The sequence below is a fragment of the Azospirillum sp. TSH100 genome (assembly GCF_004923295.1).
Taxonomy (GTDB): Bacteria; Pseudomonadota; Alphaproteobacteria; order Azospirillales; family Azospirillaceae; genus Azospirillum.
In genome coordinates, this window is the sequence record NZ_CP039634.1 from 1218800 (window position 1) to 1274438 (window position 55639).

Annotated in this window: 53 protein-coding genes, 3 tRNA genes and 1 pseudogene (2 of these 57 cut by a window edge); 31 read left to right on the plus strand and 26 right to left on the minus strand. The window is 66.5% G+C overall.

Features of this window, described 5'->3' with window-relative positions; all coding sequences use genetic code 11:
- The 4 genes from E6C72_RS05795 to mdh all read right to left on the minus strand — a co-directional run.
- Positions 1-1928, minus strand: the 5' portion of a protein-coding gene (locus tag E6C72_RS05795; RefSeq protein ID WP_109865362.1) for a 2-oxoglutarate dehydrogenase E1 component. It extends 1024 nt beyond the left edge of the window; only the first 1928 of its 2952 coding nucleotides appear in the window; the start codon lies at positions 1926-1928; its stop codon lies beyond the left edge, outside the window.
- A gap of 309 nt (positions 1929-2237) precedes the next feature.
- Complete coding sequence (gene sucD, locus E6C72_RS05800) at positions 2238-3113, minus strand: succinate--CoA ligase subunit alpha (protein ID WP_136700679.1); 876 nt, start codon at positions 3111-3113, stop codon at positions 2238-2240.
- Position 3114: 1 nt separating this feature from the next.
- Positions 3115-4311 (minus strand): ADP-forming succinate--CoA ligase subunit beta, encoded by a 1197-nt coding sequence (gene sucC, locus E6C72_RS05805; protein WP_109442835.1) that lies wholly within the window; start codon positions 4309-4311, stop codon positions 3115-3117.
- Positions 4312-4441: 130 nt separating this feature from the next.
- Positions 4442-5410, minus strand: coding sequence for a malate dehydrogenase (mdh, locus tag E6C72_RS05810; protein WP_042699729.1), 969 nt, complete (start codon positions 5408-5410; stop codon positions 4442-4444).
- Positions 5411-5680: 270 nt separating this feature from the next.
- On the opposite strand from mdh, the gene E6C72_RS05815 reads away from it, so the two are divergent.
- Entirely contained in the window at positions 5681-6175 is a 495-nt protein-coding gene (locus E6C72_RS05815; RefSeq protein WP_109442834.1) for a hypothetical protein, read from the plus strand.
- A gap of 23 nt (positions 6176-6198) precedes the next feature.
- Here the strand turns inward: E6C72_RS05815 and E6C72_RS05820 are convergent, their stop codons facing one another.
- The 3 genes from E6C72_RS05820 to E6C72_RS05830 all read right to left on the minus strand — a co-directional run bounded on the left by E6C72_RS05820 (position 6199) and on the right by E6C72_RS05830 (position 10535).
- The gene (locus E6C72_RS05820) at positions 6199-7347 is read right to left on the minus strand and encodes a DUF2336 domain-containing protein (protein WP_109442833.1); all 1149 of its coding nucleotides are present in this window, start codon (positions 7345-7347) and stop codon (positions 6199-6201) included.
- Positions 7348-7565: 218 nt separating this feature from the next.
- Positions 7566-8474 (minus strand): hypothetical protein, encoded by a 909-nt coding sequence (locus tag E6C72_RS05825; protein WP_109442832.1) that lies wholly within the window; start codon positions 8472-8474, stop codon positions 7566-7568.
- A 492-nt stretch (positions 8475-8966) separates the two neighbouring features.
- Positions 8967-10535 (minus strand): lysine--tRNA ligase, encoded by a 1569-nt coding sequence (locus E6C72_RS05830; protein ID WP_109442831.1) that lies wholly within the window; start codon positions 10533-10535, stop codon positions 8967-8969.
- A gap of 246 nt (positions 10536-10781) precedes the next feature.
- Between E6C72_RS05830 and E6C72_RS05835 the strand changes: the two genes are divergently transcribed.
- From E6C72_RS05835 to E6C72_RS05845, 3 genes are read left to right on the plus strand one after another with little or no spacing between them, the layout of a single operon-like run.
- Positions 10782-11105, plus strand: coding sequence for a multidrug efflux SMR transporter (locus E6C72_RS05835; RefSeq protein ID WP_109442830.1), 324 nt, complete (start codon positions 10782-10784; stop codon positions 11103-11105).
- A 51-nt stretch (positions 11106-11156) separates the two neighbouring features.
- Complete coding sequence (locus E6C72_RS05840; RefSeq protein WP_109442829.1) at positions 11157-11495, plus strand: helix-turn-helix transcriptional regulator; 339 nt, start codon at positions 11157-11159, stop codon at positions 11493-11495.
- On the plus strand, positions 11492-11974 hold the full coding sequence (locus E6C72_RS05845) for an SRPBCC family protein (RefSeq protein WP_109442828.1): 483 nt from the start codon (positions 11492-11494) through the stop codon (positions 11972-11974). Before E6C72_RS05840 ends, E6C72_RS05845 begins: the two co-directional genes overlap by 4 nt.
- Before the next feature lie 3 nt (positions 11975-11977).
- Here the strand turns inward: E6C72_RS05845 and E6C72_RS05850 are convergent, their stop codons facing one another.
- From E6C72_RS05850 to secA, 3 genes are all read right to left on the minus strand, one after another.
- A complete protein-coding gene (locus E6C72_RS05850; RefSeq protein WP_247875918.1) occupies positions 11978-14737 on the minus strand; it encodes an EAL domain-containing protein in 2760 nt (919 codons plus the stop codon).
- Positions 14738-14843: 106 nt separating this feature from the next.
- Positions 14844-15281, minus strand: coding sequence for a large conductance mechanosensitive channel protein MscL (gene mscL, locus E6C72_RS05855; RefSeq protein ID WP_109442827.1), 438 nt, complete (start codon positions 15279-15281; stop codon positions 14844-14846).
- A 102-nt stretch (positions 15282-15383) separates the two neighbouring features.
- The gene (gene secA / locus E6C72_RS05860; protein ID WP_109442826.1) at positions 15384-18119 is read right to left on the minus strand and encodes a preprotein translocase subunit SecA; all 2736 of its coding nucleotides are present in this window, start codon (positions 18117-18119) and stop codon (positions 15384-15386) included.
- A 418-nt stretch (positions 18120-18537) separates the two neighbouring features.
- Between secA and E6C72_RS05865 the strand changes: the two genes are divergently transcribed.
- The 3 genes from E6C72_RS05865 to mutT all read left to right on the plus strand — a co-directional run bounded on the left by E6C72_RS05865 (position 18538) and on the right by mutT (position 21290).
- Positions 18538-19491, plus strand: coding sequence for a peptidylprolyl isomerase (locus E6C72_RS05865; RefSeq protein WP_109442825.1), 954 nt, complete (start codon positions 18538-18540; stop codon positions 19489-19491).
- 110 nt (positions 19492-19601) lie between these two features.
- Entirely contained in the window at positions 19602-20840 is a 1239-nt protein-coding gene (gene argJ, locus E6C72_RS05870; protein ID WP_109442824.1) for a bifunctional glutamate N-acetyltransferase/amino-acid acetyltransferase ArgJ, read from the plus strand.
- 6 nt (positions 20841-20846) lie between these two features.
- Positions 20847-21290 carry an 8-oxo-dGTP diphosphatase MutT gene (gene mutT / locus E6C72_RS05875; RefSeq protein WP_109442823.1) on the plus strand — a complete coding sequence of 148 codons (444 nt, stop codon included), beginning with the start codon at positions 20847-20849 and terminating at the stop codon, positions 21288-21290.
- 97 nt (positions 21291-21387) lie between these two features.
- Here mutT and E6C72_RS05880 read toward each other — a convergent pair whose 3' ends face one another.
- Positions 21388-21663, minus strand: coding sequence for a hypothetical protein (locus E6C72_RS05880; protein WP_136700681.1), 276 nt, complete (start codon positions 21661-21663; stop codon positions 21388-21390).
- A gap of 38 nt (positions 21664-21701) precedes the next feature.
- Between E6C72_RS05880 and recQ the strand changes: the two genes are divergently transcribed.
- Complete coding sequence (gene recQ / locus E6C72_RS05885) at positions 21702-23630, plus strand: DNA helicase RecQ (protein ID WP_109442822.1); 1929 nt, start codon at positions 21702-21704, stop codon at positions 23628-23630.
- A gap of 103 nt (positions 23631-23733) precedes the next feature.
- Positions 23734-23808 (plus strand) — tRNA-Thr (locus E6C72_RS05890).
- A gap of 173 nt (positions 23809-23981) precedes the next feature.
- On the opposite strand, the gene map is transcribed toward E6C72_RS05890, so the two are convergent.
- Positions 23982-24791: a type I methionyl aminopeptidase gene (map, locus tag E6C72_RS05895; RefSeq protein WP_109442821.1), complete on the minus strand. Its 810-nt coding sequence runs from the start codon at positions 24789-24791 to the stop codon at positions 23982-23984.
- 56 nt (positions 24792-24847) lie between these two features.
- On the minus strand, positions 24848-25600 hold the full coding sequence (gene sfsA, locus E6C72_RS05900; protein ID WP_109442841.1) for a DNA/RNA nuclease SfsA: 753 nt from the start codon (positions 25598-25600) through the stop codon (positions 24848-24850).
- A 66-nt stretch (positions 25601-25666) separates the two neighbouring features.
- On the opposite strand from sfsA, the gene E6C72_RS05905 reads away from it, so the two are divergent.
- Positions 25667-26452 carry a molybdopterin-binding protein gene (locus E6C72_RS05905; protein WP_109442820.1) on the plus strand — a complete coding sequence of 262 codons (786 nt, stop codon included), beginning with the start codon at positions 25667-25669 and terminating at the stop codon, positions 26450-26452.
- Between the two features lie 118 nt (positions 26453-26570).
- A complete protein-coding gene (locus tag E6C72_RS05910; RefSeq protein WP_109442819.1) occupies positions 26571-26816 on the plus strand; it encodes a hypothetical protein in 246 nt (81 codons plus the stop codon).
- Positions 26817-26855: 39 nt separating this feature from the next.
- Here E6C72_RS05910 and E6C72_RS31690 read toward each other — a convergent pair whose 3' ends face one another.
- On the minus strand, positions 26856-27029 hold the full coding sequence (locus E6C72_RS31690) for a hypothetical protein (RefSeq protein WP_169055129.1): 174 nt from the start codon (positions 27027-27029) through the stop codon (positions 26856-26858).
- Positions 27030-27283: 254 nt separating this feature from the next.
- Here E6C72_RS31690 and E6C72_RS05915 point away from each other — a divergent pair.
- The 5 genes and pseudogenes from E6C72_RS05915 to E6C72_RS05935 all read left to right on the plus strand — a co-directional run bounded on the left by E6C72_RS05915 (position 27284) and on the right by E6C72_RS05935 (position 34039).
- Positions 27284-27368 (plus strand) — tRNA-Leu (locus tag E6C72_RS05915).
- A 1502-nt stretch (positions 27369-28870) separates the two neighbouring features.
- Positions 28871-29260: pseudogene (locus E6C72_RS05920) on the plus strand (transposase); the annotation flags it as partial.
- Between the two features lie 380 nt (positions 29261-29640).
- Entirely contained in the window at positions 29641-30129 is a 489-nt protein-coding gene (locus E6C72_RS05925) for a response regulator (RefSeq protein WP_247875917.1), read from the plus strand.
- A 111-nt stretch (positions 30130-30240) separates the two neighbouring features.
- Entirely contained in the window at positions 30241-31548 is a 1308-nt protein-coding gene (locus E6C72_RS05930; protein WP_136700683.1) for a hypothetical protein, read from the plus strand.
- Positions 31549-31624: 76 nt separating this feature from the next.
- Complete coding sequence (locus E6C72_RS05935; RefSeq protein WP_109442817.1) at positions 31625-34039, plus strand: FIST N-terminal domain-containing protein; 2415 nt, start codon at positions 31625-31627, stop codon at positions 34037-34039.
- A 200-nt stretch (positions 34040-34239) separates the two neighbouring features.
- Here E6C72_RS05935 and E6C72_RS05940 read toward each other — a convergent pair whose 3' ends face one another.
- The 3 genes from E6C72_RS05940 to E6C72_RS05950 form a co-directional block, all read right to left on the minus strand.
- Entirely contained in the window at positions 34240-34422 is a 183-nt protein-coding gene (locus tag E6C72_RS05940) for a hypothetical protein (RefSeq protein ID WP_109442816.1), read from the minus strand.
- Complete coding sequence (locus E6C72_RS05945) at positions 34422-34649, minus strand: hypothetical protein (protein WP_109442815.1); 228 nt, start codon at positions 34647-34649, stop codon at positions 34422-34424. The genes E6C72_RS05940 and E6C72_RS05945 overlap by 1 nt, the downstream gene beginning before the upstream one ends.
- A 142-nt stretch (positions 34650-34791) precedes the next feature.
- Entirely contained in the window at positions 34792-35175 is a 384-nt protein-coding gene (locus E6C72_RS05950) for a rhodanese-like domain-containing protein (RefSeq protein WP_109442814.1), read from the minus strand.
- 155 nt (positions 35176-35330) lie between these two features.
- Here E6C72_RS05950 and E6C72_RS05955 point away from each other — a divergent pair, with 155 nt between their 5' ends.
- Entirely contained in the window at positions 35331-35684 is a 354-nt protein-coding gene (locus tag E6C72_RS05955; RefSeq protein ID WP_109442813.1) for a carboxymuconolactone decarboxylase family protein, read from the plus strand.
- A gap of 12 nt (positions 35685-35696) precedes the next feature.
- On the opposite strand, the gene E6C72_RS05960 is transcribed toward E6C72_RS05955, so the two are convergent.
- A tRNA-Leu gene (locus E6C72_RS05960) sits at positions 35697-35781 on the minus strand.
- Positions 35782-36010: 229 nt separating this feature from the next.
- Between E6C72_RS05960 and E6C72_RS05965 the strand changes: the two genes are divergently transcribed.
- Both E6C72_RS05965 and E6C72_RS05970 read left to right on the plus strand, forming a co-directional pair.
- Positions 36011-36547 (plus strand): disulfide bond formation protein B, encoded by a 537-nt coding sequence (locus tag E6C72_RS05965; RefSeq protein ID WP_109442812.1) that lies wholly within the window; start codon positions 36011-36013, stop codon positions 36545-36547.
- Positions 36544-37140, plus strand: coding sequence for a demethoxyubiquinone hydroxylase family protein (locus E6C72_RS05970; RefSeq protein ID WP_199228842.1), 597 nt, complete (start codon positions 36544-36546; stop codon positions 37138-37140). The genes E6C72_RS05965 and E6C72_RS05970 overlap by 4 nt, the downstream gene beginning before the upstream one ends.
- Positions 37141-37195: 55 nt before the next feature.
- On the opposite strand, the gene E6C72_RS05975 is transcribed toward E6C72_RS05970, so the two are convergent.
- Positions 37196-37759, minus strand: coding sequence for an HNH endonuclease (locus E6C72_RS05975; protein ID WP_042688610.1), 564 nt, complete (start codon positions 37757-37759; stop codon positions 37196-37198).
- A 409-nt stretch (positions 37760-38168) separates the two neighbouring features.
- Here E6C72_RS05975 and E6C72_RS31695 point away from each other — a divergent pair, with 409 nt between their 5' ends.
- The gene (locus E6C72_RS31695; protein WP_169055130.1) at positions 38169-38336 is read left to right on the plus strand and encodes a hypothetical protein; all 168 of its coding nucleotides are present in this window, start codon (positions 38169-38171) and stop codon (positions 38334-38336) included.
- A 56-nt stretch (positions 38337-38392) separates the two neighbouring features.
- On the plus strand, positions 38393-39238 hold the full coding sequence (gene gluQRS, locus E6C72_RS05980; RefSeq protein WP_109442810.1) for a tRNA glutamyl-Q(34) synthetase GluQRS: 846 nt from the start codon (positions 38393-38395) through the stop codon (positions 39236-39238).
- 2 nt (positions 39239-39240) lie between these two features.
- On the opposite strand, the gene E6C72_RS05985 is transcribed toward gluQRS, so the two are convergent.
- From E6C72_RS05985 to E6C72_RS06000, 4 genes are all read right to left on the minus strand, one after another.
- Positions 39241-41451 (minus strand): NAD(P)/FAD-dependent oxidoreductase, encoded by a 2211-nt coding sequence (locus E6C72_RS05985; RefSeq protein ID WP_109442809.1) that lies wholly within the window; start codon positions 41449-41451, stop codon positions 39241-39243.
- Between the two features lie 189 nt (positions 41452-41640).
- Positions 41641-42852 (minus strand): class I SAM-dependent rRNA methyltransferase, encoded by a 1212-nt coding sequence (locus tag E6C72_RS05990; protein ID WP_109442808.1) that lies wholly within the window; start codon positions 42850-42852, stop codon positions 41641-41643.
- A 53-nt stretch (positions 42853-42905) separates the two neighbouring features.
- The gene (locus E6C72_RS05995; RefSeq protein WP_109442807.1) at positions 42906-43301 is read right to left on the minus strand and encodes a cupin domain-containing protein; all 396 of its coding nucleotides are present in this window, start codon (positions 43299-43301) and stop codon (positions 42906-42908) included.
- A 123-nt stretch (positions 43302-43424) separates the two neighbouring features.
- Entirely contained in the window at positions 43425-43970 is a 546-nt protein-coding gene (locus E6C72_RS06000) for a hypothetical protein (protein ID WP_109442806.1), read from the minus strand.
- A gap of 246 nt (positions 43971-44216) precedes the next feature.
- Between E6C72_RS06000 and ccoN the strand changes: the two genes are divergently transcribed.
- The 8 genes from ccoN (at position 44217) to E6C72_RS06040 (ending at position 51868) form a co-directional block, all read left to right on the plus strand.
- Positions 44217-45713: a cytochrome-c oxidase, cbb3-type subunit I gene (gene ccoN / locus E6C72_RS06005; protein WP_109442805.1), complete on the plus strand. Its 1497-nt coding sequence runs from the start codon at positions 44217-44219 to the stop codon at positions 45711-45713.
- Positions 45714-45734: 21 nt separating this feature from the next.
- Entirely contained in the window at positions 45735-46472 is a 738-nt protein-coding gene (ccoO, locus tag E6C72_RS06010; protein ID WP_109442804.1) for a cytochrome-c oxidase, cbb3-type subunit II, read from the plus strand.
- A gap of 15 nt (positions 46473-46487) precedes the next feature.
- Positions 46488-46649: a cbb3-type cytochrome c oxidase subunit 3 gene (locus tag E6C72_RS06015; protein WP_012972963.1), complete on the plus strand. Its 162-nt coding sequence runs from the start codon at positions 46488-46490 to the stop codon at positions 46647-46649.
- A gap of 3 nt (positions 46650-46652) precedes the next feature.
- Positions 46653-47543, plus strand: a complete 891-nt coding sequence (gene ccoP / locus E6C72_RS06020) for a cytochrome-c oxidase, cbb3-type subunit III (protein ID WP_109442803.1) — start codon at positions 46653-46655, stop codon at positions 47541-47543.
- Positions 47544-47813: 270 nt separating this feature from the next.
- Positions 47814-48344: a FixH family protein gene (locus E6C72_RS06025; protein WP_109442802.1), complete on the plus strand. Its 531-nt coding sequence runs from the start codon at positions 47814-47816 to the stop codon at positions 48342-48344.
- 38 nt (positions 48345-48382) lie between these two features.
- Positions 48383-50914, plus strand: coding sequence for a heavy metal translocating P-type ATPase metal-binding domain-containing protein (locus E6C72_RS06030; RefSeq protein ID WP_109442801.1), 2532 nt, complete (start codon positions 48383-48385; stop codon positions 50912-50914).
- The gene (ccoS, locus tag E6C72_RS32135) at positions 50820-51023 is read left to right on the plus strand and encodes a cbb3-type cytochrome oxidase assembly protein CcoS (protein WP_109442800.1); all 204 of its coding nucleotides are present in this window, start codon (positions 50820-50822) and stop codon (positions 51021-51023) included. Before E6C72_RS06030 ends, ccoS begins: the two co-directional genes overlap by 95 nt.
- Before the next feature lie 158 nt (positions 51024-51181).
- Positions 51182-51868: a Crp/Fnr family transcriptional regulator gene (locus E6C72_RS06040; RefSeq protein ID WP_109442799.1), complete on the plus strand. Its 687-nt coding sequence runs from the start codon at positions 51182-51184 to the stop codon at positions 51866-51868.
- A 74-nt stretch (positions 51869-51942) separates the two neighbouring features.
- Here the strand turns inward: E6C72_RS06040 and E6C72_RS06045 are convergent, their stop codons facing one another.
- From E6C72_RS06045 to E6C72_RS06055, 3 genes are all read right to left on the minus strand, one after another.
- The gene (locus tag E6C72_RS06045; protein WP_109442798.1) at positions 51943-53016 is read right to left on the minus strand and encodes a COX15/CtaA family protein; all 1074 of its coding nucleotides are present in this window, start codon (positions 53014-53016) and stop codon (positions 51943-51945) included.
- Positions 53017-53116: 100 nt separating this feature from the next.
- Entirely contained in the window at positions 53117-53611 is a 495-nt protein-coding gene (locus E6C72_RS06050; protein WP_109442797.1) for a lysozyme, read from the minus strand.
- A 190-nt stretch (positions 53612-53801) separates the two neighbouring features.
- Entirely contained in the window at positions 53802-54053 is a 252-nt protein-coding gene (locus E6C72_RS06055; RefSeq protein ID WP_109442796.1) for a hypothetical protein, read from the minus strand.
- Positions 54054-54571: 518 nt separating this feature from the next.
- On the opposite strand from E6C72_RS06055, the gene groES reads away from it, so the two are divergent.
- A complete protein-coding gene (gene groES / locus E6C72_RS06060) occupies positions 54572-54862 on the plus strand; it encodes a co-chaperone GroES (protein ID WP_042702035.1) in 291 nt (96 codons plus the stop codon).
- Between the two features lie 48 nt (positions 54863-54910).
- Positions 54911-55639 carry the start of a chaperonin GroEL gene (gene groL, locus E6C72_RS06065; RefSeq protein ID WP_109442795.1) on the plus strand. 915 nt of this gene lie beyond the right edge of the window, so 729 of the gene's 1644 nt are visible here — the first part of the coding sequence; it begins with the start codon at positions 54911-54913; its stop codon lies beyond the right edge, outside the window.

Genomic DNA, 55639 nt, shown 5'->3' on the forward strand with positions numbered 1-55639 from the left:
AGCGCCTCGGCGGTCGCCCAGTCGATGCCTTCGCCGGTCTCCAGCGTCTTCTTCTTGGCTTCCAGCTGGCGCGCGATCTTGGAGTTGATCGCGAAGTCCTTCGGGTACTCGCAGAGCTTGAAGCCGATCTGCTTCAGCGTGTCGATCTCCACGCCGGTCTCGCCGCGGTGGGCGGTGTTGGCGCCCTGCGCCTCCAGCCCGGCCCACTTGCCTTCCAGCCAGTCGGCCTTGTTCGGCTTGTAGGTGCTGGACGCCTCGAACTCACCCTCCAGCTTCTTCATGAAGTCCTGGGTGATCTGGTCGCCCTCGGCCTGGGTGATGACGTTCTCGCTCACCAGCTGCTTGGCATACAGCTCGCGCGTGGTCGCGTGGGCGCGGATCTTCTTGTACATCAGCGGCTGGGTGAAGCCCGGCTCGTCGCCCTCGTTGTGACCGTGGCGGCGGTAGCAGACCATGTCGATCACGACGTCCCGCTTGAACTTCTGGCGGAACTCGATGGCGATGCGGCTGACATGGACGACGGCTTCGGGATCGTCGCCGTTCACGTGGAAGATCGGCGCCTGCACCATCTTGGCCATGTCGGAGCAGTACACGCCCGACCGCGAATAGGTCGGGTTGGTGGTGAAGCCGATCTGGTTGTTGATGATGAAGTGCATGGTGCCGCCGGTGCGGTAGCCGCGCAGCTCCGACAGGCCCAGCGTCTCGGCCACGATGCCCTGGCCGGCGAAGGCGGCGTCGCCGTGGATCAGCACGCCCATCACCTGCTCGCGCTCCAGGTCGCGGCGCTGCTGCTGCTTGGCGCGCACCTTGCCCAGCACGACCGGGTTGACCCATTCCAGGTGGGACGGGTTGGCGGTCAGCGACAGGTGGACGATGTTGCCGTTGAAGTCGCGGTCCGACGAGGTGCCGAGGTGGTACTTCACGTCGCCGGAGCCCTGGACGTCCTCCGGGCTCGACGGGTTGCCCTGGAACTCCGAGAAGACGGCGGAGAAGGGCTTGCCCATGAAGTTGGTCAGCACGTTCAGACGGCCGCGGTGGGCCATGCCGACCACCACTTCCTTGAGGCCGAGCTGGCCGCCGCGCTTCAGGATCTGCTCCAGCGCGGGGATCATCGACTCGCCGCCCTCAAGGCCGAAGCGCTTGGTGCCGGTGTATTTCAGCTGCAGGAACTTCTCGAAGCCCTCGGCGGCGGTCAGACGCTCCAGGATGGCGCGCTTGCCGTTCACCGTGAAGTCGGTGTGGTTGCGGCCGCCCTCGATGCGCTCCTGGATCCAGGCCTTCTCTTCCGGATCCTGGATGTGCATGAACTCGACGCCGATCGTCCCGCAATAGGTCTTGTGCAGGATGTCGAGGATCTGGCGCAGCGTCGCCGTTTCCAGGCCGAGCGAGTAGTTCAGGAAGATCGGCCGGTCGAGGTCGTCCGGGCCGAAGCCGTAGGTCGCCGGATCCAGTTCCGGGTGCGGTTCGCGCTTCTCAAGACCCAGCGGGTCGAAATGCGCGTTCATGTGGCCGCGGACGCGGAAGACGCGGATCAGCATCAGGGCGCGGATGCTGTCCAGCGTGGCGGCGCGCAGCTGCTGGTGGCTGATGCCGCCATAGACCTGCTGGGTGTGGGCCAGCATGGCGCCGTTGCCGGGGCCGTTCAGCGCGGCGGCGGCACCGTTGGCCGCACCGTTGGGGGCGCTGACGATGAAGCTCTCGGCGACCGGGTCGCGCTTGGCCTTGGGGTCCTCCAGATCGGACACGGTCCAGGACGCGCCGCGCAGCTCGTCCAGGACGGCGCGCGAATCCTCGTCCAGATCCTGGAAGAAGCTGTTCCAGCTGGGATCGACGGCGGCCGGGTTGGACAGGTAGCTGGCGTAGAGTTCGGCGACGTAACCGGCGTTCGAGCCGAAGAGGAACGAGGTCTGTTCCAGATTTGCCGACATGGTTTCACCTCGGGCCGTGCGCCCGATTCCCTGTGGGAGATGATCGCGAGTGATGAAGGGGGCGGGGGATCGTTGGATACCCATGTGCAAGAACCGGCGAGGGGGGCCGGTGGGGTGCGGACTGGGATGCGAGGAGCACCGCCGACGCTTGCATATGGGTTCCCAGGATCATCCGTCCAAGAGGATGGGTCCGAAGGGGCGGCGGGCGGGGCACCGCAGCGTCCCGCCCGTCAACCTCTTCAAGAGGCGTCCTCTTTTCAAAGGCAGCCGGCCGCGGGCGTCACCGGTCGAGGTGACGCCCGCAGGCGATCAGCCCTTGAACACCTTCAGCATGGTGGAGCCCAGGCTGGCGGGGCTGTCGGCGACGGCGATGCCGACCGACTTCATGAAGTCGATCTTGAAGTCGGCGGTGTCGTTGCCGCCGGAGATCACCGCACCGGCATGGCCCATGCGGCGGCCCGGAGGCGCCGTGCGGCCGGCGATGAAGCCGACGACCGGCTTCTTCGTGCCCGACGCCTTGATGAACTCGGCGCCGCGGACTTCGGCGTCGCCGCCGATCTCGCCGATCATGATGATGCCCTCGGTCTCCGGGTCCTTCACGAACAGCTCCAGGCTGTCGACGAAGTTGGTGCCGTTGACCGGATCGCCGCCGATGCCGATGCAGGTGGTCTGGCCGAGACCGGCCGCCGTGGTCTGCGCCACCGCCTCATAGGTCAGCGTGCCGGAGCGCGAGACGATGCCGATCTTGCCGCGCTTGTGGATGTGGCCCGGCATGATGCCGATCTTGCACTCGTCCGGCGTGATGATGCCGGGGCAGTTCGGGCCGATCAGGCGGGTCTTGGAGCCGTCGAGCGCGCGCTTGACGCGGACCATGTCCAGCACCGGGATGCCTTCGGTGATGCAGACCACCAGCGGGATCCCGGCGTCGATCGCTTCCAGGATCGCGTCGGCCGCAAACGGCGGCGGCACGTAGATCACGGAGGCGTTGGCGCCGGTCTTCTCGACCGCCTCGGCGACGGTGTCGAAGATCGGCAGGTCGAGGTGCTTGGCGCCGCCCTTACCCGGCGTGACGCCGCCGACCATCTTGGTGCCGTAGGCGATCGCCTGCTCGGAGTGGAAGGTGCCCTGGGCTCCGGTGAAGCCCTGGCAGATCACCTTCGTGTTCTTGTCGACGAGAACAGCCATGTTACGCGGCCTCCTTCACGGCCTTGACCACCTTCTCGGCGGCATCGGCGAGGTTGTCGGCCGAGAGGATCGGCAGGCCGGATTCGGCCAGGATCTTCTTGCCCAGATCGACGTTGGTGCCTTCCAGGCGCACCACCAGCGGAACGTGCAGGTGCACTTCGCGCGCCGCGGCGACCACGCCCTCGGCGATCACGTCGCAGCGCATGATGCCGCCGAAGATGTTGACCAGGATGCCTTCGACGTTGCTGTCGGACAGGATCAGCTTGAAGGCCGCGGTGACGCGCTCCTTCGTGGCGCCGCCGCCGACGTCGAGGAAGTTGGCCGGCTCGCCGCCATACAGCTTGATGATGTCCATGGTGGCCATCGCCAGACCGGCGCCGTTCACCATGCAGCCGATGTTGCCGTCGAGCTTGACGTAGTTGAGGCTGTGCTTGGCCGCCTCGATCTCCGCCGGATCCTCTTCGGCCTCGTCGCGCAGCTCTTCGACGTCCTTGTGGCGGAACAGCGCGTTGTCGTCGAAGTTCATCTTGGCGTCGAGCGCCAGGATGTCGCCCGCGCCGGTGACGATCAGCGGGTTGATCTCGACGATGGCGCAGTCCAGATCCACGAAGGCCTTGTAGGCGGCCTGGATGAACTTGGCGGCGGCACCGACCTGCTTGCCTTCCAGGCCCAGCGCGAAGGCCACCTTGCGGGTGTGGTAGCCCTGGATGCCGGTGGCCGGGTCGACGGCGACCTTGACGATCTTCTCGGGCGTGTTGTGGGCGACCTCCTCGATCTCCATGCCGCCTTCGGTCGAGGCCATGATCGTCACGCGGCCGGTGGCGCGGTCGATCAGCATGCCGAGATACAGCTCGCGCTTGATGTCGGCGCCTTCCTCGATGTAGAGGCGCTTCACCTCGCGGCCTTCCGCGCCGGTCTGCTTCGTCACGAGGACGCTGTTCAGCATCTCGGCGGCGTTCTTGCCGACGTCCTCGATGGACTTGACGACGCGGACGCCGCCCTTGCCCTCGGGGTTGTTCTTGAAGCGGCCGGCGCCGCGGCCGCCGGCATGGATCTGGGACTTCACGACCCAGACCGGACCGCCCAGCTCGCGGGCGACCGTCTCGGCCTCCTGCGGGGTGTAGGCAACGCCGCCGCGGGGAACCGCGACGCCGTACTTCTTCAGCAGGCTTTTCGCCTGGTACTCATGGATGTTCATCGGGCGTCCATCTGTTTTTTGTTTCGGCTGACGAGAACGGGTCGACTGAAGGACAAGACGGGCGCACCACCGGCGTCCACCCGGCCCGGATATGGACCGGGTGGACGCCGGGGACCGCGCGATCCGTTTCTTAGGAAGCGGCCTTCTCGGCGTCCAGCTTCTTGACGACGTCGACCAGCGTCTTCACCGCATCGACGGAGTTCTGGAACATCGCCTTCTCTTCGTCGTTCAGCTCGATCTCGATGATCTTCTCGACGCCGCCGGCGCCGATGATCGTCGGGACGCCGACGTAGAGGTCGTCCTGGCCATACTGGCCGCTCAGGTGGGCGGCGACCGGCAGGACGCGCTTCTGGTCCTTGAGGTAGGACTCGGCCATCTGGATGGCGGAGGCGGCCGGGGCGTAGAAGGCCGAGCCGGTCTTCAGCAGCTTGACGATCTCGGCACCGCCGTCACGGGTGCGCTGAACGATGGCGTCCAGCTTCTCCTGCGTGGTCCAGCCCATCTTGACCAGATCGGGCAGCGGGATGCCGGCGACGGTGGAGTAGCGCACCAGCGGGACCATCGTGTCGCCGTGGCCGCCCAGCACGAAGGCGGTGACGTCCTCGACCGAGACGTTGAACTCCTCGGCCAGGAAGTAGCGGAAGCGGGCCGAGTCGAGCACGCCGGCCATGCCGACCACGCGCTCCGGCGGCAGGCCGGAGGCCTGCTGCAGCACCCACACCATCACGTCGAGCGGGTTGGTGATGACGATGACGAAGGCGTTCGGGGCATACTTGCCGATGGCTTCGCCGACGGTCTTGCAGACGCCGCTGTTGATGCCGATCAGGTCGTCGCGGCTCATGCCCGGCTTGCGCGGGATGCCGGCGGTGACGATGACGACGTCGGCGCCCTCGATGACCGAATAGTCGTTGCCGCCGGTCAGGCTGGCGTTGAAGCCCTCGACCGGGGAGGTTTCGGCGAGATCCAGCGCCTTGCCGGCCGGCATGCCTTCGGCGATGTCGAACAGGACGACGTCGCCCAGTTCCTTCTGAGCAGCGAGCAGAGCCAGCGTGCCGCCAATCTGGCCGGCGCCGACGAGCGCAATCTTCTTGCGAGCCATGGAGCGTTCCCTAAAACGTTTGAGCGTCCCCCATTCAGCGGGAGACTAGAACCGTTGGTCATTCTAACGTCTTAGGGATCCAGCGCCCCGAGATTTCGGAAGCGTAGGTAGCGCGTTTTGTCGCGGAGGGCAAGCATGACCGCAAGCGGAGCATTGCAGCGTTGCGTCGCACCCCCGATGATCCTTTCCAAACGCCGGAGCGTTCGGCTTTATACGTATGGTTCGCGTCCGGTCCCTACCTTGTTCAAAGATGGTCGAAGGAGAGCGCAGATGGCCAAGCTCGTGGCCCGTTTCATTCCCGGTCTGACCATGTCCCTGGCGCTTGCTGCCGGCATCGCCGGTGCCCTGTCCGCCGGTGGTGCCCAGGCCCAGACGGTCGGCGACTACACCGCCGCCATCGCCGCCGCCCCGATCACCGACGCGGTGGCGGCCCCCAGCGTCGCCTATTGCCAGACGCTGACCAACTACGTCTACACCTCGATCCCCGACAACCAGCGCGCCAGCTGGGTGCTGCCGCTGGTGACGCTGGACGGCTCGCAGTCGGCGGAACTGACCGCCAAGCGCGACGCCTGCCTGAAGGTGCGCCAGCAGGCGCTGATCGCCTTCGACGCCGGCACCGGCGAGCAGATCGTCACCCCGGCCGAGGCGATGGAAGGCCCGACCGACCGCGGCCCCTATTACAAGGAGGTCTCGCCCGACACCCCGGTTCCGCACACCGGCCGCGCCACGCCGCGCCAGCCGATGCCGCGCGGCGGCGTGCAGTAAGGCTCAACGGCAAGGCTGAGCAGTCAGGGCCCGATGCCGTAGCGTTCCAGGTGGCGGGCCATCTCGGCGGAGGACAGCGGGAAGCCGCTGCCCTGCCGGGCGTTCAGCATGGCGCGCGGGTGGATGCCGGCGGCGCGCGCCTGGATCTGCATGGCGCAGCGCATCGACAGGCCGGCGCGCCAGACCAGGGCGGTGACCGCCTGCGGATCGTGGGCGTCGAGGATGAGCTCCACCACCTCCGGCGCCACGCGGGCGCGCAACGTCAGCGCGGCCCGCACGAAGCCCGTCTCGTTCCATGACATCGCGTCGCTGAGCGCCGTCTCGTCCAGCTTGCCCTGCCGGTGCAGGCGGACGGCGCGGCGTTCCGGCGATTCGGCTGCTTCCGGCGCCTCGGCCCAGTCGATGCGGCGGCGGGTGGTGGCGGCGATCTCCGCCACCGTGGCGTCGTCGAGATCGGCACGGCGGCGCAGCGCCTCGACCACCGCCAGATCGACGAAATCGGCCAGCCGCAGCGCCAGCCGGCGGGGCAGGGCGGGGCGGCGGGCCAGCTTCTCCCGCCAGTCGGGATGGTGGGCGGACTGTTCCACCAGCCTGTCGAGCGTCGGTTCGGCGATCACCGCCCCGCTGTTGTCGAGCAGGATGCCGGTCGCCTCGGCATGGCCGCTGCCGGCGATGGCGTCGGACAGGGCGGCGCCGATGCTGTGGCGCCGGGCGATGGCCGACAGCGCCCAGCCGGCCGGCGCCGCGGCGACGATGTCGAGCAGTTCCTCGTCGCCGAGCGCAACACAGCAGCGCAGCACCGGCTCCGCCACCGACCGTTCGACGTCGCGCGCCAGCGTCGCCACCACCGATGGCGGGGCGCAGGCGATGTCCTTGATCGCCGTCGCCAGCGCCTCGCGCACGCGGACGATGTGGTCGCGGGCCAACTGCTCCAGCGCGCGCACGGCGACCGTGCTGACGGTGTCGGCGCCGCCCGGCGGAAGGTCGGGCAGCAGCCGGCACAGCTTGCGGGCCAGTGTGGAGCGCACGTTGGCATCGCCCATGCCGGCCAGCCGCGATTCGACCAGCACGTCGCCGACCTGTCGGGCGATGCCGCGGCCTGGGTGGGGGCGGCCTGGCTGGGGAGCGGGAGTTGGTTCAGGCGGGGGCGACTCGGCGAACAGATAGTCCATCAACTCGGGCGCGACGCCGCACTCCGACTCCGGCGGGAGACGGGGAGAGGGGCGGGACGGGGAGCGCCGGGCTGTCACCGGACCTGAAGCCTTGTGGTTGTGCCGCATCCGGGATGGGGCAGCGGTGGTGGGATCATGCGGTCCATCGAAACGCCCCCCTGGTTAACGGCCTCCTAATTCGACAGCAGCCCCGCCTGTGACATCCTGTCTGGTTGCGGTCAGCGCCGCTTGGCCGCCGGGGTGCTGCCCAGCATGCTGCGCTGCGCAAGCATCGGGCGCGGCATCTGCCGGCCGCCCAGCACGCGGACTGGCATGGATTGTTCCTGCCGGTGCTTGTCGAACTGGTCGAAGATGCGCAGCAGCGCCTCCGCCGTGCCCTCGCCATACTGGATGTCGGTGCGGGCACGGCCCAGTTCGGTGCGCAGCCCGTCGCGCAGCCGGCCGAACAGCGCGTCGAACAATGCCTGGAAATGCTCCTCGGCGAAGACGAAATGGCGATCGCGCAGCTGGTCGGTCATCCGCCGGATGAAGGTCTGGCGCTGCTGGTGGAACTGGCGGAAGCGCAGCATCACCCGGATGAAGGGCGTGTCGGCCAGCACCGCCAGCGTTTCCTCATGCGCCAGCCGGTTCCAGACCTCGGCGTCGCGGTCGGTGCCGAGGCGGTTGAACAGGGCGATGACGCTGGCGTTCATCGCCTCCCATTCCTTCTCGTAGAAGAGCGCGGTCAGGGTCGATTGCAGGCCGGGAACGATCACCTGGGGAAAGCTGGCGCCGGTGATCGGATCCATGCGGTCGGGCAGGCTGGCGCGCAGCGCCGACACCATCAGGCGGGTGACGAAATCGCGCCGGCGTCCGCCGGCCTCGATCTGCGGGGGTTCCTCCCCCCCGGTCCCGCAACCGTTGCCGCAGCCGCCGCAGGAACCCGCCGTACAGGATTGGCAGATCGAGGCGAACAGCGGCAGCACGGCCGGCCAATGCGCCATCATCAGCCCCATCGCGCGGGTGAACTCCTCGCGCGAAAGGGCGCCCTTGGCGGTGAATTGCGGCTCCAGCGCCTCCTGAAAGGTGCTGACCAGAGCCTGCGCCGTGCGATGATGACGTTCGAACGGCGGCGGATCGGCGGTCATCCCACGCCCTCCCTCCCGATGCATCCCAGCCCGCCGGCCACTCCGGCCGGTCGCGATTACCGGAACAATTTGTCCGGTATTTTATCGATCTTGGCTGTGATGGCCGTCACAGTGAGGCGATGGCAGTGCCGCAGGGCAAAAAAAGGGCCGCGACCCAAGCGGGCGCGGCCTTTAGTCTAGGGAGGAAACGCACTGCAAAATGCAGTAACGAGGCGGAGTTTAAGCCTGCTGTCGTGTTAGCGGTACCACCCTTTTCGAATTGGTGCGGTGCGACGACCGCATAACGCGGTATGGAATATCGTTTGGTCTGCCCAACAGGTGGGCGGAAAGGCAGTTTTCTGCCTTTTTCAAGGGCAACAGCTCGGTCGCGGGTCAGACGGACGATCGAATGCGAAAATCGTCGCGCCCTTGAATGTTCGCAAACGAAAAAGGGGGGCGTCTCGCGACGGCCCCCTTTGCTCGTTCCAATTCGGTCAAATGAGGAAAGGCGCGTCAGGCCGTCAGCTTCCCGCGGATCAGCGCCTTGGTCTCGTCGATGCCGTAGAGCTGGATGAAGGAGCCCATGCGCGGACCGGTGGTCTGGCCCAGCAGCACCTCGTACAGCGCCTGGAACCACGCCCTCAGCTCGGTGAAGCCGTGGGCCTTGCCCACCTCGAACACCTCGTTCTGGATGGTGTCGGCGCGGGAGTCGGCCGGCAGGCCGTCCAGCTTGGCAAGCAGATCCTGCAAGGCGGCGCGCTCGGCGTCGGTGGGGGCGCGGAACCGCTTGGTCGGCTTCACCTGATCCTGATAGTAGCGCACGGCATAGCCGACCATGCTGTCGAGGAAGGGGCTGTTCTCCGGCGTCGCCTCGGGGGCGTAGCGGCGGATGAAGCCCCACATGGCGTCCTTGGTCTCGGCATTGGCCGCGCCGGCCAGATTGAGCAGCAGGTTGAACGACACGTCGGAGCGCACCGCCGGCGGCTCTCCGTTGTGGATGTGCCAGGCGGGGTTCTCCAGCTTCTTCGCCGGCTCCTCGCCATGGACCTTGTCGACGAAGGTCAGATACTCGTCGACGGCGCGCGGGATGACATCGAAATACAGGCGCTTGGCCGACTTCGGCTTCTGGAACATGTAGAGGGCGAGGCTTTCCTGCGGCGCATAGGCCAGCCACTCCTCCATCGTCAGGCCGTTGCCCTTCGACTTGGAGATCTTCTGGCCCTTGTCGTCGAGGAACAGTTCATAGTTGAACCCCTCCGGCGGGGTGCCGCCGAGGATCCTGCAGATCTTGCCGGCCAGCTCGGCCGACGGGATCAGGTCCTTGCCGTACATCTCGTAATCGACGCCGAGGCCGAACCAGCGCATGCCCCAGTCGGGTTTCCACTGCAGTTTCACGTGGCCGCCGGTGACCGGCAGCTCGACCTTCTTCCCGTCCTCGTCCTCGAAGACGATGGTGCCGGCATCGACGTCGCGCTCCAGCATCGGCACCTGGAGAACCCGGCCGGTCGAGGGGGAGATCGGCAGGAAGGGGCTGTAGGTCGCCTGACGCTCGGCGCCGAGGGTGGGCAGCATCACCGCCATCACCTCGTCGTAATGGCGCAGGATGCCGAGCAGCGCCTCGTCGAAGCGGCCGGACTTGTACCAGTCGGTGGAGGACTGGAACTCGTACTCGAAGCCGAAGCTGTCGAGGAAGGCGCGCAGCCGGGCGTTGTTGTGGGCGCCGAAGCTGTCGTGGGTGCCGAAGGGATCGGGCACCTGGGTCAGCGGCTTGCCCAGGTTGGCCGCCACCATCTCCTTGTTGGGGATGTTGTCGGGGACCTTGCGCAGCCCGTCCATGTCGTCCGAGAAGCAGAACAGCTTGGTCGGAATGTCGCTCATGGTCTGGAAGGCGTGGCGCACCATGCTGGTGCGCGCCACCTCGCCGAAGGTGCCGAGATGCGGCAGGCCCGACGGGCCATAGCCGGTCTCGAACAGGACATAGCCTTTGGCGGGCGGCGCTTTCGCGAAGCGCGCGACCAGTTTGCGCGCCTCCTCGAACGGCCATGCCTTCGCCTGCAACGCCAGATCCCGTTCGCCGGTCATCGTCGGACCCTTTCGAAACCACAAGGATAAAGTTGGGAATGAGGGCAAAGACCCTAGGGCCGGCTGGGCGTGGCGTCAACCTTGGGTGTCCGGCGTGGATGTCCAGTGTGGGTATTTGGCGTGGGTCTCTCCGGCGTGGCCGCCTGGCGGGGGAGGTCTTTGGTGGGGCTTGCGGCACCCGTTCGCCCGGTCCATCCTGCGCGCCCCGCGGGATCGGCCTTGCGGGGGTTGGCGGGGTTTGGGGCGATGAGCTGGCTGTATCTGGTGGTGGCGATCCTGTTCGAGGTCGTCGGCACGTCGGCGATGAAGATGTCGGACGGCATGACGCGGCTGGGTCCGGCGGCGGTCGTGGTGCTGTGCTACGGCATCGCCTTCCTTCTGCTGGCCAAGGCGCTGCGCACCATCGAGGTCGGCATCGCCTATGCCATCTGGTCGGCGGCCGGCACGGCGGCCATCGCCGCCATCGGCGTGTTCGTGTTCGGCGAATCGCTGACGGTGGCGAAGGTGGTCGGCATCGCCCTGATCGTCGCCGGGGTGGTCAGCCTGCATATGGCGAGCGGGGCGGCCTGACGGCGATAGTTAGGTGTTGACCTAAGTGTTTTTCCCCGATAGGGTGCCGTCATGGATGCGGCACTCGATTTGACGTTCCGTGCGCTGGCGGATCCCACGCGGCGGGCGGTTGTCCAGGCGCTCGGGCGTGGCCCGGCGTCGGTCGGCGATCTTGCGAAACCCTTCGACATGGCTCTGCCCAGTTTTCTCCAGCACCTGAAGATGCTGGAGGAGAGCGGCCTCGTCGAAACGCGGAAGGTCGGCCGGGTGCGCACCTGCACGCTGAAGCCGGAGGCGCTGGCGGCTGCCGAAAGCTGGCTGGAAGCCCAGCGGAGCCTCTGGAGCAAGCGGCTCGACCAACTGGACAGCCTCGTGCTGGACCTGAACCGACGGGAGGACGGGACACCATGACCGCTTACCGCGCAGCGGCTTTCAATCCGCAACTCGACCTTGAACTGAAGCGCGAGGTCGGGGTTCCGCCACATCTGGTCTGGCGGGCCTGGACCGAACCGGAGCTGCTGATGAAGTGGTTCACGCCGGCTCCCTGGCGGACCACGGCCTGCGAGATCAACCTGCGGCCCGGCGGCAAGTTCCGCACGGTGATGGAGGGGCCGAACGGCGAAAGGAACGACAGCACCGGCTGCGTCCTGGCCGTGGAGCCGGAACGGCTGCTGGTCTTCACCGACGCGCTGGGGCCGGACTACCGCCCCACCGGCGGCGGATTCATGACCGCATCGGTCACCATCGAGCCGACGGCGGCCGGTACGCTCTACACCGCCATCGCCTTCCACAAGGACGAGGCGGCGAAGACGCAGCACGAGGAGATGGGCTTCCACCATGGCTGGGGCGCCGCTCTCGACCAGCTGGTCGCCCTGGTGAAGGGGCTGTAGGGCCTAAACACCCACCCTGAACGGGTTCACCTGCCGGGCGGCGCGCTCCACCGCCTCGGCAGGGCCGGGGCGGCCGAGATAATAGCCCTGGGCGACATCGCAGTTCAGCGCGCGCAGGGCCTCCAGCGTCTCGGCGTCCTCCACCCCTTCCGCCACAGCGGTCAGGTTCAGGCTGTGCGCCATCTGGATGACGGCGGCGGTGATCTTGGCACTGTCGTGGCTGCGGGTCAGGTCGGCGACGAAGCCGCGGTCGATCTTCAGCTTGTCCACCGCCAGACGGCCGATGTAGGACAGGTTGGAATAGCCGGTGCCGAAATCGTCGATCGACACCTGTACGCCCATCGCCTTGATCCGGCGCAGATTGTCCATCACCACTTCGGTGTTCTGGATCAGCATCGATTCGGTCAGCTCCAGCTCCAGCAGCAGCGGGTCCAGCCCGCTTTCGGCCAGCGCCCGCGTCACCGTGCGGACGAGGTCGCTGCGCTGGAGTTGCAGGGCCGACAGGTTGACCGCCACCGACAGCGACAGCCCTTCGGCGCGCCACTGCGCCGCCTGCCGGCAGGCCTCCGTCAGCACCCAGGCGCCGATCGGCACGATCAGGCCGCTGTCCTCGGCGATCGGGATGAAGTCGCCGGGCGGCACCATGCCCTTTTCCGGGTGGTTCCAGCGCACCAGCGCCTCCGCACCGGTCACGGCACCGGTCTCCAGGCTGACCTGCGGCTGGTAATGGATCAGGAACTCCCCCCGTTCCAGCGCGCGGCGCAGGCCGCTGCGGGTGGACAGGTGGGCCACCGCCTCGGCGTTCATCGCCTCGGCATAGAAGCGGTGGGTGTCGCGGCCGGCCGTCTTGGCATGGTGGAGGGCGGTGTCGGCGTTCTTCAGCAGGGTGGCGAAATCCTTGCCGTCGGCGGGGGCCAGCGCCACGCCCGACGACAGGGTCAGGGTCAGCTCATGCCCGTCGACCTGGAAGGGCTCGGCCATCGCCTCGTGCAGGGAGGCGACGGTTTCCACCACCGAATCGATGTCCGGCTGGCCGGACAGCAGCAGGATGAACTCGTCGCCGCCGCCCCGGCTGACCGTATCGGTTTCACGCACCGCCGCCTTCAGCCGGTCCGCCACCGCGCGCAGCAGGGCGTCGCCGACGGCGTGGCCGAGGCTGTCGTTAACCGTCTTGAAGCGGTCCAGGCCGCAGGCGACCAGCGCCACCAATCGGCCGTTGCGCTCCGACCGGGCCAGCGCCTGTTCGGTGCGGTCCTGCACCAGCACACGGTTCGGCAGCAGGGTCAGCGCGTCGTGGCGCGACAGATACTCCATGCGCTCCTGCGCCGCCTTGCGTTCGGTGATGTCGCGAATGAGAACCAGCACCCGGCGGTCGTTGCCGTCGATGATGGCCCGCCGCATGCTGACCTCCGCCCAGAACAGTGAGCCATCCAGCCGCCGGGCATGCCATTCGATCAGCTGCGGCTCCCCGCCGCCGGCCTTGCGGCGCCAGTCCGCCGCCACCTCCGCCGTGTAGGGCGGGTCGCCCGAACTGAGCATGCCGACATCGATGTCCGACAGCGGCACATCGCCCACCCGGTACATCTCCTTCATCCGGCGGTTCACCTCCAGGATGGCGCCGCTGTCCAGATCATGGATGACGATGGCGTCGTTGACGCTGTCGAAGATGGTGCGGACGCGCTCCTCGCTGGCGGTCAGTGCCGCGACCGCGGTGCGCAGGCTCTCGGTCTTGCTTTCCACCTGCCGGCGCAGCAGCAGGCCCCAGACCAGCGCGCCGATCCCCAGCACGGTCAGGCCGGCGAGCAGCTTGATCAGCAGGTCCATCACCTGGGGGCTGACCATGCCGGTCAGGCGGCGGCCGACCCAGCGTTCCTCGATCGCCTTGCGTTCTTCGGGCGTGATGCGGGCGAAGCCGTCGGCGATCTGGCGAAACAGCGCGGTGTTGCCCTTGTGGACCGCCCAGTGCAGTTCGCCGGTGTAAAGCGGCTCGGTGTAGCGGAAACGCCCCTGCACCCCGCGCTTGGTCATGTAATAGCGGGCAGAGGGGTCGTCCATGCAGAAGACCCGCGTGTCCTGGCGGGCGGCGGCGTCGACCATCGCCTCGAAGCCGGGATAGCGCTGGAAGGCGGTGATGCCCTGGTCGGTCAGCCATTCGATGCAGAAATCGCCGTCCTTCACCCCGACCGTGAAGGCGCGCAGCGAGTCCACCCCGGTGATGCCGCTGAGGTCGGCGCTGAACCAGATCGGCACGTCGACGCGGGCATAGGGCTTGGAGAAGTCGTAGAGCAGGTCGCGGGCGCTGTTGCGGAAGATGGTCTCGATGACGTCGGCACCGCCGTTGTCCATGGTCTGCCGGGCGAGCCCCCAGTCGAGGGGAATCAGGCGGACCGGGACGCCGGTCTTCTGCGACCACAGCGCCCACAGATCCTTCACGATGCCGACATGGCTGCCGTCGGGCATGTGGAAGCTGTAGGGCGGGTAATTGTTGTCGAGCGTCACCCGGATTTCGGTCGGACGCGGTCCGCCGTCCGGAACGGCGGCCGGCGCTGGGGTGTTGATCGCCGCCGCCGGATCGCCGGTCAGAAGCGCCAGCAGCAGGATCGTCAGCATCCGCGAGATCGCGGTCCGCGCGGTGCGGATCGCGGTGCGGATCATCGGGGCGCTCATGGGGGCGCCCCGGCGGGGACGGTCGGGGGACGGCGCGTGGCGGACATGGACATGGCCCTTGCCGAGGTCATGGACAGCGCAGGCGTGTGAGGCCATCACTCCGCCATCGCCAGCTTGCCCAAGAGGGTAACCCGTTCGACGCGCAGCGGCAACGAAGGGTTCTTACGAGCCTGTGACAAGCTCCCGCGTTGATGGAAAATGGTCAGCGGGTACGGTTGATGGGCGGGTGTCCGGCCTGAGCGCGCAGGGCGTCGCGGATTTCCTCCAGCAGCTGTTCCTGCCGCGGCGGGGTCTTGGGCGTTTCCCTGTGCAGGATGTGCAGCCGGTTGACCTGCCGGACGATCAGGAACAGCGCGCCCGAGACGATCAGGAAATTGATGCAGGCGTTGATGAAGCGGCCGTAATTGACGGTGGCCGCCCCCGCCGCCTCGGCCGCCTGGAGCGAGTCGTAATGGCCGCCGGACAGGCTGAGGAAATAGTTTGAGAAGTCGATGCCGCCCATGATCCAGCCGATCGGCGGCATCAGGATGTCCTTGACCAGGGAATTGACGATCCCGGTGAAGGCGGCGCCAATGATGATGCCGACCGCCAGTTCCACGACATTGCCGCGGCTGATGAACTTCTTGAATTCTTCAAGCATGACGTCCCGCTTCTCCGTGGTGATGGATGGGAAACGGGACGGGAAGAGGTTGGTTTCACTGCAAGGGTGGGGACGCCGGCAGGCGTCCCCACTGACCGATCCTTAGGCCATGCGCCCGTGGCAGTGTTTGAACTTCTTGCCCGACCCGCAGGGGCAGGCGGCGTTGCGCGGGGTGTTCTCCATCACCTCGGCCGGCAGGGGCTGGTCCTCCGGCGTGCCGGCGAGCGTGGATGCGCGGACCATGCCGTCCGGCAGGGCTTCGCCATCGCCAGCCCCCATGGCGGCCATCGCCAGCGCCGGGTCCATGCGGCCCTCGTGCATCTCCTGCATCTGGCGGGCGAACAGCTCCTCCTGCGACGGCGCCATGCGGATTTCGACATGCATCAGGATGGTGGTGACCTGCTCGCGCAGGGCCATCAGCATGCTGTCGAACAGCTCGAAGGCCTCGCGCTTGTATTCGTTCAGCGGATCCTTCTGGGCGTAGGCGCGCAGGTTGATGCCCTGGCGCAGATGGTCGAGCTGGAGGAGGTGGTCCTTCCATTCCTGGTCCAGGATCTGGAGCAGGATGCTCTTCTCGACATGCCGCATCGTCTCGGCGCCGTAGGCCTCCTCCTTGTCCGCATATTTGCGGTCGGCGGCCTCGCGCACGCGCTCCTCGATCTCCGGCTCGGCGATGCCCTCTTCCTTGGCCCACTCATGGACCGGCAGATCCATGCCGAGCACGCGGTTGACCGCCTCGTGCAGGCCGTCGATGTCCCACTGCTCGGAGTAGCTGTTGGCCGGAATCGCGGTCGACACCATGTTGGCGATGATCTGGTGGCGCATCTCGCGGATTTCCTCCGCGATGTCCTCGCTCTCCATCACCTCGTGGCGCTGCTCATAGACGACCTTGCGCTGGTCATTCATGACGTTGTCGAACTTCAGCAGGTTCTTGCGGACCTCGAAATGGTGCGCCTCGACCTTCTGCTGCGCCTTTTCCAACGCCTTGTTGATCCAGGGATGGATGATCGCCTCGCCCTCCTTCAGGCCGAGACGCTGGAGCATGCTGTCCATCCGTTCCGACCCGAAGATGCGCATCAGGTCGTCTTCCAGCGACAGGAAGAACTTCGAGGTGCCGGGATCGCCCTGGCGGCCGGAGCGGCCGCGCAGCTGGTTGTCGATGCGGCGGCTCTCGTGCCGCTCGGTGCCGATGACGTAAAGGCCGCCGGCCTGCTTGACCTTCTCGCGCGCCTCGGCGATCTCGGCCTCGATCTGGGCAATGCGGGCGTCGCGCTCCGGACCTTCCGGAACGTCGGCCAGCTCGACCTCGATCCGCATCTGGAGATTGCCGCCGAGCTGGATGTCGGTGCCGCGGCCCGCCATGTTGGTGGCGACCGTCACCGCGCCGGCGCGGCCGGCCTGCGCCACGATGTAGGCTTCCTGCTCGTGGTGGCGGGCGTTCAGGACGTTGTGCGGGATGCCGCGCTTCGTCAGCAGCTCCGACAGCAGTTCCGACTTCTCGATCGAGGTGGTGCCGACCAGCACCGGCTGGCCGCGCTTGCGCGCGTCCTCGATCAGGTCGGTCATAGCGTGGTACTTCTCCGCCGCGGTGCGATAGACCTCGTCGTCATGGTCGATGCGCTTGACCGGGACGTTGGTCGGCATGTCGACCACTTCCAGCCCGTAAATCTCGCCGAACTCAGCCGCTTCGGTCAGGGCGGTGCCGGTCATGCCGGCCAGCTTCGGATAGATGCGGAAATAATTCTGGAAGGTGATGGAGGCCAGCGTCTGGTTCTCGCGCTGGATCGTCACCTTCTCCTTGGCTTCCAGCGCCTGGTGCAGGCCTTCGGAGAAGCGGCGGCCTTCCATCATGCGGCCGGTGAACTCGTCGATGATGACGACCTTGTCGTCCTTGACGATGTAGTCCTTGTCGCGCTGGAACAGCATGTGGGCGCGCAGCGCCTGCTGCGAATGGTGGACCAGCGCCACATTCTGGATGTCGTAGAGACCGCCCGACTTCAGCAGCCCGGCTTCGCTGAGCAGCTGCTCCATATGCTCCTGACCGGCCTCGGTGAAGCTGACGGAGCGGTGCTTCTCGTCCTTCTCGTAATCCTCAGGAACCAGCATCGGGATCAGCCGGTCGACCTGGACATACATCTCCGACGAATCGGTCGACGGGCCGGAGATGATCAGCGGCGTGCGCGCCTCGTCGATCAGGATCGAGTCGACCTCGTCGACGATGGCGAAGTTGAAGGGCCGCTGGACCAGCTCCTCCAGCCGGAACTTCATGTTGTCGCGCAGATAGTCGAAGCCGAACTCGTTGTTCGTGCCGTAGGTGATGTCGGCGGCATAGGCGGCGCGCCGCTCGTCGTCGTCCAGCCCATGGACGATGCAGCCGGTCGACAGCCCGAGGAAGCCGTAGACCCGCGCCATCCAGCCGCTGTCGCGCGAGGCGAGGTAGTCGTTCACGGTGACGACATGGACGCCCTTGCCTTCCAGCGCGTTCAGGTAGACGGCCAGCGTGGCGACCAGGGTCTTGCCTTCGCCGGTGCGCATCTCGGCGATCTTGCCGCTGTGCAGCACCATGCCGCCCATCAGCTGCACGTCGAAATGGCGCTGGCCCAGCACGCGCTTGGCCGCCTCGCGCACGGTGGCGAAGGCATCCGGCAGGATGTCGTCCAGCGTCTCGCCCTTGGCCAGCCGCTCGCGCAGCCAGTCGGTGCGACCCTTCAGCTGGTCGTCCGACAGCGCGGCGACCGACGGCTCCAGCGCGTTGATCTGAGCGACGGTCTTGTGCAGCGCCTTGACCGCGCGCGTGTTGGCGGTGCCGAAAATCTTGCGGGCGAGAGCGCCGAACATGAAAACCTCGGGAGTAAAGCGGAATGTGGGCCAGCCTATCGACGGGTCTCACATAGGACTATGGCAAGGCCCTGTCAACGAGACCGGGCCGGCGGGGGCATCGTTGCGGCATTTGCGCAGGCGGCTGGATGGGGTCTGCCATGACCGTTTGATGAATTCGCGTCCAGAAAGCGCCGTGGCGGTTGGCTGGCGCCGGTGAGGGCTGGTATCCCCTGCGCAGGTGCACAGCTATAGGGCGGTTGCCGCAGCACGGGACAATGGGGACCCTTGCCCCGCGCGGCTCAGCCATGCTTAATCCCCTGCGGAATCGGGCGCGGAGCGGCGGATGGCTCCGATGCCGCAGACCATGCGAAACGGGCGCCGGCCCATCGGCCGCCCATTTGTTGCGAAGCATCCGCCGGAAGGAAACAGACACGCCATGGTTCAACGAGTGTTCCGCACCGCGCTCCTGTCGGTTGCCGCCTGTGGCATCGCGCTGGCCGCCCATGCCCAGACGACGGCTCCCGCTACCCCGGCGCCGGCCGCTCCGGCTCCGGCTGCCGCCGCTGCTCCGGCCCCGGCCGCCCCGGCCGATCCGGTCGTCGCCCGCGTCAACGGCGAGGAGCTGCACAAGTCGGACGTCACCCGCATGGTCTCGCAGCTGCCGCCCCAGGTGCAGCAGATGCCGATCGAGATGATCTATCCGGCTGTGATCGACCAGCTGGTCAGCGGCAAGCTGGTCTCCTCGGCCGGCTACAAGGCCGGTCTGGCCGATTCGGCCGAGGTGAAGGACGAGATCAAGCGCGCCGAGGAGCGCGCGGTCCAGCGCGCCTTCATCCAGAAGGAGATCAAGGCCCGCGTCACGCCCGAGGCGCTGAACAAGGCCTATCAGGATTACCTGAAGGAGAACCCGGCGCAGGAGGAGGTCAAGGCCGCCCACATCCTGGTCGAGAAGGAGGACGAGGCCAAGGCCATCATCGCCCAGCTGAAGAAGGGCGGCGATTTCGCCAAGCTGGCCAAGGAGAAGTCCAAGGACGCCGCCGCCGCGGCCCAGGGCGGCGACCTCGGCTACTTCACCAAGGACGCGATGGTCGAGCCCTTCGCCAACGCCGCCTTCGCCATGAAGCCGGGCGAGATCAGCAAGGAGCCGGTCAAGACCCAGTTCGGCTACCACATCATCAAGGTCGAGGACCGGCGCACCCAGCCGCAGCCGACGCTTGACGAGGTGAAGCCGCAGCTGGAGCAGACGCTGTCGAAGGACATCGTCACCGCGCTGGTCGAGGAGCTGCGCGGCAAGGCGAAGATCGAGACCTTCCAGCTCGACGGCTCGCCGATGCCGAAGGAAGAGCCGGCCGCCGCTCCGGCCACCCCGGCTGAGCCGGCGAAGAAGTAAGACGGCGGCGGACGGCCGCCCCTTCCCTGCAAGACGGGGAGGGGGCGGCCGTCCGCATCTTCTCTCCACCCTTACGCCACCACCACTCCCCCACCACGGGAATTCCCTCCATGGCCACGACCCTCTCCCCCTTGGCTCCCGCCAGCTTCCCGACGTTGCCGCCCATCGCGGGCGTGCGCATCGCCACGGCGAACAGCGGCATCCGATACAAGGGCCGCGACGATCTGCTGCTGGCCGTGCTGGATCCCGGCACCAGCGTGGCGGGCGTGCTGACCCGGTCGCTGACCTGCTCGGCCCCGGTGATCTGGTGCCGCGACAGCCTGCCCAAGGGCTCGGCCCGCGCCGTGGTGGTGAATGCCGGCAATGCCAACGCCTTCACCGGCAAGGCGGGCGACGCCACCGTGCAGGCGACCGTCAGCGCCGCCGCCGAGCTGGCCGGCTGCGCTCCGGACGAGGTCTATATCGCGTCGACCGGCGTGATCGGCATCCCGCTGGCCGCCGACGCCATCGGCAAGTGCCTGGCACCGATGGCGCCGAGCCTCGCCGCCGATTCCGCCGCGTGGGAGAAGGCCGCCCGCGCCATCATGACCACCGACACCTTCCCGAAGGGGGCGGTGCGCACCGCCAGGATCGGCGGGACGACGGTGACCATCGCCGGCTTCGCCAAGGGTTCCGGCATGATCGCGCCGGACATGGCGACGATGCTGGGCTTCGTCTTCACCGACGCCGCCATCGCCGCCACCGCCTTGCAGGACATGCTGTCGGAATTCACCGAGCGCACCTTCAACGCCATCACGGTGGACGGCGACACCTCGACCAGCGACACGCTGCTGCTGTTCGCCACCGGCAAGGCCGGCAACGCCCCGGTGTCGAGCGCCGATGCCGCCGAACTGGCGGAGTTCCGCGCCGCGCTGGAGGATCTGCTGCTCGATCTGGCGCTGCAGGTGGTGCGTGACGGCGAGGGGGCGACCAAGTTCATCGCCATCACCGTGCGCGGTGCCGACAGCGACGCCGCCGCCAAGCGGATCGGCATGACGGTGGCGAACTCGCCGCTGGTCAAGACCGCGGTGGCCGGCGAGGACGCCAACTGGGGCCGCATCGTCGCCGCCATCGGCCGCGCCGGCGAGCGCGCCGACCGCGACCTCATCAAGATCACCGTCGGCGGCACCCTGATCTGCGCCGACGGGATGGAAGTCCCCGGTTACGACGAGGCGCCGGTCACTGCCCACATGAAGGGCAAGGAGGTCGACATCGACATCGACCTCGGCCTGGGCAAGGGGACGGCGAAGGTGTGGACCTGCGACCTGACGCACGGCTATATCGACATCAACGGCAGCTACCGGAGCTGATCGGCCGTGAGCGCCTGTTTCGATCCCAGTTCCACCCCCGCGCCCGGCTCGCTGCCGGTGCTGCTGGTCGTCGCGGTGGCGCTCGTCGATGCCGACGGGCGCGTGCTGCTCGCCCAGCGCCCGGCCGGCAAGTCGCTGGCGGGATTGTGGGAATTCCCCGGTGGCAAGGTCGATGCCGGGGAAACGCCCGAGGCCGCGCTGGTGCGGGAGCTGAAGGAGGAGCTGGGCATCGACACGGCGGCCAGCTGCCTCGCCCCCTTCACCTTCGCGTCGCACAGCTATGAGCGCTTCCATCTGCTGATGCCGCTCTATGTCTGCCGGGTGTGGGAGGGCGAGGTGATGGCGCGGGAGGGGCAGAAACTCGCCTGGGTCTACCCGAACCGGATGGGCGACTACCCGATGCCGCCGGCCGACGTGCCGCTGGTGGCGATGCTGCGGGATCTGCTGTAGGTGTAGATACCGCGCGTTGAGAATCGAGCCGCGCGGCTGTATATTTTTCGGAGGTGGCCGGCGGGTGTTCCCGCACCCGCCGGCACGCTTCCAGTGCTTAGCGCCGGATCAGGCGGATCTCGATCCGCCATCTCCGCCACTGGAGCACCAGGAAGAACGGCATTTTGCTCATGCCACCTTCCTCCTTCTGAAACGGCGGATGGACCACCCATCCGCCGTTTTCAGTTTGCACGCGGACGATGAGCAGGCGCTGCCTTTTCACGCCAATGTGTGGTGACGCCGGTGCGGGTCCGACCTTTGTTTCCAGGCGTGACCCTTTGCGGCTTTGCCCTGCGGGCGATCTGTGCGACATGATGGGGCGTTGAGACGACAAGCCGGATCTCCGGCACCACTTTCCTGAACCGCATCGGCGTGGATTCGTTGTTTTCCTACAGCAACCTGGGGGCGTCGGACGATGCCTCCGGTCAACGGCCGGCCACGGCGCTCGACGCGCTGCGGACGGTTTTCGGCTACGACTCCTTCCGTGGCCAGCAGGCCGACATCATCGACCATGTGGTGCGCGGCGGCGACGCGCTGGTGCTGATGCCGACCGGCGGCGGCAAGTCGCTGTGCTACCAGATCCCGGCGCTGGTGCGCGACGGTGTGACGGTGGTGGTCTCCCCGCTGATCGCCCTGATGCGCGATCAGGTGACGGCCTTGCGGGAGCTGGGCGTGCGCGCCGCCTTCCTCAACTCGTCCCTCGGCCCGGCCGAGGCGCGGGAGGTGGAGCGGGCGATGGTGCAGGGCGAGATCGAGCTTGTCTATGTGGCGCCCGAACGGCTGGTGACGCCCCGCTTCCTCGACCTGCTCGACCGCACCCGGCTGGCGCTGTTCGCGCTGGACGAGGCGCATTGCGTGTCGCAGTGGGGGCATGACTTCCGCCCGGAATATCTCCAGCTGTCGATCCTGCACGAGCGCCACCCGATGGTGCCGCGCATCGCGCTGACCGCCACCGCCGACGTGCAGACCCGCGCCGAGATCAAGGACAAGCTGGGGCTGTCCGAGGCCCGCGTCTTCCTGTCCAGCTTCGACCGGCCCAACATCACCTACCGCGTGGTGCCGAAGAAGAGCGAGCGCCAGCAGATGCTGGCCTTCCTGCGCGAGAACCATCCGGAAGACGCCGGCATCGTCTATTGCATGTCGCGCAACAAGGTGGAGGAGGTCGCGGCCTGGCTGAACCAACAGGGCCGCGAGGCTCTGCCCTACCATGCCGGGCTGCCCGCCGAGACGCGCGAGGCCAACCAGGACCGCTTCATCAAGAGCGAAGGTCTGGTGATGGTCGCCACTGTCGCCTTCGGCATGGGCATCGACAAGCCGAACGTCCGCTTCGTCTGCCATCTCGACCCGCCCAAGAGCCTGGAAGCCTATTATCAGGAGACCGGCCGCGCCGGCCGCGACGGCCTGCCCGCCAACGCCTGGATGGCCTACGGCATGGCCGACGTGGTGATGCTGCGCCAGATGCTGGAGCAGTCGGAGGCCGGCGACAGCCACCGCCGGGTGGAGCGCGGCAAGCTGGAGGCCTTGCTGGGCTTCTGCGAGACGCCGGACTGCCGCCGCCAGGTGCTGCTGAACTATTTCAACGAGACTCTGCCGGAGCCCTGCGGCAACTGCGACACCTGCCTCGACCCGGTCGAGACCTGGGACGGCACCGTCGCCGCGCAGAAGGCGCTGTCGGCGGTCTACCGCACCGGCCAGCGCTATGGCGCCGGCCACCTGATCGACGTGCTGGTCGGCAACGCCACCGAGAAGGTGGTGCAGCAGAACCATGACCAGTTGAAGACCTTCGGCGTCGGCAAGGATCTGACCAAGGTCGAATGGCAGTCGGTCTACCGCCAGCTGGTGGCGACCGGCCTCTTGACCGTCGATCTGGAAGGCTATGGCGGCTTCCGCCTGACCGATGCCGGCGTTGCCGTCATCAAGGGGCAGCGGGTGGTGAAGCTGCGCAAGGACCCGGTGCTGGAACGCCGTCGTGGCGTCCACGACGCCCTGCGCCGCCACACGGCGCGTGGCGGATCGGTCGGCGGTGGTCTGAGTGGAGAGGGCGTATCGCGCTCCGGTGCCCGCGGGGCGCTGTCTGCGGCGGACGACGCGCTGTGGCATGCGCTGAAGGACTGCCGGACGGCGCTGGCGAAGGCGCAGAGCGTGCCGCCCTATGTGATCTTCCACGACAGCACCTTGCTGGAGATGGTGGCCCAGCGCCCCCGCGACCACGCCAGCTTCGCCCATCTGCCGGGAGTCGGTGGCCGCAAGTTGGAACGCTACGCCGACGCCTTCCTGGAGGTGATCCGGCAACACGGATGAGGTGTTCGGGTGCATGGCTGGGATGAGAGCGGGCGGCCGATTTTTCCGAAATTCACCGCTTGCATCCCAGCAAGCACCTCGCTATGTTCCGCGCCACAACGACGCCGCAGTAGCTCAGGGGTAGAGCAACTGATTCGTAATCAGTAGGTCCGGGGTTCAAATCCCTGTTGCGGCACCAGTTTCTTCAAGGGCTCGGCAAGCAATTGCCGGGCCCTTGATCGTTTTGGGGCTGTTGCGCTGCTGTCCTGTGCGGCGCTGGTCAATCGAGTGCTTGGCGGTTGCCGAAAACAACTCGGGCGCCGCATCTTTCCGACACGGCGCCCGCCACTCACCCCTCGATACCCGCCCGCCTCACTCCACCGCGTAGGGCGGCTTGGTGAAGCCCGCCGGCGACAGGGTGAAGATCTCCGCCCCGTCGGCGGTGACGCCGATGGAATGCTCGAACTGGGCGGACAGCGACTTGTCCTTGGTCACCGCGGTCCAGCCGTCGCCCAGGATCTTCACGTCGGGGCGGCCGGTGTTGATCATCGGTTCGATGGTGAAGATCATGCCCTCCCGCAGGACCAGACCCTCGCCCGGCTTGCCATAATGCAGGACCGACGGCGGCTCGTGGAAGACGCGGCCGACGCCGTGGCCGCAGAAGTCGCGGACCACCGAAAAGCGGTGGGATTCGGCGAAGGTCTGGATGGCATGGCCGATGTCGCCCAGCGTGGCGCCCGGCTTCACCGCGGCGATGCCGATCATCAGCGCGTCATAGGTGACATCGACCAGCTTGCGCGCCTTCACGCCGACGTCGCCGCACAGATACATGCGGCTGCTGTCGCCGTACCAGCCGTTGACGATCGGCGTGACGTCGATGTTCAGGATGTCGCCGTCGGCCAGCCGCTTGTCGCCGGGGATGCCGTGGCAGACGACATGGTTGACCGAGATGCAGTTGGCGCGCGGGAAACCGCGATAGCCCAGCGGGGCGGGGATGCCGCCATGGTCGCGGATGAACTGCTCCAGCAGGCGGTCGAGCTCGCCGGTGGTGACGCCCGGCTGCACATAGGGGACGATGTAGTCCAGTGCCAGCGCGGCCAGATGGCCGGCCTTGCGCATGCCTTCGAATCCCTCCGGACCATGAAGGCGGACGCGGTTGGAGTCGACGTGATCCTGTTCCAAGACGAAAGCCCCTATGCCAGGTAACCAGATGCCGGATGACGAAGCCCGCCGCAGCGTTAAAGCCGGATCGGCAGCGGCCGGTCCAATTCAATCGATTCGGGTGTGATCGCGCAAGACCAACACAGTGCCTCCACCCCCGAATCCAGCGCGCGGCGCAGGCCGTCATGATAGGCCGGGTCGAGGTCGGCCGCCGTGCGGAAATGGGAACAGTCGCCGCGCTGGACAAGGTAGAGCATGACCGCGCGGCAGCCCTGGGCCACCATCGCCGCCATCTCCTCCAGATGCTTGGCGCCGCGGGCGGTGACGCAGTCCGGGAACTCGGCGGCGTCGGCGTGCGGGCCGTCGGGGCGGCGCAGATGGACGTTCTTGACCTCGACATAGGTGGCAGGCCTCATAGAGAGGCGATTGGCGCCGGGCCGGGCCGGGTCGTCCTCCAGCAGCACGTCGATGCGGCTGTTGCGTCCGTACCTCACCTCGCGCCGCAGCCGGTCGTAGCCGGCCAGCTCGGGGATGGTGCCGGCGGAGATAGCGGCGGCGACCAGCGCGTTGGGATGGCCGGTGTTGACGCCGACCAGACCTTCGCCCCACGGGGCGGCGGCCTCCACCAGTTCCAGCGTGTAGGCGAGCTTGCGTTTCGGATTGTCGGAGCGCGACAACCAGACGGCCGAGCCGGGGATGTCCAGTCCGATCATGCTCCCGGAATTGGGGACATGCGCCGTCACCTCCGCCCCGTCCAGCAGGACATCGGCGAGAAACCGCTTGTAGCGGCGGATCAGGCGACCTTGAAGAAGGGGGGTGGGAAAGCGCATCTTGCGGGCGACGCTACCCTTGGCCTTCCCGCTCGACAAGAGCGTTCCGATGGAGACCCCCGCCAGATGACGTCCGAGACCATAGAAAGCCGGACCGCCACAAATCCGACCGCCGCCGTGCTGGTGATCGGCAATGAGATCCTGTCGGGCCGGACCAAGGATGCCAACCTGGGCCACATCGCCGAGAAGCTGACGGAGATCGGCGTGCGGCTGCGCGAGGCCCGCGTGGTGCCGGACGTCGAGGAGGAGATCGTCACCGCCGTCAACGCCCTGCGCGCCCGCTACAGCTACGTCTTCACCACCGGCGGCATCGGGCCGACCCACGACGACATCACCGCCGCCTGCGTCGCCAAGGCCTTCGGTGTTGCGCTGGAGCGCAATGCGGAAGCGGTCGCCCGGCTGGAGCGCCATTATGCCGCCGGCCAGCTGAACGAGGCGCGGCTGCGCATGGCCAATGTCCCGGCCGGCGGCATCCTGATCGACAACCCGATCAGCCAGGCGCCGGGCTTCCAGATCGGCAACGTCTTCGTGATGGCCGGCGTCCCCAACATCATGCGGGCGATGCTCGACGGCGTCCTGCCGCGTCTGGCCGGTGGTCCGGCGCTGCATGCCCGCACCGTGGCCTGCGAACTGGCGGAGGGGATGATCGCCGAGGAGCTTTCGGCCCTTCAGGACCGCCATCCGGCGTTGGAGATCGGCAGCTATCCTTACTTCCGCAGCGGAGCCTTCGGCGTCAGCCTGGTTCTGCGCGGCACCGACGAAGCGGAAGTGAGCGCCGCGGCCGACGAGCTGGCGGGGATCGTCCGCCGCCTGGGAGGCACGCCGACCGTCACGGTTGGTACGAAAGGGTAATGACGGCTGTGACCGTGGCCCAAAAGGAGTCTATCTCGGCGGATCGATTGTCGCGGACCGATTCGGTTCTACGTTAATGTCCTGTCATCCGCATCAGGTCTGCCGCGGGAGCCCCGCCATGAAGAGCTTCGAGAAAGCAGCATTGCTGTTTCTTATCCGCCATCTGTTCGCCGGCATCGTCGGCGCCGTGGTGCTGGCGACCGGGCTGCTGTGGTTCGACGTCGCCAAGCTGGCGACGCTGATCGGCAACAGCGAATATGGCATCACCGCCACCGTGATGCTGTATGCCGGCCTGATGCTGACCTTCGGCAGCGTGTCGATGGGGATCGGCATCATGACGATGAACGAGGACACGCGTCCCTAACCGATCGCCCTGATCGGTTGTCCCGGTCGGTCGCCGCAGTCAGTTGCCGAACGGCCCGAAACGGTCATAGACCCAGACGAGGGCGACGATCAGCGCCAGCCACAGCGCGGCATTGCGCAGTACGACCCCGCGGTTTCGGCGCAGTGCCGCCGGCACCACCAGGACCGCGATCATCAGCAGCGCCGCCAGCGACATCCAATCCGTCTCTCTCACGCTGCCTCCGTCACGTCTCCGCCTCTGTCGGGGCCAGTTCCACAGTTGCGCATCCTTCGATATGGGAATGCCTGCGGTTTTGCGAAGGCCCCTTGACCCACGCCCCCGCGATTGTCTAAGTCATAACCACGGAACGGTGCGTTGCATATTTGTGTATGCAATTTCTGCGCGCAGCGTGGGACCGTTCATGGACATGGACTTTGCCATCGTCGATCCGGTCGTCCGGACCGGATGACACCGGCAGGGTCCGGGGCGCGGGCGTGGCGAAATTGGTAGACGCAAGGGACTTAAAATCCCTCACCCTTAGGTATGCGGGTTCGAGTCCCGCCGCCCGCACCACTTTGAAAATGCTGGAGAAATTCCGGCGTGGCTGCCGATAGGCATTCAGCGGCAAAGCCTTCAGCAATCACGGGGATCAGTTTCGCGCCACCATGGTTGATCCGCTGTAGATCGCGGATATAGCGAATTTTGGCGAGCAGACTTCAACCCTGCCGTCGTGGTTGCCAACCTCAACATCAGTCCTGCCGTATGGAGAGCGGAAGGGCGGTGGATATAGGCGGCGCGACCAATACGGTAAGGCAGCTATGGTAAGACAGCCGCGGAAGAGACACCGTCTGAAAGCCTCAGCACCCGATTATCCGGAGCTGGGGGCTTTTTGTGATCCGGCCCTTTGCCGGAGGACAGCATGCATTCCGCATCCTCCACCGACCGTATCTTTCCGCCCTCCGGAGAGTCAGCCCCAGGCGCTCTGCATTCACCATGTGCCGATCTCGCGGCACCGGTTCGAATCCATGCGTACCGAAGCCTGCTCCATCCATAGCAACAGGATTTCGAGATCCGGGACCTCGACCGTGAAACAAGGGTGTGTCCGGAGGGCGTTTATGGTCTGCTGGCTTCGTTATTCTTCTTCGCTCGATCCTTCTTCGCTTGATCGTGATGCCACTTGATGGCGAAGAACATCCCGGTGCCTAAAACGATAATCTTGAACGGAAAGAAGACCATGGGGAACCAATCATACATTTTGAATATCTCCAAGCTGTGACGCTAGATGTCGTAAGGGAAACCTGGGCAGTCAGGTCGAACTCTGGTCTTTGTCAGCGGGCGGGGCCAGCAGCCGGAGCGTCATAGGAATGGTCCAGGCCACGGACCTCGCAGTGGGAGCGCGGCTTTAGCAGGCCGCTGAACAGATGACCCTGGCCGCAGCGTATGCAGCGACCATGCGGACCGGTGCCGAGAGGAGGAAGAGGCCTCCACTCTTGTTCGGATGACATCGCGCATTCCTTCACGAGGCAAAAGCAAGCAATGCCTACATTCAATGCGTGATCGTATGCCTCAATACCGCATACAATGTCAACATGAATGCATGCAATATGCCGGCGGAATTCATACAATCATGGAAAACATGGCAGGTGCCTCAGCCATGGCGCAGACATTCCAGCGAGTGTGGCGTCCGCCTGCGCATTCCTGCGCGGCGCGGGCAACCTTAAGCGCACAGGGGCGTGCTGGAGAGGGGAGGAGTCGGCCGGTGGGGGCGAGGTAGCGCGGCTTGCATGCAGGCGCCGGAACGAAACCTGATCGATATGGGTGAAGCCATGCCTTGCGGTGGGGTATAACTGCCATATGGATAATGACGATGGCATCGGACGAGATTCAGAACGGTTCTGGTATGGTAAACAAAGCATGTTCATTCAGACCGACCCGTATTGCCGTCATCGGCAGTTGCGTCACCCAGCAGTCATTGCACAGGTTGGGCGTTCGTCCTGGCCAGATCGTACTCCATGGGCTCAGAACCTCCTTTGCTGGATTGCTCCCGCCCACACCATCAGTTCAGGGAACATAGCCGTACGCCGGCGGCGCGGACGATTGCGCGCTTGCTCACCATCGGACGGGAGGTTCTGACCAAAGCGGAGACGGTGACGGTAGCGGCAATTGAAGGCGGAGTGCCGCTTCTGGTCGAGGCGCGTGAAATCGTTGCGGCGTTCCAGTCGATGATCCGGAAGAAAAGTGCCGAGGAACTTGAGCCCTGGCTGCAGCGGGCCAAGGCGAGCTTGGTGGCATCCTTCGCCAATGGAGTGGCCAAGGACCGGAATGCCGTCATCGCGGCAATCACTCTGCCGTGATCCAACGGCCAGACAGAGGGGCAGATCACCAAGCTCAAGCTGGTGAAGCGGCAAATGTATGGCCGCGGCAAACTCGACACCCTTCAGGCACGCGTCATCGGCCCCGGATGAGGTCCGCACCATCAAATCTGCGACAGAGCCCTTATTCCATGCCGATTCACAACAAATGTGCCGAGTGTGTGGAGGCTCTTGGAAAGAATCGATGTCCGACAGCGGACAGCGGGGAAATGCGACACCTGCTTCATCCAGGTCATGACGGCGCCGCGGGCAGAGCATCTCGTGCACTGCGCAGCAACTGGCCCGCGCGGGCTCCCCGGGGTTCCAGCCGACATTGGGGCGCGGCCGGCGAAAAAAGTCTCACGGCTCGGGGAGCCATGGGCGTCGACGACGTGGCCCGCTGGTCAAGGGGCCAGCCCCCAGGATCATAGCCAATGTGCTTGAGGTGAGGATCATCGGATAATCCACACACCATCGGCAGTGTCCCCGTTCGCATGTTAACGCTCTGGCAATGGCCTTCCGCGCATTCTTTTGTGGTGCAAGACAGCAAGCCCACGCGGATGGGGGGCATGATGCCGACGGTGCTCGTGATAGATGACGAGGACATGGTGCGCCTTGTTCTGCGCCAGTTTCTGGAGCGCCAATCGATGACCGTCATCGAGGCGGAGGATGGCGAAGAGGGCTTGCGTCAGTTGCGGACCAGTGCCGTCGATCTGGTCATCTGCGACCTGATCATGCCACGGGCGGACGGGATCGGCACGATCATGCACATCCGTCGCTCAATGCCGGCCATGAAGATCATCGCCATCTCCGGTGGCGGACGCAGTCATGCCATGGAATTGCTGAAGGTTGCCGAACAGATGGGCGCCGATCACGTCCTCAGCAAACCCTTTACCCGGGATCAACTGCTGGCCGTGGTCTCCCGTTGCCTGCCCGACCATCCCATCGTCCATCCCATCGTCCATCCCGCCCGTCCCAGGTGACGTCGACTCTGAAAAGGATCCGGTCATGCTCGGACTGTCGTTGGGGAAAAGCTCCGGAACTGGTTCGTCGAGGAGGAGCCCGCCGCATCCGCCCCTTCGCCGCGGAGCGGAGTGGTAAACGATGCCGATATCGAGCGGATGAAGACCTTGGAGCGTCGGCTGAAAGTGCTGCTGGCCCAGCCGCAACTGCTCTCTGCCGGCCGTATCCATATGCTGAACCTCGACACCTTGCGTGCAAGCCTCGGCCCAGCTTGGGATGAGTTGCGCGACCGCGTCCACAGCTCTGCGGATCGCATCATCAACCGTCACATTGCCGAGAAGGACGTCCAGTTCCGCAGCAGTGACGGCGAATACATCATCGTCTTTGCAACGTTGAGCCGGCCAGCCGCGTCACTCGTCTGCGCCAAGATCGCCGAGGAACTGTACCGGCTTTTCCTCGGTGATCCCAAACTCGCTGACATCACCGTTTCCACGGCCGTTGGCGTGGTCGATGGAAAGTTGATGTTTGAACATGCCTCCGTCGCGGACCTTCTTTCGGCGGTCGAGCTGACGGTTGAGGCGGATGGCTCCGTGAAACGAGCTGCGGTTCCGGCGGCGCCCTCGACAGCACCCCCGGCGGCGTCTGCCGCGGCCGGTGCGGAGGAGCCGCGCAGGCTGAAGCTTTCGCAGCTGGAAATGGCGCAGATCGGCACCATGTACCGCCCACTGTGGGACGTCGGCCGGCAGGTGATTTCCACCTACATGTGCACGCCGGTCCGCCGCTTTCCCGATGGAACCTCTGTCGAAGGAATGGCGGCGCTGTCGGCGATCGGCGAACCGCAGCAATTGGCCAAGGTCGACATCGAAACCCTCGCCGACACGGTTGAAATTCTGGACGAATTGTTCCGCAACAAGTTCCGGCTGATGGTGTCTGTGCCTGTCTGTTTCGAGACGCTGGCGGCACGCCGGACCCGCCAGGACTATCTCGCGATCTGCCACTCGGTGCCGGACTATCTGCGCCCCTTCCTGGTCTTTGAATTCCTGCGGTTCCCTGCCGGTGTGCCCAACGGCCGGATGAGTGAGCTGGTCAACGAGGTGCGGCCATTTTGCCGCTGGACATTCCTGCGCGTTGAATGCCGCCAGCAGAGTTTTGCGAGCCTGTCGGGAACCGGTTTGACCGGCCTCACCACCATGATCGCCTCCGACCGCGGCACCGAGGCCAGGATCATGGAGGATATGAACAGCTTCGTCGCGGCTGCGGAGCGGGCGAACCTGAAGACCTGCATCGTCGGCATCACATCGACCAGCCTCGCGGTCGCGGCGCGGGCGGCCGGGGCCACGCTGATCGCCGGCGACCGGATCGGCCGCGCCGGAGAAATCCCCCAGCACATGCTGCGCTTCGGCTGGCAGGACCTGTTCCTGCGAGAGGCCGTGCGCTGACCGACGGCGGGCCGCTCCGACGACCGGCCGGACCCTGATCATTTCGTGGTGAGCTCTCATTGCAAGAGGTTCCGCCATGCCAAGTGCCATCGGGCGTTCGAATGCGTTCGTAAGAATCCTTGCCGTCGATGCCATCGGCCTCGGCGACGTTCCGGGGCTGCTTGATTTCGGTGACGGCCCACCGGCTTTCGTCCTCGGCTTCGTGTCGCCGGAACTTCCCTTCGCGGAGATCGCAGAGGGCCTGCGATCGGCTATCGATCCGCAATGCAGGCTGGTGCTGGTGTCGACGGCGGGTGAGCTGTGTTCGGGAGTACCCGGAGGGCTCTACCATCCCGGCGAGCGACGGGACGGCATCGTCCTTCAGGCTTTCAGCCGCTCCCTGTTCGCCGATGTGAGCGTCCACAGCGTGCCCTTGCACAGCGAAGACATCCGGGAGGGACATATTCGCCTCTCCCATGAGCAGCGCATCGATGCGATCCGTCAGTCGCTGGAGACGGTGGACCCCGCATTCCCGCTTGATTGTCACGATACCGTGGCGCTGCTCTTCATCGACGGGTTGTCCGCCAGTGAGAGCTTCCTGATGGAGGCGATCTATGCGTCCGGCCGTTTCCCCGTGCTGTTCGTCGGCGGCTCCGCCGGCGGAACCCTGGATTTCCGGAACACATGGGTTCACGATGGCGACCGGGTGCTGGACAATCATGCGGTCATCGCCTTCGTGCGGATGGCTCCAGGCAAACGCTATGGGGTCTTCAAGTCACAGAATTTCCGCAAGGCGGGACCATCCTTCACGATTCTGGACTGCGACCCGATCCGGCGGACTGTGACGAGCGTCATCGATCCGGACAGCCTGGAGGTCACCGGCTTTATCGAGGCCCTGTCCCGGAGCCTCCGGTGCCATCCCGACGAGCTTGGGCGCCTGCTGGTCTCCCATACCTTTGCCGTCGAGCTCGACAGCGGGCTTTTCGTGCGCTCTGTGGCGGGAATCGACCATGCGAAGGGACGGGTCTCCTTCTTCTGCGACGTCAACGCCGGTGACGAGCTGTTCCTGCTCGAGGCCACCGATTTCATCGAGCAGACGAGGAACGATTTCGCAGCCTTTCTTCACGACAAGCCCGAACCTATCGGCGGTCTTCTCAATGATTGCGTCCTGCGGCGGATCAACAACGGTCCGCATCTGGCGGGAATGACCGTTTTCGACGATCTTCCCGTGGCCGGTTTTTCGACCTTCGGTGAAATTCTGGGGATTAACGTCAACCAGACGATTTCTGCGCTCTTTTTCTTCTCCGACGAAGGAGCGAGAGAGCTGCCGGTACGCGGCGGCTTCCGTGACGATTACATTGCCCGCTTTCCGATCCACTACGGGCATTTCCAGAACTATTTCCATAGCGCCCGCAACACCCGGCTGCGCATGCTGAACCGCCTGCGGCAGACCCTGCTCCACGATCTGGTCGGTCGCAGCGATGCCCCCGTCACGCTCTATGGACGCTTCAAGCAGATCGGCGCTTATACCGAGCAGATCGCCACGCAAGCCTCGGATCCGCTCAGCTCCGCGGTCGATGACCTGCTGGAGGCCGTGCGGCAGGTAACAGAGGAGCGGGAGGCCGTGGCCGAAGTGCTGAGTCTGCGGGAGGCGGAACTGCGCCTTGCCGAAGAGCGCCGCAGCGCGGCCGAAACCCGCATGGAACTGGAGGCCCAACTGCGGCAGGCCCAGAAGCTGGAGGCTCTAGGCTGTCTGGCGGGCGGTCTGGCGCATGAGATCAACAACATGCTGCAACCGATCATCGGCTTGACGGAATTGGTCATGGAGGATGTGCCGCCGGATTGCCAGACACAGAAAAACCTGGCCAAGGTTATCGACGCCGCACAGCGCGCCAAGCGCATCACCCAACAGGTGCTGGCCTTCAGCCATTCCGATGCGGCGGGGGCCGGCCCGCTGCAGTTGGGATCGGCACTGCGCAACATGGTCGAGATGATCAATGTGCTCATCCCCCCGAATGTCGAACTCGTCTGGCGGATTGCCGCACTGCCCCTCCTGGTCCGTGCTGACGAGACGCAGATGGCGCAAGTGCTGATAAACCTGATCAGGAACGCGACCGACGCCATTGGGCCATTGGAAGGAGTAATAGAGATCACGCTGGACGCGGTGCAGCTTGATGAGGAGACGGAAGGGGCCTGGCCGCATCCGGCCGGTCGTTATGCCGCGCTGACAGTCCGCGACAGCGGGTGCGGAATGGACGCAGCAACGTTGGCGCGCATTTTCGATCCATTCTTCACCACCAAGGCAGTGGGCCACGGCACAGGGCTGGGGTTGCCGGTGGTGCATGGCATCATTGCCGGCTGGGGGGGGAATATCTTCGCCGACAGCAGCATGGGGCGGGGAACCAGGATGCACATCCTGATTCCGACCATTTTTGCAGAGCCTGCCGATGCGTTATCCTCAACCGGAAATCAGTCCGAGTCTTCGCGCAGAAGGCGTGGCTCTCGTCATTGAGCCGGCATCGCCAAGATATCTGCGGGGTACGAAAGCGCCCTCACGCCTCCATGAACCCGGCCAGCCGGTTGAGCCAGCCGGTGGCGTTGAGCGGGTCGTCCTCAACCCGGCCATGCTTCCAGGCGTCTTCACGTCGACTGCGCTTCGAGGTAGCGCCTGCACAGCTCGCGCACCCTGTAGGCTTGGGCGCGCAGCGACCCTCACCGCACCTCCACGGTCCCGCAACTGCGCCGGCGCGCCAGCAGGCAATCCTCGGTCCTGGATTGCTGCATCAGGGCGCCCATCAGCCAATAGCCGAGGCCAAGGACGATCATGATGGCGACGGCCGCGCCCAAGTTGGCGGCCATGCGGGTGCGGTCGTCGTCCGGCATCTTGTCGGCCATCACTTCTTGCCCGGCTTCCGTTTGGTCCGGCCGCTGGCGGCTTCGCCCTCCTTGCGCTGAAGGAACAGGCGGCCGGCCTGCATCGCCGCGGCGCGGCTGATGTAGCTGCCGCAGTCGAACCGCTGGCCCTCGAACGTCACGGTGAGGGTGAAGCTCTGCGGACCGGCTTCGTCGACGACGATCGGTGCGGGAGCCGGAGAGGAGGCCGGGGAGGGAGCGGGCTTCATTCGACGGTCCGTGCATCTGTCAGAGACGGACAGACACATACGTCCGCGACGGCGCGCAGGCCAGCGGCTTCCACACTGGCCATTCCCATGCCCGCCGTTCCCGCACTGGCTGTTCCCGCACTGGCCGCTCCGACAGATCCGGTCAGCGTTCCACCGGACCGCCGGCATTGGCCCAGGCGGCGAAGCCGCCGCGCAGGCGATTGATCGTGCCGGTGTAGCCGGCGGCCATCATGCGCTCGGCAGCTGGGCCGCAACGCATGCCGCCCTGGCAATGAAAGACCAGATGCTTGCCGGGTTCGGTTGGAACGCGCGACGGGTCGAACCGCGACAGCGAATTCAGGATGGCTCCGGGGATATGGCCGGCGGCGTGTTCATGCGGTTCACGGACGTCGACGATCACCACCTCGCCGCCGGCCTGCCATTGGATGGCGGTTTGCGGGTCGACCTGCAGAATCCGGTCAGCACCGCCCTGCGTCTCGGGCTGGGCGGTCGGGAACAGGCGGCGCATCAGAGAACACAGGTACATCGGCATCGGTCCTTGCTGGCGGTGACGGGGCAAGCGGTGAACGGCACTTGATTTATAAATTAGTATATACTAATGTTAAGTCAATGGGGCGGTGACCGGTGCAGTCCGGCCGCCCGGCCCTCCGGCGAGCGCATCTTTGAAAACAGGAGACGACCATGCACAAGAACTGGCCGCAGATGACCGGCGAGCTGTCCGGCGCCATCCGCGAGCTGCGGGGCGGCGCCCCCGACGTCATGAAGGCCTTTTCCGGGATGGCCCAGGCGGCGTTGAAGGCGAATGCGCTGGACACCAAGACCAAGGAACTGATCGCGCTCGGCATCGCCGTGGCGATCCGCTGCGACGGCTGCGTCGGATTTCATGCCGAAGCGGCGATGAAGCAGGGGGCGACCCGCGACGAGGTGATGGAGACGATGGGAATGGCGGTCTATATGGGCGCCGGGCCGTCGGTGATGTACGCCGCCCAGGCGGTCGAGGCGTTCGACCAGTTCGCCGAGAAGGCGATTGCCTGACTTGAGATCAGGTGGTGCGGGCGGTCGGACTCGAACCGACACTCCTTGCGGAACCGGATTTTGAGTCCGGCGCGTCTACCAATTTCACCACGCCCGCAGCGACGCTTCTTCTAACGCAACAGTCCGGAAACGGAAAGCGCAAAAGAACGTGGCGTCGGGGCTCCTTCGCTCGCACCGCGCCGGCCCCGCCGTAACTCCTCGGGCGACGCCGCCGCGGTGCCGCTTATTCCCCCTCGATGCCGCGGCCCCTGTCATGCCGTCGCAGCCGTGCGGCGGGCTTCGCGGACGACTGGCCGAACCGCCTCGCACGCGCTACCTTGTCGGCCATGACGACCAAGCCCTTATCCGACCGTGTCCTGGACGATCCCCGCATCGCCGCCCTGCTGCTGGCCCTGGCCAGCGCCGGGGTGCTGCTGTCGGCCCTGTTCTTCCAGTTCGTGCTGAACTACCAGCCCTGCGTGCTGTGCATCATGCAGCGCTGGCCCTATGTGGCGGTGATGGTGCTGGGGCTGGTGACCTGGCTGTTCCGCCGCTGGAAGGGGCTGGGCGACGCCCTGCTGGTGGTGAGCGGGCTGGCCCTGCTGGCCGGTGCCGGCATCGCCGCCTATCATGTCGGGGTGGAGCAGCATTGGTGGGCCGGCACCTCGTCCTGTGGCGGCTCGGCCCCGGCCAATTCGCTGGAGGCGTTGCGCGCCCAGGTGCTGGCCGCCCCGGTCACCCGCTGTGACGAGGTGGCGTGGTCGCTGTTCGGGATTTCCATGGCGGGCTACAATGTGGCGATCTCGCTGGCGCTGGCGGCCTACGCCTTCGTCGCGGCGCGCATCGCCTACACCCGCACCCCGGTGTCGAGGACCGCATTGTGAGTGAAACGACGTCTCCCGCCGCTGTCGCCCGCTCCGATTCGAGCAGGGGGGCTCTGCCCGGCTCCATGCCCGGCGATCTGCCGCGGCGCGACCGGCTGGCCCGCATCGTCCGCGTCGACCATGCCGGCGAATATGGCGCCAAGCGCATCTATGAGGGCCAGATCGCCGTGATGGGCAAGGGCCGGCACGGCAGGACCCTGCGCCATATGGCGGAGCAGGAGCTGGTCCATCTGGAATATTTCGAAAAGCAGCTGAACCGGCGCCGGGTGCGGCCGACCCTGCTGCAACCGCTCTGGCATGTCACCGGCTTCCTGCTGGGCGCCGGCACCGCGATCCTCGGCGAACGGGCGGCGATGGCCTGCACCGTGGCGGTCGAAGAGGTGATCGAGGAGCATTACGAGTCGCAACTGAAGCATCTCGGCCCCGAGGAGCAGGAGCTGTCCGACAGCATCCGCAAATTCCAGGCGGAAGAGGTCGAGCACCGCGACATCGGCTTGCAGAACGAGGCGGAACGGGCGGCGGGCTATCCGCTGCTGTCGGCGGCGATCAAGGCCGGCACCCGGGCGGTGATCTGGGTGGCCGAAAGGGTATGAGGGGACGGGCGCGGGGGACGGACTTGCCCCCGACCCGGAGTTCGCCGCCTTGGCCCTACATCGGGTCCAATTCCGAGTCCCAATAAAGAAAATCCCGCCAACTTTCATGGAGGAAGTTTGGCGGGAAGGCGCGTCCGTTCTCTTGCAGCTCGTAGGCACTGGGCTGGAAGGGCGGACTGAGGGGGATCATGCCGCAGACATGGGGAAGGCGGTCGCCCTTCGCCAGATTGCAGGCCGAACAGGATGTGATGACGTTCTCCCATGTCGTCCGACCGCCGCGGGACCGCGGAATCACATGGTCGAAGGTGAGATCGTGGGTGGGGAAGGGGCGGCCGCAATACTGGCAGGTGAAGCGGTCGCGCAGGAAGACATTGAAACGGGTGAAGGCCGGGCGGCGCGTGGCCGGAATGAATTCTTTCAGCGAGATGACGCTGGGCAGCCGGACTTCAAAACTTGGGGATCTTACGACCCGGTCATAGTGCGATACGATGTTGACCCGTTCGAGAAAGACCGCCTTGACCGCTTCCTGCCAGGACCATAGCGACAAGGGGAAGTAACTGAGCGGGCGGAAATCCGCGTTCAGCACCAGAGCCGGACAGTGATCGGGTGGTGGAGCCAATGGCCACTCCCTTGTCTGTAACCGTTGCCTGAAACCGTGTCTGGATCCCGGCACGCGACACTGCTGCGGCTTCGTGCGCGGGGTGGCGTCTGCTCTGCCCCGGCGGGGAAACATCCTCCGGGACAACCAAATACATAGTGGATCAGGGCTCGGGACTCAATATCTTGACCCGGTATGCCCGAATTTCTTCACCGTTGTGTAACCTTTTCCGCGCTGTGGGCATGTCCGCCGGGGCCTTGAAGCGGCCGTTCGCCACCACGCGCGCAGGCTGTGACATCGACAGAAAGACCCGCAACTTCCCTTGCGCGGTTACCCCTCGTTAACCATGACGGCGCCATGGTGGACCTCGTTGATCCAAGCAGACCCCGCCGGTTGTCCCGGCCGGACGCGACCCCGAGGATAGCCCGCCATGACCGCCGTCATCATCGACCTCGCCCAGAAGCGCCGTGAACGCGAGGAGCGTGAGCGCCAGCTCCGCATCGACGCCTTCGACCGCGAACTGCGCCGCCGTCTGGCGCTCTATCTGGAAGGCGAGGAGATCCCGGTCGAGCCGATCCGCGACAATCCTTACATCTGACCCCTGCCCGTAAATCCGGCGCCCCAATCCGGCGCCCGATCCGCTATAAGGCGGTGATGAGCGACCTCGTCACCCGCTTCGCCCCCAGCCCGACCGGGCATCTGCATCTGGGCCATGCCCATTCCGCGCTGTTCGGCTGGACCAGCGCCCGCAGCGCCGCCGGCCGCTTCCTGTTGCGGATCGAGGATATCGATCCCAACCGCTGCCGCCCGGAGTATGAGCGCGACCTGATCGAGGATCTGGCGTGGCTCGGGATCGACTGGGACGGCCCGGTCCGGCGCCAGTCCGACCATTTCGACGATTTCCGCGCCGCATCGGCCCGGCTCGAGTCGCTGGGCCTGCTCTATCCCTGTTTCTGCACCCGCAAGGACATTGCCGCCGAGATCGCGCGGGCCGGGGCCGCTCCGCATGGTCCCGACGGTCCGCTCTATCCCGGCACCTGCCGCCATCGCCCGGTGGAGGACCGCGCCGAGCGGATCGCGCGGGGCGATGCCTGGGCGTTGCGGCTCGACGTGGAGGCCGCCCGCCGGCTGACCGGCCCGTTGCGCTGGCACGACCGGGCGCGCGGCTGGCAGGACGCGACGCCGGAACTGCTGGGCGATGTGGTGCTGGCGCGCAAGGACACGCCGACCAGCTATCACCTCAGCGTCACCGTCGATGACCATCTGCAAGGGGTCACTCTGGTCACCCGTGGCGAGGACCTGTTCTTCGCCACCCACCTGCACCGGTTGTTGCAGGCTCTGCTCGGTTACGATCCGCCCGACTATCACCACCATGGCCTGCTGCGGAACGCGGCCGGCGATCGGCTGGCCAAGCGCGACCGCGCCCAGTCGCTGCGCTCGCTCCGCGACGAGGGCCGCAGTCCCGCCGAATTGCGGGCGATGGCCGGGTTCGCGGGCTAGGGTCAGCCCATCTGCGTCACCGGCAGGGCGGTGGAGCGGCCAGAGCCGGCGCGGCCGGCGCGGCCGGCGGTGCCGCGCAGGGCCTCGAACGTCAGGCTTTCCTTGCCCAGCAGCGCTTCGGCCGCCAGCCGGCCGGAGATGACGCAGGCCTCCACCCCCGGACCCGGGAAGACGCCGGCGCCGGTCAGGAACAGGCCGGGGATCGGGCTGCGGCGGGTCGGCCGCTGCTGATCGGGGGCGATGCCGTAGATGCTGCCGGCGCTGGTGTGGGCATAGCGGGCGAATGTGGCGGCGCTGGCCTCCTGCCGGGTGGTGATGTGGCGTTCCAGATCGGGGATCAGGCGGGCGGCGGCGGCGATCATCGCATCGCCTTCCTCCCGCTTGCGCGCCCTGTAATCCGGGTCGGCGCGGTTCCAGCCGGCATCGGCCGGGGCCAACCGGAGCAGCGTCATCGCGGCGTGCCCATCCGGGGCGAGGCTGCGGTCGTGGATCGAAGGGATGGCGATCGCCATGCCGAATCCGGCGCCGTCCCGTGGCAGGAAGGTCATCGTCGGCAGGTCGGGGACCATGTCGAGGCCCAACGTGACCATGAAGGCCGAGGTCGACGGCCGCAGCGCCGCGCAGCGGGCGGCATAGGGGGCTGGCAGATGCTGCGCGCCCACCAGTTCCAGCATGGTGCGCCGCAAATCGGCATTGGAGATCACGGCGGGGGCGCGAAGGAGGCGGCCATCCGCGGTCTCCACCCCGGCGGCGCGGCCCTTCTCGATCAGGATGCGGGTGACGCGGGTGCGCAGCCGCAACTCGCCGCCATCGGCGCGGATCGACCGGGCCAGCGCGTCGGCCAGCGCCTGCGACCCGCCGGCGGGATAGCGGCCGCCGTGGAACCAGTAGCCGAAGATCGGCGCCATCTGTCCCACGGTCAGCAGATCCGCCCGGTCGCTGAGATAGCCGGTCAGCAGGGTCAGCAGGCGCTGTCCGGCCGGATCTGGGATGTGATGGTCCAGCATCTCCTGGAACGGGCGGTCCATCCAGCGCATGGAGTGCGGGCAGTCGGTGGCGTAACGGCGCATCGCCGCCACCGAATCGGGGATGTTGGGCAGACCGCGCTCGGCACAGCCGCGGACCATCTCGTCATGGACCGCCCGCATCTCCGCCAGGAAGGCGGCGGCGCCGGCGGCGCTGGGCGGGTGGTCGGCGGCGATCTGGGTTGCCAGCCCGTCGGCATCGTCAGACAGTTGACGCACCCTGCCGTTCATCGCCACGCCACGGGTGACCGGCAGCCACTCCACCCGGTCCCGGAGGCCCAGCGTGCGCAGCAGATGGTCGACCGGGCCGCCGTGCTGGGCGCCGCTGATGTCGTGGACGCCGGCGTCGAAGACATAGCGGAAGGGCTCGGCTCCCGGTTCGCCGCGGTTGCGCGCCTTGACGGTCCAGCTGGTGCAGAAGCCGCCGGGACGGTCGTGCGCCTCCAGCACCGTCACCCGCGCTCCGGCCCGCGCCAGCAGCGCCGCCGCCGTCAGCCCGCCGATGCCGGAGCCGACAACCACCACGTCGCGCTCGTCGGATGCGGTCCCTGTGCGGTTCAGGATCGCTGGAGCAGGCCAGGGGTGCGGGTCGGACTGGGCCAGCCGGCGGCGCATCCCCATGGTGACGAGGGCGTCCGGCAGCAGCCGGTTGAGGAGCATGCCCAGACCGCCGGCGCCAAGGGAGACCGCGGCCTCCCAGCCGGGCAGGGCGGCGAAGCCGAGACCGCCGATCAGGAACAGCAGGCCCCAGACCGCCGTCATCAGCCGGTTGATGGCGATGAACTGCGGCAACTGCCAGAATTCGCGCGGCCAGTCGTCGCGGGCATATTGCAAGGTGAAGGGGCTGCCGGCAGCGATGCTGCCGAAGGCCATGGCGGACAGCGCCAGATGGATGGCGAGCCCGAGATTGCGCAGCGGCCAGTCCCAGCCCAGCGGACCGCAGAGCGGCAGGATGGCGAAGACGGCGACGGCGACCAGTTCCGGTGCCTTGAAGGAGCCGCGCAGCCTGTCGAACGCGCAGAGGCCGAGGCTGGCGGCCAGCGCTGCGGACGAGGCCGGCGGCAACCCGGCCAGCGGCAGGAGGGCCCCGAACAGCATCCAGGGGGAGAAGCCCAGCAGGATGCGGACCGTGGCCGGGAATTTGGCAATAGGGAGTTTGGTGACCGGAAGTTTGGCGGGCTTGCGCATCGGGACGGTGCCTTCGCGTGGGAGGATCGCGAAGGACCATCGACAGGATGCGGGTGTACGTGCCAGCGCGGCTGCGTGGGACGCCGCTGTGGTTTCGCGAACGGCGGCACAAGGCGGTTCGCGATGCGTGAAACGCGGGAACGTACGGGGGCTGTACCTGATGTGTACGTATCCCCCGTACGCCGGACCTCAATCCAGCTGCAGCACGATCGCCTTCAGATAGGCGGACTCCGGCAGATGCGGGTGGACCGGGTGGTCCGGCCCGGCGCCGGCGCTGCGCAGGATGCGGCCGGTGCGACCGGCGTCGTTCAGGCCGCGGGCGACCAGTTCGGCGAAGGTGGGCGGATCGACATTGTGGCTGCACGACCCGCACAGCAGATAGCCGCCGGGGGCGGTGATCTTCGCCGCCAGACGCGCCATCTTGCGGTAGGCGCGGCTGCCGGCCGCCAGATCCTTCTTCGACTTCACGAAGGCCGGCGGATCGGCGATCACCACCTGGAAGGTCTCGCCGGCCGTGCCCAGCCGCTCCATTTCCTGGAAGGCGTCGGCCTTGCGCGCCTCGAAGCGGTCGGCGACGCCGTTCGCCTCGGCGGCGCGGGTGGCGTTCTCCAGCGCCAGGGCGGAGCGGTCGACCGCGATCACCTGGGTGGCGCCAGCCACCGCGCACTGGATGCCGAAGCCGCCATTGTAGCTGTAGAAGTCGATGGCCCGGCCGCCCTTGGCGAGCGAGGCGATGAAGGCGCGGTTGTCGCGCTGGTCGTAGAACCAGCCGGTCTTCTGGCCGTCCAGCGGGTTGGCGAAGAAGGTGACGCCGTTCTCTTCAAGCCGGATCGGCCCGGCGATCTCGCCCTTGGCCAGCCGGGTCTCCTCCGCCAGTCCTTCCAGCGCGCGCTGGCTGCCGTCGTTGCGCAGGATGACCGCGCGCGGCGCCATCACCTCGTCGATGGCGGCCAGGATCTCGTCGATCCGGCGGTCCATGAAGACGGAGTTGGCCTGCACCGTCACCACATCGTCGAAGCGGTCGACGATCAGGCCGGGCAGCCCGTCCGCCTCGGCATGGACGACGCGGTAGAAGGGGCGGCTGAACAACCGGTCGCGCAGGTCCACCGCGCGACGCAGCCGGTCGGTGATGAAGGCGTGATCCACCACGGTCGCCGGGTCGCTCGACAGCTGCCGGGCGGCGATCAGCGTGTGCGGATTGAAGGTGTAGATGCCCAGCGGCGTCCCACCGGGGTCCAGAAGACGCACCGGGCTGCCGGGCGGCACCGCCTTGGCGGTGGTGTCCATCTGGACTTCGTTGGAATAGACCCAGGGATGTCCCTGCATCACGCGCCGCTGGCGGCCTGACTGCAGATGGATCGCCGGGTATTTCTTGACGGGTTTGGTGCCGGTGTCGCTCATGGGCCCGCATCCTAGCGGCAAATCGGCGGCGCGCAATGGCCGCGCGCTTCCCATTATTCCGTTTCGATGGCGTTTTCCGGCCCGCCGTCCGGTTCGCCGACATGGATCGCCAGCCACACCGTCGGCTCGCCGACGGCCGTGGCGGCGACGCGGTGGCGGGTGCGGGCGGGCAGCAGCGTCCAGTCGCCGGGGCCCAGCCTGCGGTCATCCTCTCCCTCCACCTGCAAGGTGGCGGTGCCGGCGACCAGCAGGACGAACTCGTCCCAGCCCTGGTCATACCAGAAGCCGTCCGGCGAGGTCTGGCCGGTGGAGACGATCCGTTCGATCCGTACGCCTGGCAATGGGGCGGGCAATGAGGCAGGCAGTGCCGCCAGGGTGGTGAAGATTTCGTCGGGCTGCGGGCTTGAGGGAAGCCCCTCCAGCAGGCTGCCGAATCGCGCTCCGCTCATCCAAAAGCTTCCAGGTCGGGTGGTTGCGGCGCGGCACCGTCGGGGAAGGGGCCGCGACCGTGATCCTGCATCAGCGGCGGCGGCCGGTCGAGACCGACGACGGGCTCCGCCGTCCGGCGGGTGCTATTCCGCGCCGCGCCGTTCGTCCGCCGCCGCGGGGGCGTTGTCGTTGACCACCGCCAGATCCTTGCAGAAGCGGACCGTCTCCTGCCGGTGCCCTTCGGTGCGGAAACAGTCGGGGATCGGGTCGCGGCGGGAACCGTGCCGGACGGTGCGATCGGGCAGGGTGGTGTGGATGGCCGCACAGCCCAGCCGCCGGGCAACCCCCTCCATCGCCCGCAGCAGGGCCTCCGCCACCCCGGCGACGTCGAACAGGTCGAGCACGACGAAGTTGTCGACGCACAGCGTCCGCCCGTGCAGCAGATGCGGTTCGGCCGCGTAGGAGAACAGGCCGTGCAGGTAGCCCTGCGCGTTCTGCACGGTCATGATGCCCCGGCTTGCCGGGGAGCCGTCCTTTTCGCTGCCGCCCATGGTTGCGCCGTCCAGCACCGCTGCGGCAAATGCGCGCCATTGGCCGACCCCGAGGCCCGGCGCGATGGCGCAGACCAGCGGATAAGCCTGGTCGATCTGGCGCCGACCAAGGGGTTTGGCGATAAAACCGTCGTCCATTTCAGTCCGGCCGATTGCAAGGACGCTGAACGATGGCAGGCCCGGGGCGGAAGGGTCGTTGACGTAGATCAATGTTGCTGAACCCCCCCATACACATAGTGGGCGCCATTGGAGACAGGCGCGCCCGGCGTCCCTCTCGGCATTTCCGAGTGCAACCTGTCCCGCTCCTTAACAGTACGTACCCAGTGGTGGTGCAACCCAGACGGCGCGGCCCCACGGCCGCCCGGGGCAAACGGGAGAGATTGTATGACATCAGCGACTCTGACTTCAGGGGCCACCCTGGGCAGCCAGCGGGTGTCGGAAGACGTGCGTTACCATGAGGACGCCATCCGACTCTTCGTTATCGCTGCAGTGTTCTGGGGCGTCGTCGGTTTCCTGGCCGGCACCTTCATCGCTCTGCAGCTGGCCTTCCCGGCGCTGAATCTCGGGCTGGAGTGGACGAGCTTCGGGCGCCTGCGCCCGGTCCACACCTCGGCCGTGATCTTCGCGTTCGGCGGCAATGTGCTGTTCGCCACTTCGCTTTATTCGGTCCAGCGGACTTGCCGCCAGTATCTCTTCGGGGGCGAAGGGCTGGCGAAGTTCATTTTCTGGAACTACAACGTCTTCATCGTGCTCGCGGCGCTGAGCTATGTCCTGGGCTTCACCCAGGGCAAGGAATACGCCGAGCCCGAGTGGATCCTCGACCTGTACCTGACGGTCACCTGGGTGCTCTATGCGGTCCAGTTCATCGGCACGGTGATGACGCGGCGCGAGTCGCACATCTATGTGGCCAACTGGTTCTTCATGGCCTTCATCCTGACCGTCGCGATCCTGCACATCGGCAACAACGTCAACATCCCGGTGTCGCTGTTCGGCATGAAGTCCTACACCTTCGTGTCGGGCGTGCAGAGCGCCATGGTGCAGTGGTGGTACGGCCACAACGCGGTCGGCTTCTTCCTGACCGCCGGCTTCCTGGGCATCATGTACTACTTCGTGCCCAAGCGCGCCGAGCGGCCGGTCTATTCCTACCGCCTGTCGATCGTCCATTTCTGGACCCTGATCTTCCTCTACATCTGGGCCGGCCCGCACCACCTGCACTACACCTCCCTGCCGGACTGGGCGCAGACGCTGGGCATGACCTTCTCCGTCATGCTGTGGATGCCGTCCTGGGGCGGCATGATCAACGGCATCATGACCCTGTCGGGCGCCTGGGATAAGCTGCGCACCGATCCGGTCCTGCGTTTCCTGGTCACCTCGGTCGCCTTCTACGGCATGTCGACCTTTGAAGGCCCGCTGATGTCGGTCAAGCCGGTCAACGCCCTGTCGCACTACACCGACTGGACCGTCGGCCACGTGCACTCCGGCGCTCTCGGCTGGGTCGCCTTCATCTCCTTCGGCGCGATCTACTATCTGGTCCCGGTCCTGTGGAAGCGCTCGCAGCTCTACAGCCTGCGTCTGGTCAGCTACCACTTCTGGACCGCCACCATCGGCATCGTGCTCTACATCACCGCCATGTGGGTGTCGGGCATCATGCAGGGCCTGATGTGGCGCGCCTACGACAACCTGGGCTTCCTGCAGTACTCCTTCGTGGAGACCGTCGCGGCGATGCACCCGTTCTACGTGATCCGCGCGATGGGCGGCGTCCTGTTCGTCACCGGCGCTCTCATCATGGTCTACAACCTGTGGCGCACGGCGAAGGGCGATGTCCGCATCGAGAAGCCCTATGTCACCACGCCGCACAAGGCGACGGTCGGCGCGGCCTGACGCTAGGGAAGGATGCGAGAAATGGCTCAGGATAAAAAGGGCTTCAGCCACGACCTGATCGAGCGGAACACCCTTCTGCTGATCGTGCTCGTGCTGATCACCGTGTCGATCGGCGGTCTGGTTCAGATCGTCCCGCTCTTCACGATCGAATCAACCATCGAGAAGGTGGAGGGGGTGCGTCCCTACTCCCCGCTCGAACTGGCCGGGCAGAACATCTACCTGCGCGAAGGCTGCTACAACTGCCACAGCCAGCAGATCCGTCCGTTCCGTGACGAGGTCGAGCGCTATGGCCACTACTCGCTGGCGGCGGAGTCGATGTACGACCATCCGTTCCAGTGGGGCTCCAAGCGTACCGGTCCCGATCTGGCCCGCGTCGGCGGCAAATACTCCAACGCCTGGCAGGTCGCCCATCTGGTGAACCCGCGCGCGGTCGTGCCGGAGTCGATCATGCCGACCTACGGCTGGATGAAGGACCGTCCGCTGAGCTACGGCGACATCGCCGATCACCTGAAGACGCTGAAGATCGTCGGCGTTCCCTACACCGACGAGCAGATCGCCAACGCCAAGGCCGACCTGGAAGCGCAGAAGAACCCCGACGGCGACACCGCCGGGCTGATGAAGCGCTATCCGAAGGCCGTGGTGGCGAACTTCACCGGCGAAAAGAACGTCACCGAAATGGACGCTCTCGTCGCCTACCTGCAAGTGCTGGGCACCATGGTGGACTTCACCAAGTACCAGTCCAAGCAGCTGCAGCAGTAATCGGGGGAGGAATCCATGGACTTGGATTCGATCACGGTGATGCTTCGGTCCTTCTGGACGGTGTGGTTGATGCTGCTGCTGACGGGCATCCTGGTTTACGCCATGTGGCCCGGCAACCGCCGCACCTTTGACGACGCCGCCCAGATCCCGCTCAAGGATGATGGTCAGGAGCTTTAGACCATGGCACAGAATTACAAGGACGAGCTGTCCGGCGTCGAGACCACCGGCCACGAGTGGGATGGACTGCGCGAGCTGAACAATCCGCTGCCCAAGTGGTGGCTGTATCTCTTCTATGTCTGCATCGCCTGGGCGATGGTGTACTACGTGTTCTACCCGGCCTGGCCGCTGGGCAAGACCTACACGAAGGGCATCCTCGGCTATTCCCAGCGCGAGGAACTGGACACCAAGCTGGCGGAGGCGAAGGCCGGCCAGGCCAAGTACCTGACCGCCATCGCCGCCAAGTCGGTCGACGAAATCCAGAAGGACAAGGACCTGCTGGGCTTCGCCATGGCCGGCGGCCGCTCCTACTTCAACGAGAACTGCGCCGCCTGCCACGGCGCCGGCGGCCAGGGTGCCAAGGGCTTCCCGACGCTGGCCGACGACGTGTGGCTGTGGGGCGGCACCTCGGCCGACATCTACAAGACCATCCAGCACGGTATCCGCTCGGATGACGGCGACACCCGCGGCACGCCGAACGTCGGCATGACCGCCTTCGGCAAGGACGGCATCCTCACCCGCGACCAGATCGATCAGGTCACGGACTATGTGCTGTCGCTGAACGGCAAGACCGCCGATGCGGGCAAGGTCGCCAAGGGCAAGACCGTCTATGACGAGAACTGCGCCGCCTGCCACGGCGACGCGGCCCAGGGTGCGGTCGCCGCCGGCATCGATGGTGTCGGCGCTCCGCCGCTGAAGCAGGCCAACTGGCTCTACGGCAGCGACAAGCAGACGCTGGTCGAGACGGTGACCAACGGCCGCGCCGGCGTCATGCCGGCCTGGTCCAAGCGCCTGGACGACGCGACGATCAAGTCGCTGGCCGTCTATGTCCACAATCTGGGCGGCGGCAAGTAAGCCGAAGCCCGGGCGGACCGTTTCGGAACCGGCCCAGGACACCAATGGACAAAGGGCGTCGGGGAGGTCACTCCCCGGCGCCTTTTTCTTTGCGGGACATGCGGCGGGCCGGCCGGTTCGTTAACTTCCTGTCATTTGATCCATCGCAATGTTCCTGCGGCAATCGGTCGCCATAGTTGCCGCGATCAGCGATGCACATCGCTGATCAGACGCCGCTTACCAGACGCCGCTTACCAGACGCCGCCGACCAGTCGAAGGGCAGCCAGCGACATGAGCATCAGCACCACCACCGGAAACCGCCCCCTCCCGCCGAAACGTCTGAAGGCACCGCGCCAGCCGGGGTGGTACATCCCCTGGATCTTCGTCGGCGTCTTCATGATCGTCCTGGCGGTGAATGGGGTGATGGTCCATTTCGCGGTGTCGAGCTGGACCGGGATCGAGACTGAGAACCACTTCATCAAGGGTCTCGGCTACAACAACGACCTCGCCGGCGCCCGCGCCCAGGCGGAGCGTGGCTGGCAGGTCCAGCCGGACTTCACCAGCACCGAGCCGCGCAAGGGCGTGATCGCCATCACCGTCCGCGACAAGCAGGGCCAGATCCTGAAGGACGCCGCCGTTACCGTGACGATGATCCGTCCGATCTCCGAAGGGCATGACAAGACCCTGTCGCTGCCCTATCTGGGCGAGGGCCGCTACGGCGCTCCGGTCGAGCTTGATCTGGAAGGCCAGTGGGACATGCGCTTCGTCATTACCCACGCCACCGGCGACTATCAGGACCAGAAGCGCGTCTGGGTGCAGTGAGGGCGCGCCGCGACCGGGACAGTCAGGGTGATGTTGAGATGACCGTCTGCCTCCATTGCGGACAAGAGCTGGGCGAGGGTGCCCAAGCGGCCTCCACGACCGTCGGCCTTACCGCCGGTGATGGCGCGGGGCCGTTCTGCTGCACCGGCTGCGCCGCCGCCTACGACCTCGTGCGCGGGCTGGGGCTGGAGCGCTATTACGAGCGCCGCAGCGTCGATCCCACCGCCCGTCCGCTGCGCCCCGACGACGCTCCGGCGGTCGATTACGAACCGCACGCCCGCGAGGAGCAGGACGGCAGCCGCAGTCTGCATCTGATGGTCGACGGCATGCAGTGCGCGGCCTGCGTCTGGCTGATCGAATCGGCGCTCAACCGGCAGCCGGGTGTCGCCCAGGCCCGCATGAACATGACCACGCGCCGGCTGACCGTGCGCTGGGACCCCAAGGCGACCGACGCCAACGCGGTGGTCGGCACCGTGGCCCAGCTGGGATACCGGGCCGTTCCCTTCGACCCCGACCGGCTGGGCGGCGCCCAGGCCAAGAGCGAGAAGGAACTGCTGCGCGCCATGGCGGTGGCGGGATTCGCCATGGGCAACGTCATGCTGCTGTCGGTTTCGGTGTGGGCCGGCCACAGCCAGGGCATGGGCACCGCCACCCGCGACCTGATGCACTGGATTTCGGCGCTGATCTGCATGCCCGCCATCGCCTATGCGCTGCGTCCCTTCGCGCGCTCGGCGCTGTCGGCGCTGCGCCATGGCCGCACCAACATGGATGTGCCGATCACCATCGGCGTGCTGCTCGCCACCGGCATGAGCCTGTTCGAGACCATCCACAGCGGCGAACATGCCTATTTCGACGGCGGCGTCATGCTGCTGTTCTTCCTGCTGGTCGGCCGCTATCTCGACCAGCGGGCGCGCGGCCGGGCGCGCTCGGCCGCGGAGCAGCTGCTGGGCCTGCGCGCCAACGCCGTCACCATCCTGAACGCCGACGGCACCAGCGCCGTGGTGGCGCCGGAGCAGGTCGTGCCCGGAACCACCATCCTGGTCGCGGCTGGCGAGCGCATTCCGGTCGACGGCCGGGTGTCCGACGGTGTGTCCGACCTCGACACCGGCCTGATCACCGGCGAGACGGTGCCGGGCACCGCGCGGCCGGGCGATCAGGTCTTCGCCGGCACCCTGAACCTGACAGCGCCGCTGCGCCTGACCGTCACCGCGGTGGGCGAGGGCACGCTGCTGGCTGAGATCGTCCGGTTGATGGAGGTCGCGGAGCAAGGCCGCGCCAAGTACGTCGCCATCGCCGACCGGGTGTCGCGCCTCTACGCTCCCGTCGTGCATCTGACCGCCCTGACCACCTTCACCGCCTGGATGCTGCTGGGCGGGGTGGTGTGGCAGGACGCGCTGATGAACGCCATCGCCGTGCTGATCATCACCTGCCCCTGCGCGCTGGCGCTGGCCGTGCCGGTGGTGCAGGTGATCGCCAGCGGCCGGCTGATGCGCCAGGGCACGCTGCTGAAGAGCCCGACCGCGCTGGAACGGCTCGCCACGATCGACACGGTGGTGTTCGACAAGACCGGCACCCTGACCGAAGGGCGCCCGGTGCCGCAGATCGATGGGTTGCCGGCGGAGGATCTGGCGCTGGCCGCCTCGCTCGCCGCCGCCAGCCGCCATCCGCTGGCCCGCGCGCTGGCCGCTGCGGCGCCGGAGGTGCCGGTGGCGGCGGGAGTGCGCGAGATCGCCGGTGCCGGCCTGTCCTTGCAGACGGCGGATGGCGAGGTGCGGCTGGGCAGCCGCCGCTTCACCGGTGCGCCGCCGGAGGCGGAAGATGCCGCCGGGCCGGAACTGTGGCTGGCTCGTCCGGGCGAGGAGCCGCGGCGGATCGTCTTCCTCGACGCGCCGCGCCCCGATGCCGCCGCCGTGGTGGCGGAGCTGACGGCGCGCGGGCTGGAGGTGAGGCTGCTGTCGGGCGACCGCCGGGGCGCGGTGGCGGCGGTGGCGGAGCGGCTGGGCATCGCCGACTGGCGGGCCGAGCAGACACCGGCCGACAAGACCGCGGCGCTGGCCGAATTGGCGGCGCAGGGCCGCACCGTGCTGATGGTCGGCGACGGGCTGAACGACGCCCCGGCACTGGCCGCCGCCGCGGTGTCGATGTCGCCCTCCACCGCGGTGGATGTCAGCCAGACCGCGGCCGATGTGGTGTTCCAGGGCCGGCTGCTGCGCCCGATCGTCGAGACGGTGGAGGTTTCCCGCCGGTCCGGCCGTCTGGTGAGGCAGAATTTCGGCATCGCGTTGGTGTATAACCTGTGCGCGGTCCCGCTGGCGATGGGCGGCATGCTGACGCCGCTGCTGGCGGCGCTGGCGATGTCGTCGTCGTCGCTGATCGTCATTCTGAACGCGCTGCGGCTGGCCCGCGGCGCCGTCGTCAAGGATCTTCCCGTGCGGGACAGTGCCGTTCGGGAATTGCCGGGTAAGGATTCGGGTGATGGACGAGCTTCTCTATCTGATCGCGATCGCGCTGAGCCTGGGCGGCCTGGGGCTGGCCGCCTTTCTGTGGGCGCTGAAGTCCGGTCAGTTTGACGATCTGGACGGGGCTGCCCACCGCGTCCTCTTCGACGACGATCTGCCGGTGGCGCCCCGCGCGGGAGGTGAGTCGCCCAAACCGGCGGAAGCGGTTCGCGGACAATAGTGCCAAAGCCCGTATGGGCAAAGAAAAGGTTGTATGCGTGCGAGGTTGCGATTCTCAGCGATTGCCACCAATATGGCCCCATGCGGAATGACAGGCTGGGTTCGTCCATGCCACCTTTTGATATGGTTCGCGCGCGGGAAAAGAGCGCTGCGACGGAAATGAATCCCTGCGGGGCCTGTCCCGTGCGCAGCCTGACGGTGTGCGCCGCGCTGGAACCCGAGGAACTGCGCCGCCTTGCCGACATTCTGCAGAATGTGCGCATCGATGCCGGCCACACCCTGTTCGCCGAAGGCGACGCCGCCGACGCGCTCTACAACGTCACCTCCGGCACTGTGAAGCTGTACAAGCTGCTGCCCGATGGGCGCCGCCAGATCACCGGCTTCCTGGTGACGGGCGATTTCCTGGGTCTGGCGGTCAATGACAGCTATGCCTACACCGCCGAGTCGGTGACCAGCGCCTCGCTCTGCCGCTTCCCGCGCAAGAAGATCGACGCGCTGCTGGAGGAATTCCCCAAGATGCAGCGGCGCCTGTTCTCGATGGCGTCGAACGAGCTGGCCGCCGCCCAGGACCAGATGCTTCTGCTCGGCCGCAAGACGGCGAAGGAGAAGATCTGCTCCTTCCTGCTGATGCTGTCGCAGCGCGCCGCCCGCCGCGGCCACAAGGAAAACCCGGTCTTCGTGCCGATGAGCCGGGCCGACATCGCCGACTATCTGGGCCTGACCACCGAAACCGTCAGCCGCACCTTCACCCAGTTGAAGACCGCCGGTGTGATCTCGCTCCAGGAAGGCAACAAGGTCCTGATCGCCGACATCGACGCGATGTACGATCTGGCCGAAGGGGCGTAAGGCGGGGCGCTGCGGCTTCGCCGTGAGCGCTCCCCGTGATCGGTCGGAATGTGATCGGTCGCGCCTTGGATCGATCACTTCCGGCCGATCGGCCGCAGCTCGAACAGCAGCCACACCAGCATCGACACCACCAGAATGGCACCGGCCTGATGGGCGGCGGCGATGGGAACCCACACCACGGTCAGCAGCGTGGCGATTCCCATGGCGATCTGCAGCAGGATCATCGCGCCGGCCGCCAGCGCGGCGCGGCCGGCGCGGCCGGGCAGGCGGGCGTTCAGGACGCGGGCGGTCAGCACCAGAACCACGACGCCGGTCAGGATCGCCAGCGTTCGGTGGATCAGCTGAATCGCCGCGGTGTTCTCGACCGGGTTGAGCCACCACGGCGTCAGCGTGTCGATCTCCGGCGGGATCCAGTGGCCGTTCATCAGCGGGAAGGTGTTGTAGGCGAAGCCGGCGTCCGACCCGGCGACGAAGGCGCCCCAGACGATGGTGACGGCGACCAGCCCCAGCGCCCAACGGGCATGACGGCGGAAAGATGCCGCCTCCGGCCGCCAGCCGGCCAGGGGCAGCGGGTCGAGCAGGCCAAGCGCGGTGCGCAGCAGCAGGGCATAGATCAGGATGGCGGTGCTGAGATGCAGGGCCAGCCGGTAATGGCTGACGTTCGGCGAATCGACCAGCCCGCTCTTCACCATGAACCAGCCGATGCCGCCCTGAAGCCCGCCCAGCAGGAACAGGCCGGCGAGCTTCGGCCACAGCTCCGCCGAGATGCGGCCCTGCATCCAGAAACGCAGGAACGGAATCAGGAAGACGAAGCCGATCAGCTGGCCCCACAGCCGGTGGAACCACTCCCACCAGAAGATCGACTGGAACCCGGCAAGATCCATGTGGCTGTTGTAGATGCGGAACTCCGGCGTCGCCTTGTAGAGGTCGAACACCCGGTTCCATTCCGCCGAGGACAGCGGCGGCAGAATGCCGATCAGCGGTTTCCATTCCACCATCGACAGGCCGGATTCCGTCAGCCGGGTGATGGCGCCGATCACGGCCATGGCGAGCACCATGGCGGCACAGATCAGCAGCCAGACGGCGATGGGCCGATTCGGATTCGGGCGGGCGGCGGCGTCGAGGCTGTCGGAGGCAAAGGCGGTCAAGGCGGCATTCCGGAGCGCGGCGGTGGGATGTCCGCAAATGTGGGGCGAACATCCCGTCCCGTCAAACGGCTCTTGCCGGGAATGCCGGATCAGGCCCCGATCAGACGGTGCCGTCGGCGGTGGTGACGCCGGCCTGGGGCTGGGCGGTCTGGCTCTGGAACAGCGCCGCCTCCGCCGCACGGCGGGCGACGAGGCCCGGCAGCTGCGTCTTCTGTCCGTTCACCGTGGCATAGACCCAGCGGCCGAACTGGCCGGCGGCCCCGGCGTAATCACCGGCATTCAGCAGTTTCAGCAGGGTCGAGCTTTGCAGGCTGCCGGCACCGAGATTGAAGACGAAGGAGGACAGCGCGCCGCGCTGGTCCGCGTTCAGCGGCACCTTCACCAGGGCGTCGACGCGGCCGGCGGCCTCGGTCAGGTCGGAGGCGAGGAAGGCGTCCGCCTGATCGGCGGTGATGGTTTCGCCCATCGTCACACCGGCGGTATGGCCATAACCGATGGTGGGAACGCCGGCCGGGCACAGGTAGGCTTTCAGGTACAGGCCCTCGAAATGCTTCACGAGATCGACCGCGGCTTGGCAGACCGGCTTGGTGGTCATGGATGAAATCTCCCGGTTGGCGCGCCGGGCGGGGTGTGGCCGCCCGCATCGGGGGCGATCCTATGCGAGATACCCGCTGAACGGGAAGGCGGCGTTTAAAATTGTCGCGGATTGCGCAGACCCCGCCCGGAAAATGGTCTGCCGAGGATCTTTGGTTATCTGGTTCTCGCTTATCGGGGGCATCACGATCTCAGGGCGCCAGGGTCTGCGCGGCGCCGAACAGCACGAACAGGGCGAACAGCAGCGCGAACAGGCCAGCGATGGTGGTGACCTCCAGAAGAGCCTCCACCAGCCGGCTTTCCCGGTCCCGCCAGCGTGTCCGCTTGCCCGGGATCTGATCGGAAGCGGTATGGGCCGGCCGCTTTTCCCCCGGCGGCATTCTCCGGATGCGGCCGGCGGCGGGAACCCCGGTCCAGCGTCCGGCCTTCCGCTTCGCCATCATAGCGTCCTCCACCTCACCAACATCGGCATTAGATAAAATTTTAGCCAATACCGATGGATCGCGCTGTGATGGAAATCACAGGAGCGTGAGGCGGGGCGCGGATCGGTGCAGGCGGAAGTCGCGGAGTTGCGGGACGAGATTGGCCATGCGCGGTCTCCCGGTCGGGTAGGAGGGGCGGGTGGCGGAGTCCGGGCTGTCCTGAAGGGGGCGCGGGTCCCTGCCTGCTGCCCCGGCAACGGCTGTCCGGCGCCGGAACGGTCGGGTCCTTCGTGACCGTTTGAAGAAATCTTGACTGCGGCAGCCCATCGGCGAAATGAGAAATATCCAATAGAATCAGTATTTTGGCGACAGGTTTCGCCGAATGCCGCCGGCATTTTCGCCAAATTCCGAAACGAGCCTCTTGAATCCCCAAACCGCTTCGATTAGCTGTCTGGCACTCGCCGGGATGGAGTGCTAACAGCCCCGCCCGCGCCAATTATCGTCAGTCAGAACCAAGCCTTGATCCAAGGAGGCATTCCATGAAGTTCCGCCCGCTGCACGACCGCGTCGTCGTCAAGCGTCTGGAGTCCGACACCAAGACCAAGGGTGGGATCATCATCCCCGACACGGCCAAGGAAAAGCCGCAGGAAGGCGAGATCATCGCCGTCGGCCCGGGCGCCCGTGACGAGTCGGGCAAGGTCGTGGCGCTGGACGTCAAGGCCGGCGACCGCATCCTGTTCGGCAAGTGGTCGGGCACTGAAGTGAAGATCGAAGGTGTCGATTACCTGATCATGAAGGAATCCGACATCATGGGCGTCATCGAGGCCTAAGTCCTCCGCCCGTATCCTTCGAAATTTGCAAGTTAAAGGAATCGAGACATGGCTGCCAAAGACGTCAAGTTCGGCCCCACCGCGCGCGAGAAGCTGCTGCGTGGCGTTGACATCCTCGCCGACGCCGTGAAGGTCACGCTGGGCCCGAAGGGCCGCAACGTCGTGATCGAGAAGTCCTTCGGCGCTCCGCGCATCACGAAGGACGGCGTGTCGGTCGCCAAGGAAATCGAGCTGGCCGACAAGTTCGAGAACATGGGCGCCCAGATGGTCCGCGAGGTCGCCTCGAAGACCAACGATCTGGCCGGTGACGGCACCACCACCGCCACCGTGCTGGCCCAGGCCATCGTCCGCGAAGGCGTGACCAAGGTCGCCGCGGGCCTGAACCCGATGGACCTGAAGCGCGGCATCGACGTGGCCGTCGCCACCGTCGTCGCCGACATCCAGGCCCGCGCCAAGAAGGTCACGACCAACGACGAGATCGCCCAGGTCGGCACCATCTCCGCCAACGGCGAAGCCGAGATCGGCAAGATGATCGCCCAGGCGATGGAGAAGGTCGGCAACGAGGGCGTCATCACGGTGGAAGAGGCCAAGAGCCTGGACACCGAGCTGGACGTCGTCGAGGGCATGCAGTTCGACCGCGGCTACCTGTCGCCGTACTTCGTGACCAACGCCGACAAGATGGTCGCGGACCTCGAGAACCCCTACATCCTGCTGCACGAGAAGAAGCTGTCTGGCCTGCAGCCGCTGCTGCCGGTTCTGGAAGCCGTCGTCCAGTCC

Excerpts from the sequence above, each read along its gene's own strand:
- sucD (WP_136700679.1), bottom strand. The coding sequence starts at position 3,113 with ATGGCTGTTCTCGTCGACAAGAACACGAAGGTGATCTGCCAGGGCTTC.
- sucC (WP_109442835.1), bottom strand. The coding sequence starts at position 4,311 with ATGAACATCCATGAGTACCAGGCGAAAAGCCTGCTGAAGAAGTACGGC.
- mdh (WP_042699729.1), bottom strand. The coding sequence starts at position 5,410 with ATGGCTCGCAAGAAGATTGCGCTCGTCGGCGCCGGCCAGATTGGCGGC.
- E6C72_RS05815 (WP_109442834.1), top strand. The coding sequence starts at position 5,681 with ATGGCCAAGCTCGTGGCCCGTTTCATTCCCGGTCTGACCATGTCCCTG.
- E6C72_RS05820 (WP_109442833.1), bottom strand. The coding sequence starts at position 7,347 with ATGGACTATCTGTTCGCCGAGTCGCCCCCGCCTGAACCAACTCCCGCT.
- E6C72_RS05825 (WP_109442832.1), bottom strand. The coding sequence starts at position 8,474 with ATGACCGCCGATCCGCCGCCGTTCGAACGTCATCATCGCACGGCGCAG.
- E6C72_RS05830 (WP_109442831.1), bottom strand. The coding sequence starts at position 10,535 with ATGACCGGCGAACGGGATCTGGCGTTGCAGGCGAAGGCATGGCCGTTC.
- E6C72_RS05835 (WP_109442830.1), top strand. The coding sequence starts at position 10,782 with ATGAGCTGGCTGTATCTGGTGGTGGCGATCCTGTTCGAGGTCGTCGGC.
- E6C72_RS05840 (WP_109442829.1), top strand. The coding sequence starts at position 11,157 with ATGGATGCGGCACTCGATTTGACGTTCCGTGCGCTGGCGGATCCCACG.
- E6C72_RS05845 (WP_109442828.1), top strand. The coding sequence starts at position 11,492 with ATGACCGCTTACCGCGCAGCGGCTTTCAATCCGCAACTCGACCTTGAA.
- E6C72_RS05850 (WP_247875918.1), bottom strand. The coding sequence starts at position 14,737 with ATGGCCTCACACGCCTGCGCTGTCCATGACCTCGGCAAGGGCCATGTC.
- mscL (WP_109442827.1), bottom strand. The coding sequence starts at position 15,281 with ATGCTTGAAGAATTCAAGAAGTTCATCAGCCGCGGCAATGTCGTGGAA.
- secA (WP_109442826.1), bottom strand. The coding sequence starts at position 18,119 with ATGTTCGGCGCTCTCGCCCGCAAGATTTTCGGCACCGCCAACACGCGC.
- E6C72_RS05865 (WP_109442825.1), top strand. The coding sequence starts at position 18,538 with ATGGTTCAACGAGTGTTCCGCACCGCGCTCCTGTCGGTTGCCGCCTGT.
- argJ (WP_109442824.1), top strand. The coding sequence starts at position 19,602 with ATGGCCACGACCCTCTCCCCCTTGGCTCCCGCCAGCTTCCCGACGTTG.
- sfsA (WP_109442841.1), bottom strand. The coding sequence starts at position 25,600 with ATGCGCTTTCCCACCCCCCTTCTTCAAGGTCGCCTGATCCGCCGCTAC.
- E6C72_RS05905 (WP_109442820.1), top strand. The coding sequence starts at position 25,667 with ATGACGTCCGAGACCATAGAAAGCCGGACCGCCACAAATCCGACCGCC.
- E6C72_RS05910 (WP_109442819.1), top strand. The coding sequence starts at position 26,571 with ATGAAGAGCTTCGAGAAAGCAGCATTGCTGTTTCTTATCCGCCATCTG.
- E6C72_RS05925 (WP_247875917.1), top strand. The coding sequence starts at position 29,641 with ATGTTAACGCTCTGGCAATGGCCTTCCGCGCATTCTTTTGTGGTGCAA.
- E6C72_RS05935 (WP_109442817.1), top strand. The coding sequence starts at position 31,625 with ATGCCAAGTGCCATCGGGCGTTCGAATGCGTTCGTAAGAATCCTTGCC.
- E6C72_RS05940 (WP_109442816.1), bottom strand. The coding sequence starts at position 34,422 with ATGGCCGACAAGATGCCGGACGACGACCGCACCCGCATGGCCGCCAAC.
- E6C72_RS05945 (WP_109442815.1), bottom strand. The coding sequence starts at position 34,649 with ATGAAGCCCGCTCCCTCCCCGGCCTCCTCTCCGGCTCCCGCACCGATC.
- E6C72_RS05950 (WP_109442814.1), bottom strand. The coding sequence starts at position 35,175 with ATGTACCTGTGTTCTCTGATGCGCCGCCTGTTCCCGACCGCCCAGCCC.
- E6C72_RS05955 (WP_109442813.1), top strand. The coding sequence starts at position 35,331 with ATGCACAAGAACTGGCCGCAGATGACCGGCGAGCTGTCCGGCGCCATC.
- E6C72_RS05965 (WP_109442812.1), top strand. The coding sequence starts at position 36,011 with ATGACGACCAAGCCCTTATCCGACCGTGTCCTGGACGATCCCCGCATC.
- E6C72_RS31695 (WP_169055130.1), top strand. The coding sequence starts at position 38,169 with ATGACCGCCGTCATCATCGACCTCGCCCAGAAGCGCCGTGAACGCGAG.
- gluQRS (WP_109442810.1), top strand. The coding sequence starts at position 38,393 with ATGAGCGACCTCGTCACCCGCTTCGCCCCCAGCCCGACCGGGCATCTG.
- E6C72_RS05985 (WP_109442809.1), bottom strand. The coding sequence starts at position 41,451 with ATGCGCAAGCCCGCCAAACTTCCGGTCACCAAACTCCCTATTGCCAAA.
- E6C72_RS05990 (WP_109442808.1), bottom strand. The coding sequence starts at position 42,852 with ATGAGCGACACCGGCACCAAACCCGTCAAGAAATACCCGGCGATCCAT.
- E6C72_RS05995 (WP_109442807.1), bottom strand. The coding sequence starts at position 43,301 with ATGAGCGGAGCGCGATTCGGCAGCCTGCTGGAGGGGCTTCCCTCAAGC.
- E6C72_RS06000 (WP_109442806.1), bottom strand. The coding sequence starts at position 43,970 with ATGGACGACGGTTTTATCGCCAAACCCCTTGGTCGGCGCCAGATCGAC.
- ccoN (WP_109442805.1), top strand. The coding sequence starts at position 44,217 with ATGACATCAGCGACTCTGACTTCAGGGGCCACCCTGGGCAGCCAGCGG.
- ccoO (WP_109442804.1), top strand. The coding sequence starts at position 45,735 with ATGGCTCAGGATAAAAAGGGCTTCAGCCACGACCTGATCGAGCGGAAC.
- E6C72_RS06015 (WP_012972963.1), top strand. The coding sequence starts at position 46,488 with ATGGACTTGGATTCGATCACGGTGATGCTTCGGTCCTTCTGGACGGTG.
- ccoP (WP_109442803.1), top strand. The coding sequence starts at position 46,653 with ATGGCACAGAATTACAAGGACGAGCTGTCCGGCGTCGAGACCACCGGC.
- E6C72_RS06025 (WP_109442802.1), top strand. The coding sequence starts at position 47,814 with ATGAGCATCAGCACCACCACCGGAAACCGCCCCCTCCCGCCGAAACGT.
- E6C72_RS06030 (WP_109442801.1), top strand. The coding sequence starts at position 48,383 with ATGACCGTCTGCCTCCATTGCGGACAAGAGCTGGGCGAGGGTGCCCAA.
- ccoS (WP_109442800.1), top strand. The coding sequence starts at position 50,820 with ATGGACGAGCTTCTCTATCTGATCGCGATCGCGCTGAGCCTGGGCGGC.
- E6C72_RS06040 (WP_109442799.1), top strand. The coding sequence starts at position 51,182 with ATGAATCCCTGCGGGGCCTGTCCCGTGCGCAGCCTGACGGTGTGCGCC.
- E6C72_RS06050 (WP_109442797.1), bottom strand. The coding sequence starts at position 53,611 with ATGACCACCAAGCCGGTCTGCCAAGCCGCGGTCGATCTCGTGAAGCAT.
- E6C72_RS06055 (WP_109442796.1), bottom strand. The coding sequence starts at position 54,053 with ATGATGGCGAAGCGGAAGGCCGGACGCTGGACCGGGGTTCCCGCCGCC.
- groES (WP_042702035.1), top strand. The coding sequence starts at position 54,572 with ATGAAGTTCCGCCCGCTGCACGACCGCGTCGTCGTCAAGCGTCTGGAG.